We start from the raw sequence: 57,671 nt of genomic DNA on the forward strand, positions 1-57,671 counted from the left end.
AGACCGTCATTGGCCAGTTGGTAGATCGCTTTAATATCCAAAAAGTAAGAGCAAAAGATTTATGGCATTTATCACATCGCTTTATCAGAAAGATTCTGTCACACACCGTCTGCGTTGTTTTGAATAAAAAGCTTGGCCATTCGCCAATTCAACTCGAAAAACTCATTTTAAGTTGAGATTGGCATATAATTTATATAAACTAATACTTAAAAAATATTAATAAAATTTTATTGAAACTTAAGTTCATATTTTTACTGTGATTATAAATTTCAAGCCCTGCAGCATATATTAGCAGGACTACACAGTCATCCAGAAAGCTTTGCAATTCGACTGAGAATAGATTATTTTTCACTCAATTTATAGCACTTTGCTATTGGCTGTACTCCCAAATTTTCTCCTAAGTTGAAGGTATTTTCATGTTAAAGATGACTGATGTTCTTGAACAGAATCTTGTTCAAAACTTCGCCAATGCTTTAGTTCATTCAGCTGATCAAATCTCTGAACAGCTTAATCAAGCTATTTTAAGTGCCTCTGACTCAGCGCTTAAAGATGTTGTGGTTCAGTTCTTTAACCGTGTTGATGCAACTGAAACTGCCGCAGCCTTAGAAATTCCGGCAGATCGCATTGTCGCCCTGCAACAAGGTATTGCGCTCAAAGATGAACAATACTTGGCAGATACCGTGAAAGTTGTAGCGCTTTGTCTGGCAATGGAAACCGGTGGCTTAGATCAAGTCGAAGTCTATGACTGCCTTCAAGACTATCCGGTCTAAATTGAACCAACCCCAAAAAAGCGATGCAGATGTATCGCTTTTTTTATACTTATTCATTTATCTTACGCGAATTTCAACTTTCTAGACTATTGAAATAAAAAGGACATAACACAATTTAGATTTCGACCAAGAAAACTACCTCGTGTTATGTCCATTTACGAATTTATCATTTCTGTGTATTTATTCATAGATTCTTGCTATTCACTTATCGTCACAAAGCCATTAAGAACGAGAGGATTTCCTCCAGCTTTAACCGATATTGAAATAATGACTATACAAATTGTAGGTAAATTTTTAGGATTGGATTCTGATAAAAATATCTGGAAATATTTTAAACACAATTACTTAGACTGGTTTCCAAAATTAGGTTCTTATCCTAATTTCTGTAAACACTATGCAAATTTATGGCAAGTCAATCAGCAAATTATGACCAAGATTAGAAAAACCTTTATGCACGATAATATTCATTTTATTGATGGTTTTCCTATTCCTGTTTGTCGCTATGCTCGAGCAAAAAAACATAGAAATTTTAAAACCGATGCTGGCTTCAGTTATTGTGCAGCTAAACAAGAAAAATATTATGGTTTTAAAGGACATATTGTGATTAATTTCCCAGGAATGATTACAGATTATACTTTTGCTCCAGCAAACTGCGATGAACGAGATGTTGCACCTGAAATTACACAGAATATTCATGGTTTGCTTGGCGCTGATAAAGGGTATTTAAGACCTGAACTAAAAAAATATTATGATTTACAGTCTGTTGACTTACAAACACCATTTAGAAAAAATATGGTTGATCATCGACCGAAAGAAGCTATGAGAATACTAATGAATGCCCGAAGGAAAATTGAAACAGTTATAGGACAACTAACAGCGCAGTTTAATATACAAAAAGTCAGGGCTAGAGATCTATGGCATTTATCTCATCGTATCACTCGAAAAATTCTTTCACATACAATTTCAGTCGTTTTAAATTCTCAATTAGGTAGTCCTCCTTTACAGTTGGAAAACTTAATTAAAAGTTGAGAGTGGCGTTTATCTTGATGCAATTTATTTTCTATATTTATTGCCTTGTTTTACATAAAATTCAGCTTATTCGGTTTGATGCTAGATTTTAAAGAATTTCATATAAGTTTTCCTTAGTTAGTAACCCTACTAATTTTTTTATAATTTCAAACACTTAAATAAGATTTTTTAAATATTTTATTTTTTGATTTTCTTATCTGTTTTTCTCTTTTGCATCTTCACTCAACACCCGCTATTTATGTCGAAAAATTCATTATGATGACTTTGAGATAAGCATGAAAAAAATATTGATCTCCACAAGATTGGTGGTACTGACAGTTTCTTCTTCCCTGATCAGTGGTATAACGTTCGCAGCCATTCCGGCAGAGCTAAAACTGGATTATGCTTATTATGCTCCGACCAGTCTGGTGCTAAAAGAGCAAAAACTTTTAGAAAAAGCACTTCCGAAAACACAAATCAAATGGGTATTTAGCCAAGGCAGTAATCGTTCTCTAGAGTATTTAAACAGTGGCAGTGTCGATTTTGCTTCGACTGCAGGTTTGGCTGCCGTCCTCAGTCGTGCCAATGGCAGCCCGATTAAAACTGTATATGTACAAAGCCAACCAGAGTGGACTGCACTGGTCGTTGCAAAAGACTCGCCGATAAAATCCCTGAAAGACCTAAAAGGTAAAAAAATTGCAGCAACCAAAGGTACCGATCCATTCCTGTTCACTTTGCAAGCTCTGGATACTGTCGGCCTCAGTAAAGGTGATGTTCAACTGGTACATTTACAGCATCCGGATGGTAAAACCGCACTAGAACGTAAACAGATCGATGCCTGGGCTGGCTTAGATCCACTAATGGCCTCTGCACAAGTACAGTCAGGTGCCAAACTGCTATATCGCAATGTGGGCTTTAATTCTTATAGCGTTTTAAGTGTAAAGGAAAACTTTGCCAAACAAAGCCCGGAAGCAATTGAAGCCGTGCTTAAAGCCTATGAACAGGCACGCCAATGGGCCAAAGCCAATCCGGACAAACTGGCTGAACTTTTGGCACGTGAAACAAAACTGCCATTAAACGTTGTCAAACTGCAGCTCAGCCGCACCAATCTTGATCAAAATATCCCTAATACCAAACATATTAAGGCCTTACAAAAAGCTGGCACGATTCTGACCGAAGAAAATCTGGTGCGTAAAGGCACCAATGTCAATCAAGTGGTGTCCAAGCTGCTTGAGGCAAAATATGCACAAAAGGTTGTGAGCAAATAATGGCTTTACCTAAAAGCATCTCGGAACAACTCGTGCAGCATCAAGCCCACAAGTCGATTTTTCTGTCGCGCAGTTTTTCGATCCTGAAAGGTCTGGCACTCCCTGTCATTTTAATCGTTCTATGTGAATTACTGGTTCGCAGCGGTGTTATTGAACCTTATCTGTTGCCTGCACCGAGTAGTCTGCTTCAGTCTTTGGCTGAACTGGTAGAAGGCGATTTATGGCAACATATCGGAGTCAGTACCTGGCGGGTAATTTGGGGCTTTGCGATCGGGAGTGGTCTAGGATTAATCTTTGCCATTTTCGTGGGTCTGAATAAACAGGCAGAAGAGTTTCTGGAACCCTCCTTCTCTGCAATTAAATCGATTCCAAGTTTGGCCTGGATTCCCCTGCTACTGCTTTGGTTGGGGATTGATGAAGCCTCAAAAATTACCTTAATTGCGATTGGTGCTTTCTTTCCCACCTATACCAATACTGTGGCGGCCATTCAGGGCGTCGATCGTAAACTGATTGAAGTAGCACGAGTGTATCGTCTGAAATACTGGCAGCAGATTCAGCAAATTGTTTTGCCGGCTGCGTCCCCGGGCATACTGACAGGTTTAAGGAATAGCTTAAGTCTGTCCTGGATGTTTATGATTGCTGCAGAACTGATTGCAGCAACACAAGGTATCGGCTATTTACTCAGTGATGGCCGGGAAACATCCAGACCCGATATCGTGATTATTGCGATTATTTTATTGGCAATTTTAGGAAAAATTACAGATAAGCTAATGAAAATACTGGAAACTCGATTACTACGTTGGCGTGATGTGATTAAAAGCAAATAAAGTGAAAGGCAACTAAAAAAGCGACCAAATCGGTCGCTCTTTTCATAAAGAAGGATTAAAAATTAATGCGGCCACTGACCCAAAGTCACCCGATCATTACCGCCATAATCTTTTACGGTACGGACCTTTTTATAACCGGCCTGCTTAAATAGATGCTGCACGGCATCAGCCTGATCATAACCATGCTCAAGCACCACCCAGCCATTGACGGTTAAATGCTTTTTGGCCTGAATAATAATGTCTTCCAAATCAGCCAAGCCCTTTTTATCCGCAACCAGTGCACGTTGCGGCTCGGTCGCCAGATGCTGCATATGTGCATCATCCGGATCGATATACGGCGGATTTGAAGCAATCACATCAAAGAACTGACGGCCAAATGGTTTCAACCACGAACCCAGAACGAATTCTACATTCTCAATATCATGTTGTTCTGCATTATATTTGGCTACTTCAAGCGTAGGCGCATAAATATCTGATGCAACAATCACCCATTCAGGACGCTCCGATGCAAGCGATAAGGCAATTGCACCTGTGCCTGTACCCAAATCCACCACACGGGCATCTTCAGGCAAATCTAACTTTAACACGGTTTCAACCAGCACTTCAGTATCAGGACGCGGCACCAACGTATCTTTGCTGACTTTCAGATCCAAAGTCCAGAATGGTTGTGAACCGGTGACATAAGCCAAAGGTTCACCGGCAGCAATTCGTGCCAGACCATCCTTATAAGCTTGTTCCTGCTCAGGCGTCAATTCCTGATCTTTTTTCATCAACAGATCAAATGAATCAATCTTGGTGATGTGTTCCAGCAACCAGGCATTTTCCTGACGTTCGTAACTCTCGGCTTCGCCGCGTAAAGCCAGCGCTTGTAAAATATTCATTATCCACCATTCTGCTGTGCAAGCATGGCCAACTGATCGGCCTGATATTCGCGATGCAGGCTGTCCAGCAATTCGGTCAAATCACCTTCCATGACCGCATCCAGCTTGTATAAAGTCAGGTTAATGCGGTGGTCGGTCATACGACCTTGAGGGTAATTATAGGTACGAATACGTTCTGAACGATCCCCTGAACCAACCAGATCACGACGCATTTCAGAGGTTGCAGCATCGGCAGCAGCCCGTTTGGCATTTTCTAAACGAGACACCAAAAGTGCCATCGCTTTGGCTTTGTTTTTGTGTTGCGAACGTTCATCCTGACACTCCACTACCGTGCCTGTCGGTAAATGGGTAATACGTACCGCAGAATCAGTTTTGTTAATATGCTGACCACCAGCACCTGAGGCACGGTAAGTATCAATCCGCAAATCCGAGGAATTGATTTCTACCGAAGTATCGACATCGACTTCCGGTAAGATCGCAACGGTACAAGCAGACGTATGTACACGACCTTGCGATTCGGTTGCTGGCACACGTTGTACACGATGCGCACCACTCTCAAACTTCAAGCGACCATATACACCGTCACCATTGATCAGGCAAATCACTTCTTTATAACCGCCGTGTTCACCTTCATTTTCTGACAGGATTTCAATACGCCAGCCTTGATTTTCTGCATATTTACTATACATGCGATACAGATCACCCGAGAAAATCGCTGCTTCATCGCCGCCGGTTCCGGCACGAATTTCCAGATAAGCAGAGTTGGCATCATTTGGATCTTTTGGAATCATCAGAATATTCAGGTCTGATTCAAGCGCTTCAATCAAAGCTTTATTTTCTTTGATTTCCTCTTGTGCCATTTCCTTAAAGTCCGGGTCCGACAACATGGCCTGAGCTGTTTCAATATCTTCTTCAGCCTGTCTGTACTTGCTCCAAACGCTGGTGATTTCTGTCAGGTCATTATGCTCACGCGACAGCTGACGAAAACGTTTATTGTCTGAAATTACTTCTATATCAGCCAATAATGCTGTCAGCTCTTCGTGGCGGTCAGAGAGTTGGTCTAATCGTAAACGTAACGATTCTTTCATTTTTTAAAAAATCTCAAAACATAGGCTGCAACTAAAAACCGATTTAGCACAGCGAAATCAAAAAATTGCGCCTAGTTTAACGATTCTGGCTTCTAATGAACATCATTATTGAGTAAGTCCACGCCGCTATCATTCTCTCTCGGCAGCATTTGTTAACAAATAAGATTAAAAATAGTGGAATTGCCTTTTTTATAATCGATCTTATGCTTATTTCTTGCAGATTTTACAATTCATCAAATAAAGCAGTAAATTATGGAGAAACATCTTCATATTATTCTGGGCATGATTTGTTACATTTTCCACATCGAAATAAATACAGTCCTGTTAATGGACACGGAGTGATGACATGAAACTCAACGCACTTTTAATGAGTACAGTTTTAGCTGCTGGTTCAATGATGGCGGTAAATGCACATGCAGACAGTACAGCACGTGTTGCAGCAGCAAGTGCCTTAGGTAGTGTTGCAGGTACAGCCCTAGGTAAAAACATGGGCGGCAATACTGGTGCTACACTTGGCGCAGCCTTAGGTGGTGCAGGCGGCGCAGCAGTGGCAAGTAGCAAAAAGAACCGTACTGAATCTGCAATCGGTGGTGCTTTGGGTGGCGGTGCAGGTTATACCGTAGGTAAAAACATGGGCGGCAGCAATGGCGGTTATATCGGTTCAGCCTTGGGTGCTGCCGGTGGTGCTGCATTAGGTAACAAGATTTCCAAAGACAAAACTGCAGAAAAAGCCAAATCACGCCACTACAAGAAAAAACGTCATTACCGTTATAACTGATCAATGCGTTAGACCTCAGACATTTGTCATTAAGAGCACCTTCGGGTGCTTTTTTTATGCTTTTCAAACACAGTCAAATTCATGTAATACATAAAATTATTCACTCAAAATCATGAATAAATTAAGGAGATAAAAATCACAATTCGTCAACACGGCCTTCATGCTGTTTGACGCTTGCTAGATTAAATTGATCTTATCAACAAATACAGCTAGATATACGAAAAGGTGTACTCATGAACTATAAATCTCTAATGATCGCTGTTGTAGCAACCTCAGCCATGGGTATGACAGCAGCCAATGCCGGTAATACCACCAATACAGCTTTAGCTTCAGCACTTGGTGGTGTGGTTGGTGCAGCCGTGGGTAATAAAATGGGTGGTACAACCGGTGCAACCATCGGTTCTGCGATTGGTGGTGGTGCTGGTGCAGCTGTTGCGGCAAACAAACGTGACCGTAATGGTGCGATTATCGGTGGTGCCCTCGGTGGTGGTGCGGGTTATGCAGTCGGCCGAAACATGGCGGGTACCAATGGCGGTTATATCGGTGCAGCACTAGGTTCTGCGGGTGGTTCAGCACTGGGTAAAAAAGTCAGTGAGGATCGCCGTTATGATGACCGCTATGACCGTCGCTACAGTTCAAAAAACTACCGCACGAATGACTATCGTTACAACAACCGTCGTCGTTAAGGCTGCACTCTCTAAGCTTCCCTCCTTAAATAAGCATCTTCGGATGCTTATTTTTTTGCCTGTTATTTTCGTTTACACTTATATCGATTTTTTTCGATATACAAATACAATGCAAAGTCGTATGCTTTTAGTCATGTCTATTTAAGAGTAATACGATGCGTACACTTAACGATACCCGGTTCTCTATCCTCGAACTGGTTCCTGTTCGTGACGATAAGACTATTCAATTCGCGCTGAACCACGCGCTGGAGCTTGCCCAGGCAGCAGAACAACTGGGTTATAGCCGAATGTGGCTGGCAGAACATCACAATATGGATGGCATTGCCAGTTCAGCCACAGCCGTTCTTTTAGGCTATTTACTGGCGAACACCAAAAGCTTAACTTTAGGCTCAGGCGGGATTATGCTCCCGAATCATGCGCCGCTGGTGGTGGCTGAGCAATTCGGAACTTTAGCGACCTTATATCCAGATCGTGTTGAACTCGGTCTGGGCCGTGCTCCTGGAACTGACCAGATGACCATGCGTGCCCTGCGCCGTGGCCGTCAGGAAACTGAAGATCAGTTCCCGCAAGATATTCTGGAAATTTTGCAATATTTTAAAGATCCAGAGCCGAATCAGCGTATTGTTGCGACTCCCGGTCAAAGCACGCATGTTCCGGTCTGGCTACTCGGATCGAGTCTGTTCAGTGCACAACTTGCAGCAAAACTTGGCCTGCCTTATTCTTTTGCTTCACATTTTGCCCCGCGTATGCTCGGTCAGGCGATTCAGCTGTATCGTGAAAACTTCGAGCCTTCCGAATACTTGGATCGACCTTATGTTTCAATGGGTGTACCGACCTGTGTGGCAGATAGCGATGAAGAAGCAGAATATCTGGCGACCAGTGCCTATCAGCGGGTTTTGTCATTGATTCGTGGTCAGACCTTAAAACTGAAAGCGCCGATAGATTCAATGGACGGTCTATGGTCACCTGCGGAAAAAATGTCAGTCGATAATTTCTTTGCCATGGCACAGGTCGGCTCCAAAGCAACTGTGAAAGCTGGGCTGGAATCACTTTTAGCCAGATATGATGTTGATGAGTTTATCTTCACTTGTGACATCTATGACACTGACAAGCGTCTGCATAACTTTGAGCTGTTGATGCAGCTTAAAAACGGGCAATAAATGAAAGCGACATCTACCTATTCTCAGCAATGGGTAGATGTTGTATAACTTTCAAATAAAATAGCAACAACCTGTTTAACGCCTTCATCCAAACTTTTCCCACTTAATTTCTTCTCTTTTACTTAACACCACCGCTTTTTAATCATATTTATCTCCCCTGACTTAGAAAAAATAAGCCGCTGTATTTCTGTCAAATAGATGACTGTCTAAGTCAAATTTTCTCCTTTACCCTGCTTCTGGTTTTTGTTTATATCTAGGACAAAGAAAATCAATTATTAAATAAATTCAAGGAAGTCTAATGGCCACCAAGCAAGATCTACACGTTGGCATTTTTGAAAATTATCCCGAACATTTCCAGCTGTTTACCGGAATAAAAATCGCTTCTTCCGAGCTTATGAAACTGGATTATTCAAACAAAGATATTGCAATTATTGGCACAGACCAGTTTACCGTTACCCAGCTGGATAAAATTAGCCAGCATGCCGGTTCGGTGAAAGTTTTTCAGATTAATCCTGCTTTTGTGCTACCAGGTTCAGACCGCATTCTGCAACGCATTATTAATCATCCTTTAATTGGTAAAAATCGCCGTCTATTTAACAACCGGATTAAGAGTCTGCTTTCCCTCAGATTTCTGGAAAATCAGGTACAAAACCTGTGGTTAAGACGCCAGTTAATGCCAAATCTTGCATCTTCTCCTAACACCTATCTCAAGTCAGATCATTATTATGCCGCGCTACAGCGGGAAAATTGCCAGCTGATTACCTGGCCAATCCTAAAAATTACTGAAAACAGTATTTGCTGTATCAATGGAGATCAGCATCAGGTCGATATTATTATTCATACTTATTTAGCAGAAGAATAAGCTACGTTGGCAACTCAACATGAAAAATTGATGAAATCTAGAACTCTAAACCCAGGATCAATAGTGTACTTATTCAACAAATTGATTAAATAACGCTCTTTTGTATTTTTAATTATGATACTTGATATTTTTTAAATTTATAAAAACCATACATTATTTCTATAAATAAGCACTTATTGGTATTTTTTAGCTATAAAACAGAGCCAAATCAAAGTTTGGCTCTGTTTGGCTTTTTAGCCAATTCGACGTTTTAAACCCGTCATTTGCAAGACACGTGTCGAGATTTCTTCAATCGACATTTCAGAGACATTCAGGTACTTGATTCCTTCCGAAATGTAGATTCCTTCAATGGCACGCAGCTCCATCTGGCACTGGCTAAAGCTGGCATAACGACTATTGGCCTTACGTTCAGTGCGAATCGCGACGAGACGGTCTGCATCAATCATCAGGCCAAACAGCTTGTTTTTATGCGGGCGCAGTACCGCTGGCAAGCGATTATCATCCAGATCTTCTTCTGTTAGTGGATAGTTGGCCACCCGAATACCAAATTGCAAAGACAAATAAATGGAGGTGGGTGTTTTACCCGAACGCGACACCCCAATCAGAATCAGATCGGCTTTATCATAATGACGCGTACGCGCGCCATCATCATTGTCCAAGGCAAAGTGTACCGCATCGATACGGGCTTTATAGGAGGCAGTATCAGTCACCGCATGGGTTTGACCGACTAAAGTTGTAGGCAACACCTGCAACTCATCCGACAACTTGCTAATAAGCCCTTCAAATACATCAAGATTTACGGCATTTGCGGTATTAATAATCTCCCGCACATAAGGGTCGACTAAAGTATCAAAAACCAGTGGTTTTTCACCGTCTTGCAGAGCACGCGCATTGATCTCTGCAACCACACTGGTTGCGGCTTCTTCAGAGCTAATATAAGGGATAATATGAATGTCAAACTTTACATTTGGAAACTGCGCTAATAGTGAGTGTCCAAGCGTTTCAGCGGTAATTGCCGTGCCATCCGAGATAAAGAAAACACTACGCTGAATTTGTTTACCTTCTGACATTAAAATTCTCCTCCACCATTTGTCTTAGTGCTATATAATCTTTATAGTAAACCGATCTTACATGACTGTCGCTTAGTAAAATCAAAAACCTAGATGATTTGCTATACTCTCATGCCAAGATAGTGATTAATACTGCAAAAGTGGAGTAACAACTTTGGAAGCGCGCGTAATTGGTCTGGAAAAATTAGGGAAGCACGACGTTGAACTCGTGGGTGGGAAAAACTCATCCTTGGGCGAAATGATCAGCCACTTATCCAATGCTGGTGTATCGGTGCCAGGTGGCTTTGCAACTACAGCTGAAGCATATCGTGAATTTCTCGAGCAAAGTGGCCTAAACGCTAAAATTAATGCAGAGCTTGCAGCACTGAATGTGGATGATGTGAATGCTCTTGCTGAAACCGGTGCAAAAATCCGCCAATGGATTGTGGATACTCCACTTACCTCTGAATTAGAACAAGAAGTTCGTACAGCATTTGCAGAACTTTCTAACGGCAACCCTGATATCGCGGTTGCCGTTCGTTCATCAGCGACAGCAGAAGATTTACCAGATGCTTCTTTTGCTGGACAGCAAGAAACTTTCTTGAATATTCGCGGTATTGATAACGTGCTTATCGCGATCAAAGAAGTTTTTGCATCTTTATATAATGACCGCGCAATTTCTTATCGTGTCCATCAAAACTTCGCGCATGACGTGGTTGCCCTTTCAGCAGGGATCCAACGTATGGTTCGCTCTGAAACGGGTGCTGCAGGTGTAATGTTTACCCTGGACACTGAATCAGGCTTCCGTGATGCAGTGTTTATTACCGCGTCTTATGGTTTGGGTGAAATGGTCGTTCAAGGTGCAGTCAACCCTGACGAATTCTATATTTCTAAGCCGCTGTTAAATGCAGGCCGACACGCGATTTTACGCCGCAACTTGGGTTCTAAACACCAGAAGATGATTTATGGTGAAGAAGCTTCTGCAGGTAAATCAGTGGTTGTCGTAGATGTAGAAAAAGCTGAGCGTCAACAGTTCGCTCTAAACGACCAAGAACTCCAAGAACTTGCCAAACAAGCGCTGATCATTGAAAACCACTACGGTTCTCCAATGGACATCGAGTGGGCAAAAGATGGCGATGATGGAAAAATCTACATCGTTCAGGCACGCCCTGAAACAGTAAAAAGCCGTGAAAATGTCGGCACCATGGAGCGCTATCTCCTCAAACAACGTGGTACTGTGATCTGTGAAGGTCGCTCAATCGGTCAACGTATCGGTTCTGGTAAAGTCCGTATCGTGACTTCAATCAAAGAAATGGACAAAGTACAAGACGGTGACGTGCTGGTATCTGACATGACTGACCCGGATTGGGAACCAGTGATGAAACGTGCTGCTGCGATTATTACCAACCGTGGTGGTCGTACCTGTCATGCTGCAATCATTGCACGTGAACTTGGTGTTCCTGCGATTGTAGGCTGTGGTAATGCCACTGAAGTACTGGTTGACGGTCAGGAAGTGACTGTGTCTTGCGCTGAAGGTGATACGGGCTTCATCTATGAAGGTGCGCTGGATTTCGAAATCCAAACCAACTCGATCGAATCAATGCCTGCTCTTCCGTTCAAAGTCATGATGAACGTCGGTAACCCGGATCGTGCATTCGACTTCGCGCAAATTCCAAACGAAGGGATTGGTCTTGCACGTTTAGAATTCATCATCAACCGTATGATCGGTGTGCATCCTAAAGCATTGTTGAATATTGACAGCTTGCCACGTGAAACACGTGCTGCTGTGATGGCGCGTACTGCTGGTTATGCTTCTCCAATCGAGTTCTATGTAGAAAAACTGGTTGAAGGTATCTCTACTCTTGCTGCTGCATTTGCAGATAAACCAGTGATCGTGCGTATGTCTGACTTTAAGTCAAATGAATACGCAAACTTGATCGGCGGTAAGTTGTACGAGCCAGAAGAAGAGAACCCGATGCTGGGCTTCCGTGGTGCAAGCCGCTACGTGTCTGACAACTTCCGTGACTGCTTCGAGCTTGAATGCCGTGCATTGAAAAAAGTTCGTGATGAAATGGGCTTAACCAACGTACAGATCATGATTCCATTTGTGCGTACTGTGGCTGAAGCAAAACGTGTGATCGAGTTATTGGAATTGAACGGTCTTAAACGTGGTGAAAATGGTCTTAAAGTGATCATGATGTGTGAATTACCAACCAACGCATTGTTGGCCGATCAATTCCTTGAACACTTCGATGGTTTCTCTATCGGTTCAAACGACCTGACCCAGCTAACGCTTGGTCTAGACCGTGACTCTGGTATCGTATCGCACTTGTTCGACGAACGTGACCCTGCTGTAAAAGCGCTTCTTGCTCTTGCAATCCAGGCATGTCACCGTGCAGGCAAATACGTGGGTATTTGTGGTCAAGGTCCTTCAGACCATCCTGATCTTGCGAAATGGCTCATGGAACAAGGCATTGAGTCTGTATCTTTAAACCCGGATTCAGTCCTGGATACCTGGTTCTTCCTGGCTAAAGAAAAAGTGGCAACTGCATAATAGATTTTAAATAAAAAAAGACCCTTTCGCAGGGTCTTTTTTTTATGGGATGAATATTCTTTTATATTTCAAAACGCTCTTCTGAAAGTTTTAAAAATATAAGTTTTTGTATTTTGTTTCTCCACATTCAAATTGTAATGACAAACAAATGCCAACAGTAAAATCATTTTTAAAGGGCAATAATTAAAGCGAATCGGATATGTTGAATGATGCACTCAAACCACCCGATCCTTGTTACACTGTTTTTGATTTGAAGCATTTTCTTCATAAATAGGATTGAAAATACTCAATTTATCTATAATCTTAACGATAAGATGGTGTTTGTTTTCAAAATAGAATTCAATACAATCTTAATTCAACCTATTATCAGTTCAAATTTATATATTGAGATTCAGTCTATATGCAGATTTACTTGGCACGAAACAATCAACAAGCTGGTCCATATACGCTCGAGCAATTAAATCAAATGCTTGCCAATCAGCAAGTCATGCTAACTGATTTGGCATGGCATCAAGGCATGGCAGAGTGGAAAGCTTTAGGTGAGCTTACCCAGGGAAAATCGGTATATCAACCTGAGGGTTATGTCGCACCAACCGCAACACCTGACACGCCTTTCCAGAACAACCCGCCTATAACAGTGTCTGGTACGCAACCACGCACCCAAGCAACTACGCAAAAAAATACACTTGCCAGTATTCCCAGCCGTATTCTGGCCAAAATTGTAGACGTGTTACTCTGGTTACCAGCGACTTTTATTCTGACTGGATTCTTCACCCCTGAACAGGAAGTCCGCTTTGCAGAATTGAACCAAGAGTTCATGAATGTGATACTCAACAGTGATGCTGATCCTACCATGGCGCAGCAACTGCAAACCCAGATGTTTGAGATGTTTTCTCAACAAGCCTGGATTGCAACTGCGGTCTATTTACTGATCATGCTGGTGATTCAAGCCTACCTTATTGCCAAATCTGGGCAAAGTATTGGCAAAAAAATGACGAAAATCAAAATTGTAGATGCTGAATCTGGTGAGAAAGTTAGCTTATTACGTGCCTTCACCATTCGTAGCGTATTCTTTATATTTCTGAATATCATCTTCATGCCCTTGAGTTTAATGATTGACTGGGCCTTCGGATTGGGTAAAAAACGTCAGACCCTGCACGATAAACTGGCAAAAACTCAAGTGGTAAAACAATAATTTTGAATCACTTAAAATGGGATGATATTCATCCCATTCTTTCTTACATAACTTTGAAATTGAAATAAAATTCCTATAAATATTCCTAAATCCCGAGCAACAAAATCGGTTTTTATTACAGGCATTTAAAGCGGCTTTAGATATAGCTTAGTTCGTCAATCTCAGGCATAATGCCCTACAACGTAGCGGTGTATTATGATTAATAGGATGTTTTGTAAAAATCAGCCTTTTTCGTCATGTGCACTTTAATCGCTATCCCATATTAAATTAGGGAATGGGACTCTTCACCGAGGTTGTAAAATGAGACAAACGATTTTAGCTGTATTGTCTTTATCTGCGATGACTGCACTCTTGACCGGGTGTGGTGGTGATATGGTACTTCTGAACTCTAAAGGTCCAGTTGCAGCAGGTCAAAGTAACCTGATGATGACTGCGATTTACTTAATGCTGTTGGTGGTTATTCCATCAATCATCATGGCATTATGGTTCGGTTGGAAATATCGTGCATCGAATAAAGACGCAGACTATAAACCTACATGGACACACTCTACTGCGATTGAAATTGTGGTATGGGGTATTCCTGTCATTATTATTGGTATTTTAGCTTGGTTAACTTGGTGGGGTTCCCACAAGTATGACCCATACCGTCCAATTGAAGCAGATAAAGCACCATTAACTGTTCAAGTTATTGCTGAACAATTTAAATGGATCTTCATCTATCCTGAGCAAAACATTGCAACAATTAACGAATTGCGTTTCCCAGAGAAAACTCCGGTAAGCCTTCGTATCACGTCTAACTTCACGATGAACTCTTTCTTCATCCCGGCGTTAAGTGGTCAGATTTATGCAATGGCAGGCATGCAAACTCACCTTAACTTCTTAGCTGATGAAACGAGTCCAGCTGAAGGTTATCGTGGTTTCTCTTCAAACTATTCAGGCTATGGCTTCTCACAAATGCGCTTCCGTGCACATTCTGTGACTGATGCTCAATTCGCTGAATGGGTTGCTGCAGTTCAATCAGGTAATGGTACTTCAGTAAATCCTGTTGCAGTTCAAAAAACTGTTTTAGACCAAGCTGAATTTGCGACCTTACGTGACGGCAACCGTTCACAAAAACAAATTGATGCAATGGTTCGTAATGCAAGAACAGATTTAGAGAAACGACTTGCTGAAACTGCACAAGCAGAAGGCCCATATAAGACTCAGCCACATCCTGTGACTTATTATTCTTCTGTCGAGTCTGGTTTGTTTGAATCTGTGATTCACAACTATATGAGTAACTACCACGGTGCTGATCATACAGCTCCTGTAGAAGCTGCAGCGACTGATGCTGTTGCTCAGGAAGCATCTGCTTCTGAAGCTCATGTAGCAGGTGAACATGCGACTGCTTCTCAAGGAGAATAAGACATGAGCTTCTTAGGTAAGTTAGGTCCAGATGCAATTCCTTACGATCCAATCGTATTGGCAACTGTTGCAATGATGATCTTGGGTGCTATCGCAGTTGTTGCTGGTATTACCTACTTCAAAAAATGGGGCTACTTGTGGAACGAATGGTTCACATCTGTAGACCATAAAAAAATTGGTATCATGTATATCTTCGTATCTGTGATCATGCTGGTGCGTGGTTTCGCCGATGCGATCATGATGCGTCTTCAGCAGTTCCTTGCAAAAGGTGGCGGCGAAGGTTATTTACACCCTGAGCATTACGACCAGATCTTTACCGCGCATGGCGTGATCATGATCTTCTTCGTGGCAATGGGTCTTGTAGTTGGTTTAATGAACATCTCTGTGCCGCTTCAAATCGGTGCACGTGACGTTGCATTCCCATTATTGAACTCACTCAGCTTCTGGTTATTTGCCGGCGCTGCGGGTCTGATGATGGTTTCACTTGCGTTAGGTGAATTCGCTGCAACAGGCTGGATGGCATACCCTCCACTGTCAGGTATCGAATATTCTCCAGGCGTAGGTATGGACTACTACATCTGGGCACTGCAAATTTCAGGTCTAGGTACGCTATTAACGGGTGTTAACTTCTTTGTTACCATCATCAAAATGCGTGCGCCTGGCATGAAACTCATGGAAATGCCAATCTTTACCTGGACATCTTTATGTACAGCGGTATTGATTATTGCTGCTTTCCCGGTGTTGACTGCAACAATTGCAATGCTAACGCTTGACCGTTACTTCGATTTCCACTTCTTTACAAATGACCTGGGTGGTAGCCCAATGTTGTATGTAAACCTGATTTGGACTTGGGGTCACCCAGAAGTGTATATCTTGGTATTACCAGCATTTGGTATTTACTCAGAAGTTGTTGCGACTTACTCGCGCAAAGCATTGTTCGGTTACAAATCCATGGTGTATGCAACAGTAGCAATCACAGTATTGTCATTCGTTGTATGGGTTCACCACTTCTTTACTATGGGTGCAGGTGCCAACGTTAACGCGTTCTTCGGTATCATGACCATGATTATTGCGATTCCTACAGGTGTGAAGATCTTCTCTTGGTTGTTCACCATGTACAAGGGTCGTATTGTTTACACTACCCCAATGCTATGGACACTTGGTTTCCTTGTGACTTTCGGTATCGGTGGTTTAACAGGTGTATTGATGGCAGTTCCACCAGCGGACTTCCTGGTACACAACTCTTTATTCCTGATTGCTCACTTCCATAACGTAATTATTGGTGGTGTAGTATTCGCGATGTTCGCAGGTATCATCTTCTACTGGCCGAAAATGTTCGGTTGGAGACTGAATGAAACTTGGGGTAAAGCAGCGTTCTGGTTCTGGTTCTTCGGTTTCTACTTTGCATTCATGCCACTTTATATCCTTGGTTTCATGGGTATGACTCGTCGTTTGAATACATTTGACAACCCAGACTGGGATCCGTATGTAAATATTGCAATGTTTGGTGCAGTTCTGATTGCACTTGGTATTGTATGTTTCGTGATGCAAATTGTGGTTGGTTTCCTACAACGTGACCAACGTCTAGATTTGACTGGCGATCCATGGGATGGTCGTACGCTTGAATGGTCGACATCTTCTCCTGCTCCGTTCTATAACTTTGCTCATCTTCCAAAGATCAATGGTATTGATACTTTCTGGGTTGAGAAAGAAAATGGTGTTGCGTATGCAAAACCAACGAAGTATGAAGATATCCATATGCCAACGAATCGTGCTGCTGGTTTCGTTATCGCGATGTTCATCACTGTAATGGGCTTCGGTTTAATCTGGCACATCTGGTGGTTAGTAGTTGTTACGTTCATTGCTTCTATCATTAGCTTCATCGTGTCTTCTTTCACCAAGAAAGTGGATTACTATGTTCCTGCTGCTGAAGTTGAGCGTATTGAAAACGAACGCTATGCGATTCTTGAAAAACACTTGAAGAAGGACTAAGACAATGGCTGAAGTACTTCATCACGATAACCACGGACACGATGAGCATCATCACGATGATACTGACATCACCGTCTTTGGTTTCTGGACTTACTTGATGAGTGACCTTGTCCTGTTCGGTACACTCTTCATTGCGTTCGCTGTTTTAAGTAGCCACATTCCTGTGGGTACTCCAAGTGCGAGAGACCTGTTTGGCGACTCTTTAGGTTTCGTTCTGACTGAAACCTTCGCTCTCTTGATCTCTTCTGTAACCTTTGGTTTTGCAGTTCTTGCTGCATACAAAAAAGACGTTGCAAAAGTACTGACTTGGTTAGCGATTACTTGGGTATTCGGTGCTATCTTCATCGGCATGGAACTATATGAGTTCAATCACTTAGTTCATGCGGGTCACGGTCCAAGCACAAGTGCGTTCTTATCTGCGTTCTTTACCTTGGTAGGTACGCACGGTATTCACGTAACTTCTGGTCTAGTCTGGATGATCGTGTTAATGGTTCAAATCAAGAAATATGGTTTGACTCTTGCAAACACGCGTCGTCTAGCTTGCCTAAGCTTGTTCTGGCACTTCCTTGACATCGTTTGGATCTGTGTATTCAGCGTAGTTTACTTGATGGGAGTTCTGTAATGAGTCACGATCACAACTCAGCTGGTGCATCACACGGTAACGTTAAGCAATATACAATTGGCTTCGTACTTTCTGTCATCCTTACCGTAATTCCATTCGGTATGGTGATGGCAGGCGGTTTTGAACGCGGTATCTTGATTGCAGTAATTGCGATTACTGCGGTTGCTCAGATTCTTGTGCAGTTAATTTACTTCCTGCATATGAACTCTTCTTCAGAGCAACGCTGGAACGTGATTGCGTTCGTGTATACCATCTTAACCATCGCTATTCTTTTAGTAGGTTCTGTATGGATCATGAATTACCTACACTACAACATGATGATCTAAACTGGTCGTCATGTTGAAAAAGTATTTATTCCTGACTAAGCCAGGAATTCTCTTCGGTAACTTTGTTACCACTTTGGGTGGCTACTTCGTAGCCACTCAAGGTTCTGTAGATTTCCTTCTCCTGCTTATTACCCTTCTCGGTACTACGCTTGTCGTAGCATCAGGATGTGTGGTCAACAACGTGATTGACCAGGACATCGACCAAAAAATGCAGCGCACACAAAATCGTGCTCTGGTCATCAAAACCATCTCTGAACCTGTTGCCCTGGCTTTTGCTCTGGTCTTAGGCCTCATTGGTTTTAGCATTTTATGGTTCTGGGTAAATGCGTACGCTTTTCTTTTCGCGGTGATTGGTTTTGTTGTATATGTTGGTTTCTACAGCCTATGGACAAAACGAACCACAATTCATCAAACTGTAGTCGGCAGTATTTCTGGTGCAGCTCCGCCTGTCATTGGCTATACCGCTGTGGCCAATCAATTTGACCTGGGTGCATTACTGATCTTTTTAGGTTATGCGTTGTGGCAAATGCCTCACTCATGGGCAATTGCGGTTTACCGCTTTGATGATTACAAAAATGCAGGCATTCCCATTTTGCCTGTGGCGCGCTCGATTCATCGTACCAAGATCGAATCACTTTTGTATGTGGTGTTATTCACCCTGACCATGAATGCATTATTTGTATATGGCTATGCCAATTGGTTGTATGCAGTCATTTTAAATCTATTGTGCATTTACTGGTTGTATATCGGTGTCATTGGATTTAAAGCTGAAAATGATCAGCTTTGGGCAAAGAAATATTTTCTGTTCTCTGTCATCCTGATTACCGTGATCAGTATTGTATTTAGCTTTACTTCAACTGCGCCATCTACACAGATAGTATTTTTTTAAAAAGATAGAGAGTTCGTCTCTATCTTTTTTTATTTCAGAATCAACGTCTCATATGTTCATGCATCGGTTGCATCGCATGGCAGTCATAACACAAAGCACTCAAATTGATTAAACGGTTATCGGCTTTATTACCATTAATATGATGCGTATGTAAATTTGCATGATCGTGAGTACAATCTTTTGTACATGCTTCACAGCGCCATTGTTTCGATTTTCTGTATTTATAGGAAATATACTTCCAGTCCATTTGATATTGATTAACTACAATATCATTTTGGTCTGTATATAACACTTGAATCATCGCCTGATAAAATTGTGGCTCAAACTTGAGATAAAAATCACTTAAGTCTAATTTTTTGGATATCTGGTTTTTTTCCATCGGTGTCATCGAAGTTTTATAGCCGTTTAACTTTAATTGACTTAGACAGTATTTACAGACATCCAAATCATACTCACCACTTTTAATTTGGTTTGTATAATTTGAAATAAAGCGAATTTTACGAATTTTATCTGTGCGTGCTGAACACACATAACGCTGTATACGCCCAGCAGCCTTCATTTCTTTGAGCTTATGACAATGACAAATGTGTAATTTAGGCAGACTCTCTTCTTGCTTATTTCCCTGAAAAGCATCCTGAATATTCAGAGAAACCATCACGCCTTTATAATAAAGCAAACCCGAAGGAGAGCTTGTAATATCACCAATATCAACCTCGACACCTTCATGCAAATCATATAAATCTGCGTAGGTAATACCATTGCGAAAGGGTAAATCAGTAATATCTAAAAGCTTTGCTTTCATTTGACTTCTTAATTCATTTAAGAAGTCACTAGTTAAAAAATCAACGAGCTGCATTTGAATCACCATAGGCAACAGCACGAATTCTATCTTCAGCGGTTGTCACCACTCTAAATTCTACACGTTGTGATGCACCGTAATGCTCTCTATTAGAGCCACTCGCAGGTTGCCCATTTTTACCTAAAGGTGCAGCCGAAGAAAATCCAATTGCTCTGAATTTACGTTTTAACCACGCTTTTTCTACCGTTGTTAATAATGAACTTTGTAGTAAATAAATTAAGGTATTTTGTGCACGTGTTTGAGAAAGCTGCATGTTACGAATATAAGCCTCTTCCTCACCAACACCTTTTGCCCAGAAACTTGACGTATGCCCTTCAATACGAATTTCTTTAATATTATCAACAAAACGATCTTGCATCACCGAACGAATATAAATAGGGAAATATTCATTCAGTGCCTGCTTAAATTCAGCACTTAAATCTGCTGAACCTGCCTTAAAAAGAATTTCCTCATTATTAAAGCGCACTGTTAAGTCAGGACTTAGAGTTGCACCCCACTTGGTCAATTTACTTTGTAGCTTTTGCTCTAATTGCGAATGTAATTGTTGTTCATCCGCCTTAAAAATTCGTGGGATATCGACTGATTCTTTAACACGTATCATGTAAATGACACTAATAAGCAAAAACACCATCATCAGTGCAGTCATAATATCGCTTAAACTAATCCATTGATCAGAATTCGTTGCACGCTGACGCATAAAGGGCAACATTAAGATCTCACTCCCTGATCAATCGAGTCGATAATATTTTTTAAATTTTCTGTAATTGGCTCATAATCTTGTGCAAACTTGGTTGAAAGTGCACCTAATTGCTGAGCGAGTGTGATCAATGACTGATTCAATGTCTGCTGCAATTGAGTTTCAATCGTGCTTAAACCATCGCTTAATTGCTGCTGCGTCTGTTCAAATGATTGCTTCATTTGCTTTTGCATTTGTTCAGCTTGCTGTGCAGACGTTGTTTGTATCTGTAGCGCACGCGCATGACTAGACTCCAAATAGTCATGAATTTCAGTAAAGATCGTTTCGGTCAGTTGATTGATTTTATCCATTTGCGATTCAGTCTTGTTAAAACTCTCTGCAAACAATTGACGCGTTTGATCAACCTCTACAAGTTTTGCATCCAAAGCGCCATAGAAATGCTCAATACGGTTGTTAAACTCATAGTTGGTATGATCAATGGATTGAATGGCTTGCTCTACTTGTAAAATAATTTGCTTAAAACCATCCACATTATGCAACACAGTTGAAAAATCATTTTTCACCTGTTCAATCTGAGACAACATTCCCTCATAATTTGTGGTCTGTTGTTCTACGTGAGATGCGTATTGCTCCTGCCAATCTACTAAACGGTTTACAGATTGATTAAGTTGCTTAAAGTTTTCACCCAAACTATCTGTTAAATTTTCATTGAAACGTTGAATTGCTTGTTCCAGGGCCTTAATGAAAATATCAGTGGTCTGTTCTGCTTGCTTTTGTGCAAACGAAACAAATTCGTTTCTTAATTCTGCGATTTCACCTGCAATATAACCTTGTGTACTGCGTTGAATTTGCTCAATACCACCTAAACTACTACTGATCGATTGAAGCATTTCTTGCATATTATTTTTATTATTTTTATCTAAATTTAGGCCAAAATTTTCAATGGCTTTTACTAAATTCTGATGATGATTTTGATTATCAGTATAAATTTTTTCTAAAAATTGGCTCTGCTTTGCTAAAATTTGATGCTCTTCATAAAACTGCTGCACCTGCTTATCTGCCTGTAAATCAGTATCATTTTCTTTAAACTTAATAAGTGCATGAAATTTAATTAAAATTGAAGCAAGAATACCTGCAAATGACCCCCAAAATGCAGTTTTAATACCATTTACTAGAGTCGATAGACTTCCCGTTGGATCCTCTGTGTCAAAGCCCGCAAGCCCCAAAGCAACACCAAAGAAGGTAAAGCCAATCCCTATTGTAATCAGTAAACTTGGGTAAGCAGGATTAGCTTTTTCATGCAAGCGATCTAAACGAATAAAATAAATAAAGAAAACAACAATAACTACAATTGCAAGGAAATGAAAAATTTTGGAAAAAACATCAAGAAAATCTAACATGACAGAGGGAAAGGAAATAAAATTATGTGAATAGTATCACTATAAATAATTGTTCCCACAAAAAAACTTCAATAAACACAAAAGAATAAATATAACTTAATATTTGAATTTAGCTATTTCAAAGCTATGACTTGTATTTTAAACCTAAACCCTCTAAAATTCTTGGCTCGCAAACACTGCGACACAACCTTGGTTGTGACTCCTTGCTTCAATTTACTTAAATTGGGGCTGTCCAAACCGTAAGGAGCTGACAATGCGTCATTACGAAATCGTACTTTTAGTACACCCTGATCAAAGCGATCAAGTCGTTGGTATGGTAGAACGCTACCTAACTCACATCAAAGAAGCTGAAGGTCAAATCCACCGTCTTGAAGACTGGGGCCGTCGTCAATTGGCTTACCCAATCAACAAGATCCACAAAGCTCACTACATTCTTATGAATGTTGAGTGTGGTCAGACTACTCTTGATGAGCTTGAAGAATTGTTCCGTTATAACGATGCAATCATTCGTAGCCTTATCATCCGTCGTGAAAACGCAATCACTGAAGAGTCACTATTGGCGAAAAGTGCTGAAGAAAAACGTGCGCGTAAAGCTCAACGTGAAGAAGCACAACACGCTCAAGACTCTGCTGAAGCTTAAGGAGAACATAACATGGCACGTTTTTACCGTCGTCGCAAGTTCTGCCGCTTTACAGCTGAGAACGTTACGTACATCGACTACAAAGATATCGACACTTTAAAACAGTACATCACTGAAAACGGCAAGATTGTTCCTAGCCGTATTACAGGTACTAAAGCTCGTTACCAACGTCAATTGGCGCTAGCTATTAAACAAGCTCGCTTCTTGTCTTTGATCCCTTACACTGACAATCATAAGTGAGGTTGAGCTGTGGATATTATCTTATTACAACGCATTAAAAACCTAGGTAAACTAGGCGATAAAGTATCAGTTAAAGCTGGTTATGGCCGTAACTTCCTTATCCCACAAGGTATGGCAGTTGCTGCAACAGAATCAAACACTGCTGCTTTTGAAGCTCGTCGTGCTGAACTTGAGAAAGCTGAAGCTGATGTTTTAGCTGCTGCTCAAGCACGTGCTGACCAATTGAACGAAGTAAATATCGTAATCACTGCGAAAGCTGGTGACGAAGGTAAACTATTCGGTTCTATCGGTACTCGTGACATCGCTGACGCGTTGACAAATGCTGGTCTAGAAGTAGACCGTGCAGAAGTACGTCTTCCAAATGGCGCACTTCGTCACACTGGCGAATTTAACATCGCAATCCAATTGCACCATGATGTTACTGCAGAAGTTCTGGTTACTATCGTAGCTGAGTAATTTCTCGCCTCAAAAAGAGCATGCGAAAGCATGCTCTTTTTTTATCTATAAAAAAATGACAGGTATCTCCTGCTTAAAAATTATTTTATTACCCATACAAATGAAAATTTACCCTTCGCATTTGATTTCAGAACGCGTATGATTTCATGTCGTAGTGAATAAAAGCTATTCATCTCCGATAATGTTTAACCATTGTATTTAAAATCAGGGATTTATATGTCACAGGCGAATGCCAGCAAAAAGCCGACCAGCGCTAATATCGAAATCAGTACTGAGAACAGCAATCTCAAGGAATTTCGTACTCCACCGCACAATTTAGCGATTGAACAAGCCGTACTTGCTGCATTAATGACCGTTGCCGAATCTTTTGAACAGGTCGGTGATGTGCTGACTGAAAATGATTTTTATGCGACCCGACATAAATATATTTTCCGCGCCATTGATCAGCTCTCTAAAGAAAACTCACCTTATGATGCGGTACTGGTGCATGACTGGCTGATCAAGCAGAATTTACTGGATGCGATTGGCGGTGAAGAATATCTGATGCAGCTCATGGCAGACTCGCCATCGAGTTTCTACAACCTGGAAACCTATGCAGGCAAAATTAAAGAATTCTCGACCCTGCGCAACATGATTAAAGTCAGCTCTGAAATTTTACAAAATGCCTATGACACCAAAGGCCGTACCGTCAGTGAAATTTTGGACTTGGCTGAAACCAATATTTTCTCGATTGCAGAACAACATAATAACAATGCCAAGGCGCAAGGGCCTAAACCGATTAACTCTGTCGTTGCCGATGTTTTTGATAAATTGAATGAATTATCACAAATGGAAGGTAGCATTACCGGTTTAACCACAGGTTTTGTGGAACTGGATAATAAAACCTCAGGCATGCAATCCGGCGACCTGATTATTGTCGCAGCGCGTCCGTCCATGGGTAAAACCACTTTTGCCATGAATCTGGTCGAAAGCGTTTTATTTAATAACAACCTGCCGGCGCTGGTCTATTCTATGGAGATGCCAGCGGATTCGATTGCCATGCGTTTGATTTCGTCATTTGGCCGTGTGCATCAGGGGCATTTGCGTTCAGGCAAAATGGACAGCGATGAGTGGTCAAAAGTGACCAGTACCATTGTGCATTTACAGGAAAAAAACCTGTATATCGATGATTCCTCTGCCCTGCCACCAACTGAATTACGTTCCCGTGCCCGTCGTATTGCCAAAATGCATGGTGGCAAACTCGGCTGTATCATGGTCGATTATCTTCAGTTGATGAAAGTACCCGGTATGGGCGACAACCGTGTCGGCGAGATCTCGGAAATTTCACGAAGTTTAAAAGCCTTAGCCAAAGAAATGCAGTGCCCTGTGATTGCACTTTCCCAGTTAAACCGCGCCCTAGAAAACCGCCCCAATAAACGCCCGGTGATGTCCGATTTACGTGAATCCGGTGCAATCGAGCAGGATGCCGATTTGATCATGTTCATTTACCGCGACGAGGTTTATAACAAGGAATCAAAGGAAGCCGGCACTGCTGAAATTATTATTGGTAAGCAGCGTAACGGCCCGATTGGTACGGTACGTCTGGCTTTCGAAGGTCAATATACCCGTTTTAGTAATCTCTCACCTGAGTTTTATGCTCAGTATGATGATGAAGAGTAAACAAGCTCAATCATCAGATTTCCATCGTCCCTCCAGGAGTAATTTAGGGTGCGCCAAGCTACAGTTTATATTGACAGTGCAGCACTGCAATATAATTTAAACCGTGTCAAACAACTTGCCCCAACCGCTAAAATCGTCAGTATGGTCAAAGCCAATGCTTACGGACATGGAGTTAAAGACTGCCTGGCAGCCTTAAGTGCAAGCGATGCTTTTGGTGTCGCATGCTTACAAGAAGCCCTGGAAATTCGTGAACTGGGTTATCAACAGCCGATCACGCTCATCGAAGGTGTTTTTGTTGCAGACGAAATGCCAATCGTGATTGATCAGAATATTGAAGTGATTGTGCATCAGCAGGCACAGGTCGATTGGCTCTTGGCACATAAAGATGCTTATATCGCCAAAGACCTGAAAGTCTGGGTCAAGCTGAATAGCGGGATGAACCGTCTTGGCTTTAAAATTGATGTAATTAAAGACGTGATCAATCAACTCAAAGCTGAAGGTTTTACTTGTGTTTTGGCGATGCATTTTGCCAATGCCGATGCTGATCACCCGCTGAATGATGAACAAATCCGTCAATTCTTAGAAATTAAAAATGACTGCGCACCATTGATGGGTTCATGCTGTAATTCAGCAGCCATTTATAAATATCCAGAATTGCATTTTGATTTTGTCCGTCCCGGGATCATGCTTTATGGCGCGACTCCATTTGCAGATCGTGATGTGCATGATCTGGATTTAAAACCAGTCATGACCTTTACTGCCGAAGTGATTGCACTTAACCATATCAAGGCAGGTGAGCATGTCGGTTATGGTTCAACATTTACAGCTGAGCAAGACATGACACTTGCGATTGTTTCAATTGGCTATGGTGATGGCTACCCTCGTGCTTTCCCGAAACAGAACTATGTGGCGATTAATGGCCAGCAAACGCGTGTCATTGGTCGTGTAGCAATGGACATGATCGCGATTGATGTAACTGCGATGCAGGTAAAACCTGGCACTCAAGTCGAACTTTGGGGGAATACCCGTTTGGTCGATGAGGTTGCTGAAGCCAATGGCACCATTGGTTATGAACTGTTATGCAGACTCAGTCATCGTCCGCTACGTAAAGTTATTTGAGTTGATCCTCAGAGCCAAAAAAGTCCAACAGAAGTTGGGCTTTTTATTTAAGCTGATTTTTGTTCTTCAGCCTGCTCTAAACTCAATTTCTCTAATAAAGCATCGACATGATGTTGCTGAAAGGCAAAAGGATTAAAGTCATTAAATCCCATGTCCTGACAGAATTGCTGGATTTGACTGCGTTTAGAAATATACTTCATCGACCAGTCGGGGAAACTCGGATATTCGATTTCCTTGGTCTCAAACAATTTAATATCATGATGGCGAGGATCTTTATTGAGTCTCTCGAGCAGCAGACTTTTTAAGGTTAAACACTCACCTTCCAGACATTGAAAAAAATAACCATCGGCAAAATACAGCACTCCTGTGACTTGATAGCGATGATTAAAATCACGTGCTTCTTTCAGGATATTGGTCAGATCTTCAAGCAAATCAACTTTAGAAGACGTACTTTTACTGGCGTAACAAAATTGGTACATGCGCTAACTTATCTATTTTTATTATGCTGGTGCACAGAAGTTCATACTGTACGCGAAAAAACTGAACCAGAATACCTTTTACAGAAAATATTCATTCGATGGAACAGGTAGCGCTGCCAGTCCTTTTTTCAAGGTGTCTGACCATTGCCGGCTGATTGCCGTGAAATATTCGTCATCTTCAGCAATACGCTTACCTCTCGGCATCATCAGACTGTCCTTCTTATAGACCAGTACATCGAGCGGCATACCAACTGAAACATTAGAGCGCAAGGTAGATGCAAATGAAATCAGGGAACAGCGCAAGGCTTCATCCAGCGGCATATCATAAGTCAGCGCGCGATCCAGGATTGGCTTGCCATATTTGCTTTCGCCAATCTGGAAATATGGTGTATCTCGTGTCGCACAGATAAAATTTCCCTGCGGATAAACATGATAAAGCTGCATATCCTGGTCTTTGAGTTGTCCACCCACCAGCAGATTACAATAATAATTGCTCTGTTCCAAAATGTCGCTGGTGACATTGGCGATGACTCTCTTAAGCGTGCTCCCGATCAGTTCAGCCACATCAAACATGGTATGCAGACTGAGTATATTGGGTTCCTGCTTCAATTCTAGCTGATTTTTGATACGCCCAATTACGGCTTGTGTTGTGGCCAGATTTCCGGAGGCCTGTATGACGATCATACGCTCCCCAGGAATACCAAAGGTATACAGTTTGCGAAAGACAGAAATATGATCTACTCCGGCATTGGTCCGTGTATCACTAATAAAAAGCATACCTTGCTCTAAACGTAGCGCACAACAATACGTCATTCTTTTGTCCTTATTAACATCCTAGTACCTGAACAATGGAATGCATGGATTCCACACCGCCCTTCTCCCTCACACCACGTACCGGTGCTACATCCCAATAATCCCGCCCAATGGCCACATAAATATGCGAGCTTGGACTAAACAGCAGATTACTCACATCAAAACAATACCATGTCTGCTCTACAAACACCTCTGCCCAGGCATGACTGGCCAGATGTGAAGCATTTTGTGCATATAAATAGCCAGAAACATAACGGGCAGCTAAGCCCAGATATTTACACATGGCAATGAAAATATGACTATGATCCTGACAGACCCCCTGACGTGCTTCAAAGGCATCTATGGCAGAGCCTTGCACTGAGGTGCTATTGGAAATATAAGGGACATGTTCCAGCAAGGCCTGTGCCAGTTCAATCAGACGTTGACGGCTTAATGCAGGGACATGAGCTTGTGCAAAATCTTTCATTGCTGCATTACATTGCGTTGATTCGGTTGGCTGTAAAAAAATATTGGGATTGATTGAATCATTCAGTCCAGTCTGATGCGCGGGATTCAGCTCGACAATCCCTTGCGCCATGATCGTTAAGGAATAATAAGGTTCGCGCTGGTTACAGGTCATCCACAGATTATGAAAGGCATCTTTTCGGATTTCTTTATTCCCCGGTACACTAATATCCCAGGAATGCACCCGTTGATGCGCATTGCTCGATGGCATCATTTTGATGTACTGAATACTGTTCCTCACCTCAGCTGTATACATATAATGCGTTTGGTGATTCACCATCAATTTCATACATCTGCCTCAAACAGTTGATGAATATGGTCGCTAAACTGGTAGAACTGAATCCGGTTCGGTTCTGTACGCAACTGCTCCCAGTACTGTTCCAGATCATCCCAGCCCATTTCCACCAAAATTCTGACCACATAATCAATCTTGCACAGCGTAGTACTGGTTTCTTCACCCAGGCGTAACTGGTGATCGAGCTGTTCTACACATTGCCCTAAACTGAAAAACAGAAAGATATCGGAAGATTCGGCTTCCAGAATATCTTCACATTCCGTTACCACTTCACAGATATAACCGGCATTTTTGTCTGCGGTTTTGATCAGTTTCATCAGTTCTGCATAGCCTGATGCAGACAGTACCCCGCGTAATTCCTGAATATTGTCTTTGGCTACTTTAAACTGCTGGCTAAAAGATGCTGCTTGTGTAGGATCCAGTACCAGCTCATTTAAGGAACTGGCATCAAAGGCAGGTAAACAAAAAGCATGGGCATACGCCACTGCCGCTTCGTCTTCTAAAAATGGAAAGCGCGCACATAAAAAATGAGTGCGAGATAAATAACGCCCTAACCAAAAAATATGTTGCGCATTGCTATTCAGCAAAACCATGACATTTTCCTTCTTTGGAATCTTATGAATGTAAATTGTCGACTACCCAGGTATCTTTGATACCGCCACCCTGTGATGAATTCACCACCAGTGAACCGGGCTGCATCGCCACGCGTGTCAAGCCACCCTGTACGATTTCAGTACGATAAGGCGAACTTAATACAAATGGACGTAAGTCGATATGACGTTCAGCAATACCAAAATTGGTCAAAGTCGGACTAACCGATAAGTCCAAAGTTGGCTGCGCAATATATAAATGCGGCGCAGCTAAAATTTTCTCCCTGAAAGTTTCAATTTGCTGTTTAGACGCTTGTGGTCCAATGAGCATGCCATAACCGCCCGAACCCTGCGCTTCTTTCACCACCAACTGATCCAGATGAGCCACGACATAGTCTAATTCTTCCGAATTACGACATTGATAAGTTGGAACATTTTTTAGAATTGGCTGCTCGCCCAAATAAAAACGAATCATTTTGTCGACATAGGGATAAACCGATTTGTCATCTGCCACACCGGTTCCCGGCGCATTGGCAATCACGACATTATTTTGTAAATAAGCCGACATTAAGCCAGCCACACCCAAAGTGCTATCCGGTTTAAAGCATAAGGGATCAAGAAACGCATCATCGACCCGTCTATAAATAACATCGACTCGTTGGCGACCACGTATGGTTTTTACATAAACCTTCGAGTCATCAACAAAAAGGTCACGTGATGTTACCAATGGCACATCCATCTCTCTTGCAAGGAAGGCATGTTCATAGTAAGCGCTATTAAAACGCCCTGGGGTCAGCACCACGACAAATGGCTTATCGACGTAGGCATTTTCGATCAGGATTTCTTTCAATAATTGTGGATATTGCTCGATTCCGGCAATCTTGGACTGCTCGAATACTTTCGGCATCAGTTTTTCACTGATCTTGCGGCATTCCAGCATATAAGAAACGCCAGATGGCGTTCTGAGATTATCTTCTAAGACATAAAACTCGCCCTTGGAATCACGGATCACATCGATCCCACTAATCTGGCTATAAATCCCGCCTTTCAGGCTATGTTGATACATATGCGGCTGATAAGCCTCATGCGTCAAAATCTGGAGTTCAGGAATGATATTGGCTTTTAAAATATCCTGTTGATGATAAATGTCATGTAAAAACAGATTCAGTGCGCGCACGCGTTGTGCCGACCCCAGAGCCACCATATTCCACTGTTTGCGGCCAATCACTCGTGGAATGATATCGAAAGGAATGCTTCGCTCTACCCCCTCTTTATCTTCGTAAACCGTAAAGCTAATGCCATGATGTAAAAAATGTTCTTTTGCCACCTGATTCAGAGCATTCAATTCATCCAGCGTGTGTTGGGATAACCATTCTTCCAGTCTTTGACTTGCCTGACTGGACATGACTTGCTCATCCTGCATTTCATTAAAGAATTTTGAAGACAACTGTTGAAATAAAAGTTGTGGATTTGCTGTAGTCGATACCGTTGCTGTTTTAGCCTCTATAAAATTTTTCCCAAGATTTGGGGAACTAAAATTATCAATTTTTTCAATTACATTTGTATCCCGATTTCCTTTAAGCATACAAACCTCGTCTTATCATCTATTATAATTAAATCAAAGCAATATCCATGCCATTGAACCTATATTGCAACTACCATTAATCTAATAAATGCGCCCTGAACTCAATGCCATTTCTTACCAAGTTGTTTTTAGTTTGTAGGACAATTGTTGCGCAGAAAGACTTGCGAAAAAATGAGAGTTTTTTTATTGTGTTAGTCTAAGCCTAAATCCCATCCTCTTTATCGCCAGCAAAATAAATTATGTCAGCACAAGAAAAAGAAACCTCGAATAGCCTGTATCGCCAATGGCAAATCTTGTCGCGTCTTTCTACCGGCAAATGGATGGGAACACGTGAATTACAGGAAATCTTGAATCGCGAAGGAATTGATATCAGCCTGCGTACCATTCAGCGTGACCTGAACCAGATTGCGCAGCGCTTTCCAATCGAAAGCAGCAAGACCACACCACAAGGCTGGCGTTGGCGCTCAGATGCACCGCTGCAAAGCTTGCCGCATATGACCAGTTCACAGGCGGTCACCTTTATGATGGTCGAAGAACATTTAAAACATTTGTTGCCACCGAGCCTGATTGAAGAAATGAATCCCTGGTTTGATCTGGCACGCCGCAGTCTGTCCTCGCAAAACAATGTCCGCCAATGGATCAATCGGGTACGGATTGTGCCAGCCACCCAACCGCTCATTCCACCTTTCGTGGATAAGACTGCACAGCAGGCGGTATATGAAGGCTTATTGCAGGACAAACAGCTGGAATGTGTCTATCAGGGCCGCGGTCACAACAGCGAAGAAAAGACTTATATCCTCAATCCACTGGCTTTGGTGCAAAAAGGCTCCATCATTTATCTGGTCTGTACCCGTCATGACAAATCTGATATTCAGACCTTTGCCCTGCACCGTTTTAAATCGGCAGTGGTTCTCAATTCACGTGCCCTGCATCCGGTGAATTTTGATATTGATGACTATATCGATTCTGGTGCATTGGGCTTCCGGGTGGACTTCAATCACCCTACTGAAAATGTCATGCTAAAACTGAGCATGTCGGAATCGGATGCACATTATTTTGAGGAAAGTCAGCTCAGTAAAGATCAGAAGATTGAAAAACTGGACAATGGTATGTCGCTGATTAGTGCGACGGTTCCTTTTACTTCACAACTAGTGTGGTGGCTGCGCAGCTTTGGTAAAAAGATTAAACATATTGAACCCAGTATGGTGTCCAATGCAGTTAGCCAGATGGATGAGGAAAACCCTTAACCAAATGGATTTCATTCAGCTTTAATAATTCCAGAATAAAAAAATCCCCAGATTGGGGATTGGAGAATTATGCTTGTATTTTTATGATTGTTCTGGTGGTCTACCGCTGTACCAACCTGCTTTTCTCTAATACCCCGAAATGCAGATTGGATGAAACCTCAATATTTAAACAGAACTGAGACATGAGCAAGCCAGTTCGGCATTATTAAAGCGAATGGATTTTTTTGTCATGGTTTATAACTCCTGTATGGGTGATAAATCGACTATAAAAGCATTCACTCTGCCTGTGAAATAAATAGAATATATGTGCTTTGCATATTTTTTCTATAGGAATTTTTCCGCAAAATTTATCTGCAATTGCTACTGACTGATTGCCTGTCTGGGTATGATTTTTGGCAAGTTTATAAAATTGAATAACAATTCTATGCTTGCATAAGATACCTGGCTCTGCACATCATAAAGCCCTATAGAAGTAGAAATAGGGACTTAATTTTACAATGGCTAACCCTGCTCAATTAGTACGTCACAAGCTGCTCAATACTTTCTTTTCCCGCCATTCAGTCTGGTTTGCCTGCATTCTGATTGCAGTGATTTTTACCACATTCCATATCGGTTATTCGCCGCGTTATATCTATTATTTTATGCCGCAAACTTTGGTGAATACCCTGTGGATTCTGAGTATTCTCCTGAGCCTGTTGGGTTTGTATGATGTACTGCAAAACAAGCATTCTATTCTGAAAAACTACCCCATCATGGGACATTTCCGCTTTATCTTCGAAGAATTTCGTCCGGAGATTCGTCAATATTTTATTGAAGCCGACCGCGATGCACTGCCCTTTTCCCGTATGCAACGTAGTCTGGTGTACCAGCGGGCGAAAAATGAAAATTCAGATAAACCTTTCGGTTCAATTCTCAATGTCTATGAAGACAATTATAGATTTGTCAGTCACTCTTTGACGCCATGTAAGGTGGCCGATCCACAAACTTTCCGTATCCTGATCGGCAATGAGCAATGTACACAGCCCTTCTCTGCTTCCATTTTAAATATTTCAGCCATGAGCTTTGGCAGTATGAGTGCCAATGCAATCCGTGCGCTGAATCTCGGCGCTCAAAAAGGTGATTTTTTCCATGATACCGGTGAAGGCAGTATCAGCCCCTATCATCTTGAATATGGGGGCGATCTGGTCTGGGAAATTGGCAGTGGTTATTTTGGCTGCCGTACCTTAGATGGACAGTTTGATCCGGAACGCTTTGCGGCACAAGCCAAATTACCGCAAGTAAAAATGATTGAAATCAAGTTATCACAAGGGGCTAAACCCGGACATGGCGGTATTTTACCTAAAAGCAAGATCTCGGAAGAAATTGCCCAAATCCGGGGCATCAGCCGTGAACATGATTGCGTATCACCCTCTAGTCATCCCGCCTTTAGCACCCCGATTGAAATGATGAATTTCATCCAACGATTACGTGAACTTTCCAACGGAAAACCGGTCGGATTCAAGCTATGTCTGGGGCAGCCCTGGCAGTTTATGAGTATGGTCAAAGCCATGCTGCACACCCAGATTTATCCCGATTTCATCGTCGTCGATGGCTCTGAAGGTGGAACGGGCGCTGCACCCATTGAGTTAATCGACTTTGTCGGTGCACCCCTAAGAGAAGGTTTACTATTTGTGCATAATACCCTTGTTGGTGCAGGTTTAAGAGATAAAATCAAAATTGGTGCAAGTGGTAAAATTATTAGTGCATTTGATATTGCCAGCACGCTCGCGATTGGGGCAGATTGGGTGAATTCGGCACGTGGTTTTATGTTTGCCGTCGGCTGTATTCAGGCTCAAAGCTGTCATACCAACCAGTGTCCTGTCGGTGTCACCACACAGGATAAAGATCGTCAAAAGGCCTTACATGTGCCCACCAAAGCAGAGCGCGTATTTCATTATCATAAAAACACCTTACACGCCTTGTCTGAACTGATTGCTTCTGCAGGCCTGAAACACCCTTCGGCGATTAAGGCACATCACTTGGCACAACGTGTGAATAATCACGAAATAAAGAACTTTGCGCAGATTCATTTTTGGTTGAAAGAGGGAGAATTATTATCCTGTGAAAATAAGGATGAGGAGAACTTCTACTTCCGGATGTGGAACCTGGCTAAACTGGATAAATTTTAACTCAATACAGTTAAATTAGAAAAGGCGTTTAATCAAACGCCTTTTTTCACATTGAATTGTAGATCAATAATAGGTTTTACTGCCCTGTGCATGTAGAAAGGCAGGAATCAAGCCGGTCAATGCAGCACGAATATCCGCGCGTTCATTGATCAGTTGATGCGAACCTTCTTCCAGCATCAGTAAGGTCTGGAGACGGAATTTACGTCGGATAAATTCGATATTATAGCGCCAGTCTACGGTCTGATCCTGTGCACCCTGTGCCAGCCAGACCGGAATACGACAGGCCGGACGCGCTTCCATTTCCAGCATCCAGCGCGACATCGCCAGAATCCAGTCCATACCCATCATCCGCGGCTGTAACGGATCTTTAAGCCGGATAAAACGCAGAAACTCCGGATTATGGTTATTGCGTCTGAAATGCCGGGGAACTTCACGCTTGATCCGGCTAATAATGCCCAGCCCGACCGAGTTATGCCACCAGGCTGTTTTCGCAGGACGAATCAGCGGCGATAACAGCAAAACCCGTTCTACAAAAGGATTTTCGCGGCGCTGTGCAAATTCGAGTAAGTGATGCATCCAGATTGCACCACCGGTACTCTGTCCAATTCCCACCCAAGGTTTGGGCAATTGCGAGGCAAGTTGTACATAGCGATGTACGGCATGCAAAACCTGCTGATAATGATCAAAATTCTGAATGCTGGCAGGTGAACCATCACTCAGACCATGTCCGGGCAGGTCATAGGTCAATACACTAAAACCTTGCTCCAGCAGCTCTTTGACAATCGGCTGATAAATCCCGCTATGTTCCAGATAACCATGCAGCAAGAAAGCAGTGCCCTGAATCTTGTCAAAGCGGGTATTTTCCAGGTTTGGTTCAAATACCTGTACATGTAATTTAAACAATGGCATCTGTACGTAGCCTTGCCAGTGTTTGCAGTCCAATAAATCAAAGCCATACAGCTTGCGATAGGATTGCAGATCAATTGGCGGCTCATCACTACGATTCAGGTTTAACGGCGGCAAGAGTTGTGGCGTTATATCCCGGCTTGGGATGGGTAAATCAAGTTGCTTCAGGATCGTGGGATTTAAAAATGGGATATCAGACATTATGGCACCTCCCGACAGTCACTAGATCCAAACCACATATCGCGCATGGTCGCCAACATTTCATAATTGGCACGACGACTATGATCATAATTTTGCGCACTTGGACGCCATCGTGTCAAAGGCTTCGGCATCGGTGCCTCTACCGGAATGGTTTGTATGCCATTTAAAGCAAATAAACGGCGGGTCCGTGGCATATGATAACGATCCGTAATCAGAATCACAGTCGGTGCTCCACCTTTCTTTTGTAATAATAATGAACTGAAACGGGTATTTTCACAGGTATTCATGCTGCGATCTTCCAGCAATTTGGCATCAACATCGTGGTTTTTCAACCAGCGCTGCATATACGGCGCTTCTACACCACTCAGCACAATCGGTAACTGATAATATTTTTCTACCGCCAGCGTGGTTTCCAGACGTAAACGCGTATAGTGATTGACCACAATCTCTTCACCCTTTTCATCTAGCGTTAAACCGCCACCCAACACCACAATGGCATAAGGCTGGGAGCTATTCGCCGGTTTCACTTGTTGCTGATCTTGTAGTAAAGCCAGGTCCTGCTGAATTTCCTCTTCAGCGGTTTCTTGTACCGAGCTGGCCTCTTCTTGTTCTATAGGATGCGTACTCAGGAACTCAATATATTGTTCAATACGTTCTTTGTTTTCATTGCTGTCCCAGTCCAGCAACTTCCGAACATTTGCAGTCGGATCAACCGGCTCTGTCGGTACTTGTGAATATAATAATGGAACTTGAGCAGGCGGACTTTGCTCTGCCTTTTGACTTTGCTGCTCACGCTGATGTTCTTCAATGACCTGTTGCAGCGCTTTATAACGTGCCTGAATCAGAATCAGGTTGGCAGAATTGTTTTGTTGGATATCCTTTTCCATGACCTTTAAATATGCCTGACGGGCAATCCATAAATCGGAGCCAGGTTCCAGATTTTCATGCTCGCTCAATGCTGCCATTTTCTGGCTTTGCGCTGCTACTTCATTAAGTTCTAAAGATACAAACTGGTTTAAGCCCTTGACGATCATTTGCGAGTAAAAAGGGGTATAAACCAACACCAGTAGACAGCCGAATAGTACAAACAGTCCAGTGACCACTTGTAGCAAACGTACCATCCAATGGGTTTTATTCATATCATTTTTCATCCTGATGAGAACGGATCAATCCATTTTGGTCAAACAATACAGGTTCTGGTTCCAGCAGCAGCTTGAATTTTTCCCAGACCGACTGCTGTACTGCACGATAAGTTTTACGCACATCGGTAAGAGAGGCCTGACCATAATTCACCAAGACCAGCGCCTGTTTATGAAACATGCCGACAGACCCCAACTGTTTGCCCTTCCAGCCAGCCTGATCAATCAGCCAGCCTGCCGCCAGTTTAACTTGAGTATTGGCTTGCTGGTAATGGGGTAAATTCGGGAAAGATGCCGCAATCTGGTCAAAGACCGGCTGATCTACCAGCGGATTTTTAAAAAAACTCCCCACATTGGGAAATTCTTGCGGATCAGGTAATTTGCTTTGACGGATCTGAATCACTTGCTGTTGCAGGTTTTCTGCTGTAAGCGTATCACCGACGGCTGTCTTTAAGTCACCGTAATTCAGTTTCAAATCTGGCTGTTTCAGTAATTTAAAAGTCACATGGGTAATCACATAACGGTTTGGCTCATCTTTAAAAATACTATGTCGATAGGCAAACTGGCAATCTGCTGCGCTAATCGAGCCAAACTGTTTGAGCTGACGATCATAGACTGCAACCGAATCGATAAACTCGCCAACTTCGACGCCATAGGCGCCAATATTCTGTACCGGCGATGCACCAACACGCCCAGGAATCAGGGCCAGATTTTGTAAACCATACAGACCTTGTGCTGTAGTCCAGAGCACGAAGTCATGCCAGCCCTGCCCGCCGCCCACGCGTAAACGTTGCGATTGATCATCAGCATCCAGCATCTCAATGCCCTGAATATCGATATGCAAAACCAGTGCGTGAATCTGTTCAGGCAACAACATATTGCTGCCACCTGACAGAATCAGCACATTTAACTGTTGCTGTTCAGCAAAATCCAGAGCCGCCAGCAGATCATCGGTCGATTGAATATGGGCATAGTGTGAAGCAATGGCTTCTAAATTTAGGGTATTAAAGGGTTTAAGTTGAACCTGAGTTTGAATCTGCATTGCTTAAACCTTGTGTACATTCTGTTTGAAAATTTCAACCCATGCCTGACTGCTGGACTCACACTGATCGAGCACCCGTTCAAAACCATCCGCTTCGCCATAATAAGGATCGGGCAAGGCCTGTTGTGGATAATCCTGATCATGCTCACTCATCAATGCAACGCGTGCACGTAAATGACCGAACTCAGTTTCGGCCAGACGCTGTATATTCTGGATATTAGATAGGTTTTCCAGATCCATTGCCAGAATCAGATCATAATCAATAAAATCATGCGTGGTCAGCTGACGTGCGCGAAGCGTTGACAGATCATAGCCACGTTTCAGTGCATGCTGCTGGCTACGCAGGTCTGGGGCCTTGCCCGGATGATAATTACTGGTTCCAGCAGAATCGACCACAATATTCAGTTGCTGTTCATCACAATAATGTCTGAGTACCACCTCTGCCGTGGGAGAGCGGCAAATATTTCCCAAACAAACACATAACACCTTGTATGGCGTTCTGGATGACATAAACAACCTCAGAGCTACTTTATTTTAAGGATTCTTATGTTAAGTTATTTATATACTGATTCCTATCTCACAACCATAGAATAATCTCGTATTTGCAATAAAAAAATCAAGGATATCGCCATGAATCGTTTTCAGTTTCAAACCGTCCCCAATATCATTGCCGGACTAGGCACGATTCAGGAATTATTTAAAATTCTAAAAAATGGCCGTTATCAACGTCTTCTACTGGTGACTGACCCGGGTATGCTGAAGCAGCAATTACATCTGCCGATTCTGGATATTATTGAATCTGCCGGTCTGGATTATGTGATTTACTCAGATGTTCAGGCTGACCCGCCCGATAACGTAGTGCTTGAAGCAGCAGCTTTTGCAAAGCAGGAAAAGATTGATGTGGTGCTAGGCTTTGGTGGTGGCAGCTCGATGGATGTGGCCAAGCTGATTGCGATTTTGGCGCATCCTGAGCAGCATCAGACGCTTTCCGATCTGTATGGCGTCGATAATGCCACCGGGCCACGTTTAGCTCTAATTCTGGTTCCCACCACAGCCGGAACGGGCTCCGAAGTCACACCAATTTCGATTGTTACTACAGGTGAAACCACCAAAAGCGGCATTGTCGCGCCTATTCTCTATGCCGATATTGCTATTCTGGATGCGACTTTCACTCGGAATTTGCCGGCACAGATTACCGCTGCCACCGGAATCGATGCCATGGTACATGCCATTGAAGCCTATACCTCAAAACACAAGAAAAATCCTTATTCGGATATGCTGGCCAAACAGGCTTTAAGATTATTGAATGCCAATTTGCAACGTGTTCTGCAAGATGGTCATGATCTAGATGCCCGTCAAAATATGCTGGTCGGTTCCATGCTGGCCGGACAAGCCTTTGCCAACGCACCGGTTGCCGCCGTGCATGCGCTGGCTTATCCACTCGGTGGGCATTTTCATCTGTCGCATGGACATAGCAATGCTTTGGTGCTGACCGAAGTCTTAAAATTTAATGCACCTGTAGCCAAACAGCTCTATGCCGAATTGATGACCTGGTTAGAACCCCACAGTAAAGGTTGTCATGATGGACTGACCGATCTGTTTATTGATCATTTTAATAATCATCTGATACAGAGCGGCTTAACCTTAAAATTAAAGCAGTTAAATGTACCAGAACAGATGTTGATGGTTATGGCAGAAGATGCCATGCAACAAAGCCGGCTGTTGCAGAACAATCCACGCGAACTCAAGTTGGATGACGCTTACCAGATTTACCAGGCGATTTATGCCTAAATCTATTTCCACACTAAGCCTTGTCTAGCTGAGAGCGAATCCTGATGAAAGCCACGATCAAACAACGCGAACACTATGCCTTTTTCTTGCCCATTCAGACCCGCTGGGCAGACAATGACCTGTATGGCCACGTCAACAATGTGACTTATTACAGTTATTTTGACACCGCAGCCAATGCCCTGCTGATTCAGGAAGCGGCCTTTGATCCGAAATACTCTCCGATGATTGGGCTGGTGGTCAGCTCCAACTGCCAGTTTAATCAGGAACTGTCTTATCCGGAAATTATTGAAGTGGGCGTGGCCATTGAAAGCATGGGAAATTCATCACTGAGCTACGATCTGGCCATTTTTAAACGCAATTCGGATACAGCTGCAGCTCAGGGTAATTTTGTTCATGTATTTGTCGATCGTGAGACACGAAAAAGCACCCCGATTTCAGCCGAAATGCGGGATGCCTTATCTCGATTTGTTGTGCCTTAAAATCCAGTCTATTTCAGCTGAATATTTTGCAATTCACCATCGAACTGCTGCAACAGGTCACGTACCGCAGGTTCAGCCTGTAACAGCTCTTCAGCGCGTTTAAAGGCACGAGCCTTCCGCTGATGCTGCATGGTATAGGGTGTTAGCTGGTCCACACTTTCAAATTTCACCTGGAAATGAGTTTGCGGCCACTGCTGTTGTAAAGCAGCTTCCAGAGTATGTTGCAGTTGTGTCAAAAGTTGCTGGTATTGCTCAGGGATATGAAAAACGGATTGGCCATTAATCTGTCCGCTCATGACACCATACTGTGCCAGTTCCTGCACTGCTGGAGAAAGCTGGCTGTTACGGAACCAGTATTCCCATTTTTCGACGCTCCACTCACCCTCTAACATTTGCTTAGGGATTTTTAAAATATCCTGTGGCATCAGATTCTGCGTATTTAAATCTTGGGAAATGTCATCCGGTAGCGCAGTCTGAATCGGAGCGACTTCTTCAATCACAGGCTGAGCAATCGTTTCCTGTGAAAGTTCCAATTCCGGTGAGGCAAGACTAAATTCCTCATCAGCAGATATTTCTTGTGCTGCTTCGACATGAGTAACAGCATCTACAGGAATAAACTCTTCAAGCAGGAAATCATCCGAGCTGCTGCTTGTCGCCGGTGCTTCTACGCTACTCTCGATTTCATCAAAACCAAACAGGCCTTTGTCGTCATTTGGATCAAAAACGATCTGATCACTAGACTGTACTTCCTCAATCGCTGTCTGAATTACTCCCTGTTGAACAGGCTCAAGTGCATGATCATTAGTGGACTTTTCTTCATGGAGAAAATCATCTGAAGATGGTTCAGGCATTGATGGCGTATAAGCTTCCTCATCCGTCTCATCGTCCAGAGAGAAATCATCGGAGGTCGGTTCCGCTTCAAATTTTTTTGCTGTGACTGTTTCAGACTGCAATTGTGTCTGAATGGGCTGTTGTAGACGTGTAGGAGAAGCTGCTATTGGTTGAGTTGCGGCTTCATGAACGACTGGAACCTCGCTTGGCTGTAAGGGACGGAATGCCAATAAGCGTAGCACCGTCATCTCAAAACCTTGTTCCTGAGTCACCGCCAACTGTAAATCAGCGCGTCCTTTACATGCGACTTGATAATACAGTTGCAAATCCTGCGCCGAAATCAAACCGGATAATTGCATAATCTTTTGATTGATTTCAGCACTATATTTCAGACTTAAATCTGGCAGATATTGTAATAAAGCCAGTTCATGCAAAGTCGAAATTAACTGATCTAAAACCAGTGACACATCCAAAGCCTGCTGACGGAATTGCAGCAACAACTGACTGACCTGTGCTTTCTGGTTCTGGTGAATCGCCAGAATCAGATCATAAATAATGGTCCGGTCAATCAAGCCCAGCATGTCTTTGACATCCTGATGCTGAATCGCACCCTGACCATAGGCAATCGCCTGATCGGTCAGAGACAAGGCATCACGCAAAGAACCTTGAGCAGATTCGGCAATTTGCCAGATGGCATCCTGATCCGACTGAATACTTTCTTGGCCTAAAATCTGGGCCAGATGCTCGGTAATTTCATCAACAGCCAATGGGCGCAAAGTAAACTGCAAACAGCGTGAAATTACTGTAATTGGCAGCTTTTGTGGGTCGGTCGTAGCAAACAGGAACTTGACGTGCGCAGGTGGCTCTTCCAGAGTCTTTAATAAAGCATTGAAAGAATGCGTGGACAACATGTGCACTTCATCAATCAGGTAAACTTTAAAACGACCTTGGGTCGGTGCATAAGGCACATTGTCGAGCAGCTCGCGAGTATCTTCAACCTTGGTGCGTGAGGCTGCATCGATTTCGATCAAATCGATAAAGCGTCCTTCGTTGACGGCGCTACAAGTCGCACAGACTTCACACGGTGTCGAGGTGATACCGGTCTCACAGTTCAAGCACTTCGCCAAAATACGTGCAATCGTGGTTTTTCCGACACCACGCGTTCCTGTAAACAAATAGGCATGGTGCAAACGGCCACGTTCGAGCGCGCTGGTTAAAGCACGTGAAACATGGTTTTGCCCCACCAATTCATTAAAATTACGAGGACGGTATTTTCGCGCAAGTACTTGATACATGTATGCTCCTTTTTACAGGTCTAAGCATACTGTTTTTTTAGTAAATAGTGAAATGAATGCCGGTTTATAAACAATAAAAACCTCTTGATCAAAATCATTGAAAAAGGGATATAAAACATATATTTTCTTAAAATCAGACCGATTCAAACAGGATAAAGTCACTTTGCATCTGGTAGCGTTTGCCTGTTTGATCTTCACGAATTTCCAGAACCTGCTTTTTCAGATCCACATAAACCAGATTGCGGGTATCGACATTCAGCAGTTCAATCTTTTGTTGCGTATCATCCTGAAAACGAATCGGCCCAGTAATGGTTTCAATCGGGTTATGCCCACTCAAGCTTTCACGTGATAACGTAAAAGTCCGATCATCATGCAAGCTCAAAGCAACAGCCATACCCGGACAATCGTCACAACTTGAAAAACATCCCATACAGGGTGTGGTGCCCTGATAATTCCCGACCCAGGCAGGAATCTGAGCTTTAGCCTCAATAGCAGTATTTGCCGTCGATTGGTTTTGATCCTGGCAGCCAAACAAGGCACTGCTTGCGACCAGAGGAATCATCAGCACTTTTTTCATCACTTCATACCACAGACTGGGAGTCACGCCAAAATAACATATTTTAAGGACTTTACTAAACTCCCCAATCAGGGATATTTAGCGCCAACCTTTACGTCCAGTCAGGACGGCATCAGCACAGCGTAAGGTTTCCTGTGTCAAACCCCACAGACGATAATCTCCGGTCAATGAACCTGTCGGGAAATTATGGTTATAGGCAAAACTTAAATTGCGCTCAGGGTCACACCAGGCTCCCGAACCATTAAAGCCCATATGACCAAAACCTTGCGAAGCTTTACCTAAAGTAAGCACCCGATGATAACCCAATCGCCAGTGCATCGGCAAAGGCATGACTCGATCGCGTTTTTTGCATTGAATCTGACTGAGACGCTGAAAAACTTCAGGCGAGATCAATTGCTGTCCTTGCCATTCGCCGCGGTTGGCCAGCATGGCATAAATTTTTGCCAGACTCTCTGCGGTAAATACTCCATTGGCGGATGGAATGATTGCTTGCAGGCCTTGCTCACTAAAGAAACTGAAATTCCTCATTCCTTTGGGAATCATCGCATCCTGAAAATCCTGCGGATCTTGTCCACTCCAAATCAAAGCCCGCTCCATCAGATTCGGTTTTCTTGATCCTGTTTTTTTCGCAGGCTGCGATTGAGACTTGGCTGCTTTAGCTTTAAAAATCGGCAGTGCTACCCGAGCTAATTCATTGGTCGGCACACTGAAATAAGCACCATTCAACATCAAAGGCTGAACCAGATATGCCTGCATCAGTTCAGTTAAAGTTTTAGCTGTCGCTTTTTCTAATGCACCACCGACCTGCCAGCCAAAGGTCAGCGGTTGATAGGCCGCATCTGTTGCAACTTGAAAACGTGGTTCAGCCGCGGCAATTCGGTCTAGCATCTGCGGCCAGTCGGCCATTTCAGTGGCGTCGGCAATGATATTACGGATATCAAACAATCCGCTTTGATGACTCAGCATATGCGCCAGAGTAATATTTTCTTTACCGTTTTGCGCAAATTCAGGCCAATATTCTGCAACAGGCTGGTCATAATCAACCAGGCCCTGACTGGCCAGAATATGTACCAGTGTCGCCAGCACACCTTTGCCCGTCGAATAACACAGCGACATGGTATCGGTTTGCCAAGCCTCAGATTCCGATTTTTTCCCGGTATAAATATCGACGACTTTTTGTCCCTGAAAATAGACAACAAGTGCCGCACCACCCTGCTCTGTGCGAGCATGCTGTAGGCGACTAAACTGACGGGCAAGGTCACGGAAATTTTCATTTACCGTTCCTTGGTAATGGGCTGTATCCGCAAATAAATAATCTTTGAGTGGCTGCATCATTCTATCCATAGAATATTGATTTCTTAAAAACAAAAAAGCCTAAATCAGGTTCAGGCTTTTATCGTACTTTAAATTGCGGTCACAGTTCCTGTGACATGCGGCTTCTGATTTTTGCTATTACGAATCAGGATTTCCGTATCATTAGCTGCTTTCGCGGTTAAGAACTGCACTTTGGAAGGCAGATATAAGGGCAGTTTAAACCAGACATCTGCTTCATAGGCATCGGGCAATGCCAGGCTGGACAAAGCTTTAGCCTTGGTCCACATACCATGCGCAATCGCCTGTTTAAATCCGAATGCCTTAGCCATTAGGGCATGAATATGAATCAGGTTAAAGTCGCCGGATGTCATGGCATAACGGCGACCCGTATTTTCTAGAATTTCCCATTCAGCATTCAGCTCATAATCGGGTGTCTTGTTTTCGACGATTTTGGCTGCAGCTTTGCCTTTACTCTTTTGACGGGACAGATAAGTGGTCAAGGCTTCCACCACCACTTCATCACCGACTTTTACTGTGGTGATGAAATCAAACTGTACACCTTTATCATGCGGCTGCAATTCACCAAACTTGCAAGACAATGTGAGAGATTCATTGACTCCGATTTTACGATACTGTTTGACCTGATTGCGGATATGCACCAGACCGAGAACCGGAAAAGGAAAAGCTTCAGCCGTCATCATATGCATTTGCAGGCTTTGTGAAAGAACTGTTAGATAAATGGCTGGAATATAGCCATTATTTTTAAAACCACAAACTTCATTATAGGCTTTCAGATGCTTTTGATCGACCTTGAATGAATCCACCACATATTCAACTTGCGGTAGAACTTTTTCAGCTTTTGGCTTTTTTAAAATCAAGCCCTGAATCACTTTTGGATAGGCTAAATAAGGTTTTGGAAGTTGACTAAAATGGCGAGTATTCATACTGAACCTTTGGAATATTTATCTTTATGACGTCCTTCTTTTTAAAAGAAGGAAGAATATCTTTTTAAATAAATCCCTCCCAACCTCCCTTTAACAAAGGGAGGAGTAGTCCCCTCTTTTGCAAAGAGGGATTTAGGGGGATTCTAAATTAAGCCCCTAACAGGCTCTGACCACACACACGCACCACATTGCCATTCAAACCTGAAGAGGCAGTCGAGGCAAACATCGCAATCGCTTCTGCCACATCAACAGGATGACCACCCTGACTCATGGAATTCATACGGCGTCCAGCTTCACGGATGGCAAATGGAATTGCTGCTGTCATTTGCGTTTCAATAAAACCCGGTGCCACAGCATTAATGGTTATACCATTTTTTAATGTCGGTGCTGTGAATTTCACCACACCAATCACACCTGCTTTAGAGGCTGCATAGTTGGTTTGACCCAGATTACCTGCAATACCTGAAATAGAAGATACACAGATAATACGGCCATTTGCATTTAGACCATCGTTGCAGAGCAAGTAATCATTGACGCGTTCAATTGCTGACAGGTTGATGTTAATGACCAGATCCCAAAGCTCAGGCTTCATATTGGCCAAAGTCTTGTCGCGGGTAATCCCGGCATTATGCACGATAATATCCAGACCACCCTGCGCCGCTGCCGCCTGTTTGATTTTCTCACCCGCATCGGCTGCAGTAATGTCAATCGCTAGTGTAGAGCCGCCAATTTCACCAGCGACACGATCCAGATCCGCCTGCTGTTGTGGGACATCCAGACAAATCACATGTGCGCCATCACGTGCCAGCACATGAGCAATCGCCTCACCAATACCACGGCTTGCTCCAGTTACTACTGCCGTTTTTCCTGCCAGTGGCTTACTCCAGTCCAAGTCTACTTGTGCTGCTGCCGATACACGAATAACCTGACCAGACACATAGGCAGAGCGTGGAGAAATTGCAAAACGTAGCACAGACTCAAGATTGGCTTCGGCACCTGCATCGACATAAATCAGGTTGGCTGCAATACCCTTTTTAAATTCTTTGCCCACAGATTTGACAAAACCTTCGAGCGCACGTTGTGCAATGGCCTGACTCACAGATTTTGCAGATTCAGGTGTTGTGCCGATCACGACCACACGACCAGAACTTTGAATCTGACGCGCAATCGGATTAAAGAATTCATAAAGTGATTTCAACTGCTCTGAATTTTCAATACCAGAAGCATCAAAAATAACCACTTTAAACTTGGATTCTTTATCGCCAGTATTAAATGCATTCAGGTTCAGACCCGATTTCGCCGCTGCCTGTTGCAGTTCCGCATTATTGCCTGCATAGCTATTGGCATGAATATTTGCCAGCACCTGAGCAATAGAACCGGTCAATACACTCGCAGGTGCAGCACCGAATAACACAGCGCCTTTTACCACTGGCGTTGCAGACTCGAAACGGTCTAGGGAAATTGGGGATGGCAGGCCCAGATTTTTAATGACAAATTTACCAATAGGAGATTTTGCGAAATTTTGGTACTGATCAGTCATGTTTATTATCTCTCATACAAATTAATTTTTGATCGATCTAAAGTTATCCTTTAACTTCAATATAATGCCAGATACTTATATTGCAATAGATCTACCAGATTCTACCCAATCATACTTGAGATATCTGGCAGATGACTTGACCTGAGCGCAGTCTGCAATGTCATTGTAGTCAATACAGCATATACTCATCTATGCTAATGTAAGCCACAAGAAGACGATCAATTTGCTTGGAAAAGCCTTATGAGCAAAACAACTCAAGAAAATCCAGCAGTCGAGAATTCCGCATCTCCAGCTGTGTCAAAATCATCAACGCGTGCTAAGCGTAGCACTAAAAACACGGATACAGCCGCTGCTGCAGCTAAAAGTCCGGCTAAAACTCCGCGTACCCGTCGTACAGCGAGCAGTAGCAGTCAGACGACATCAACTCAAACAGATTCAGTTTCAAAAACACAGCCTTCTGTTCAACAGGATAATAATATGAGCCAAAACACAGTTCGCCGCGTTGCTATTCTTGGTGGCAACCGTATTCCATTTGCACGTTCGAATGGTGCCTATTTTACTGCCTCTAACTCGGACATGCTGACCGCAGCATTAAATGGTCTGGTAGAGCGCTTTAATCTGCAAGGTCAACGTGTCGGTGAAGTGGTTGCAGGTGCTGTCCTGAAGCATAGCCGTGACTTTAACCTGACTCGTGAATGTGTTCTGGATACGGCACTGGCACCAGAAACCCCAGCTTATGATATCCAGCAGGCGTGTGGTACGGGTTTACAAGCTGCATTTTTAGTGGCAAACAAGATTGCACTGGGCCAAATTGAAGTAGGAATCGCCGGTGGTGTAGATACCACCTCTGATGCGCCCATTGCATTGGGTGACGGCTTGCGTAAAGCGCTGCTTGAATTGAACATTGCCAAAACTGCCAAAGACCGTTTAAAAGCCTTGACCAAAATTAATGTCAAAGAATTGATGGACGCACCTAAAAATGGTGAGCCACGTACTGGCTTGTCTATGGGTGATCATCAGGCGATTACCACACTGGAATGGGGTATTTCCCGTGAAGCGCAAGATGAACTTGCTGCATCTTCACACCAGAAAATGGCAGCAGCTTATGAAGAAGGTTTCTTTGATGATCTGATCACGCCATTCCTGGGTTTAGAGCGTGACAATAACCTGCGTGCTGATTCTTCAGTCGAGAAACTGGCGAAGCTTAAACCTGCGTTTGGTAAGGGCGATGCGCGTACCATGACTGCGGGTAACTCTACCCCACTGACAGATGGTGCTTCTTGCGTTCTGCTAGCGTCTGAAGAATGGGCAAAAGCCAATGGTCATGAAGTTTTGGCTTATCTGACTTTTCAGGAAACTGCAGCAGTTGATTTCGTCGAGAAGAAAGAAGGTTTATTGATGGCACCTGCTTATGCTGTTCCTCGCATGCTGGAACGTGCCGGCCTAAAACTTCAGGACTTCGACTATTATGAAATTCATGAAGCATTTGCTTCTCAAGTGCTGTCTACTTTAAAGGCATGGGAAGATCCAGCATTCTGTAAAGAGCGTTTAGGTCTGGATGCGCCACTCGGTTCAATTGACCGTGCAAAACTGAACGTGAAAGGCTCATCACTTGCAGCCGGTCATCCCTTTGCAGCAACTGGTGGTCGTATTATTGCGACGGCAGCCAAACTGATTGCTCAAAAAGGTTCAGGTCGTGTACTGGTATCGATCTGTGCTGCCGGTGGTCAGGGTGTTACAGCGATTATTGAAAAATAAGCTGCTACCTTGATTCAAAAAAGCTCCTCGATTGAGGAGCTTTTTTATACCTTTTACCTACTGTATTGGCATTGGATTATTTTTAAAGTATTCGTCAACTTTATTCCAAGGTGCTGTTGATGCTACACCCCTCACAATGTTTTGATTAACCCCCTGGCACAGCGCTGCATCGGGAGTGAGGTGGAATGCGTTAACATTTGGATCCATATAAGGCAGTGAACCAGGACGGCGCTGGAAGTAGAAGTTCAACCAATCCACCATCGGCTCGAAGCCATGTGATGACATCGCCCATGCGCTATTATGTCCCCCCCAATGATGTCCGAATTCATGCGCAATAATACGAAAACCTGATAAACGATAGTGACCATAGAATAGCCAAGTATCGACACCCAGCACGGTACCGCCACCAAGACCACCACCCATATTGGTAATACCAAGATTAATCTCGTTACGATTTAAAATCTCTTTGTAGATACGAACATAGTCTTCAGGCATATAAATACCGTTTGGCCCATCGACTTGACCTGCATTACCAAAGAAATCATGGCCCATCACTGCTTTATGATTAAACCAGAGGTTTTCAAATTCAGGGGTACTGAGCATGTATGCTAAGTTCGTCATCATGATGACCCATTCACGCGCATAGACAGGCGTTACTCGACACCATTTGCCTGGTTCGTCATATTTACCAAAATAGATTTTCCATTTTGCCTGAATTTTATTGAGCTTTTTCACATGCTCGTCTGTTTCAGAAGTCACATGTAAATCGCAAATATCACTTGGTATCAGCGTGGTCTGACTTAAACCTGCCAACTGAATTGAACCACTGCCATCTGCAAGCGGGAAGCGGGATTGATCATTCAATTTAATATTAAATTTTGCAGTGGAAAATGGCGTAAGCTCATCTAAATCTGCAAGTATAACCCAATCATCTGAATGACGGATTTTGGCGCGAATTTGTAAATTTCGAACAGGAACAGCGCTATAACTTTTAAGCGTTAAAGCGTTGCTACTCAGCTCTGCCGATAAAATCCGATTCATATACACATGACGTTCAGCACTATTGGTCAGCGCCTCCCAAGATTCACCATCTTGCAATACAAGTGTTTGATTTTGTGCTTTAGATTCAGTCAACAATAATGCAGAACTCAGCTGTTTGGTCTTATTTTGCTGTAATGTGACCATTGGCAAGAGCTTAACCCTTTGATTAGACAAATGAATCAACTGTTGGCCATACACCGCAACATCACCTGCTCTTTCGATATGACTGCTTTCAGCTTGCCCTTTCAGGATATATTTTTTGAATTGGTCGATATTGTGCTTTGGCAGAATTGATTTTAAGCCAAATTCCTGAGTAGGATATGTTTCTATCGAACCATCATTCCTTGCGGTATACACAGTACCATCATCATGACGGTGTAAAAGGGTCGCAAGATTTGACTCTGTCAAAATAGGTGCAATGTGAGTGTCATTTTCACGAATTTGGTTAATGTCATGCACATAAGTTTTACCGTTTGGAAGGCTGGTATACAGATGATCTCCCATGACTTCCATACGTGCATTACAGTTACGACCACAATCTGGAAGACTAAGCCGAGCAAACTTTTTCGCTTTTAAATGGTTTTGTGCAATAGCATCGCTTTGACGCCAGACATTAATACGACCTTCGATATCGGGGACATAGATATAGCGGTCATCTGCGGTAACAGCATTACTGTGAACTAAAGCATGGTTCACTGTATCGCCCCACCAAACGCCAGTTCCTAGCGCCATCACAAAGCTCGGTTGAGGCTGTGAAATATCTAGAATATCGACACGGTTAGAACCATAACTGGCCACATATAAGCGTTCTGCATGGATTTCGATATCTGCAAGACTGTCCCATTTTTTTGCTAAGCCTTCAATTTTTAATGGATCAATTGCACTCAGCGCACGTTTTTGTTTTAAATCATAACGTAAAATTTTTGATTCTGATTGGCTATTGGCGATATACAATACATCACCAGTTCGTACCAGGGCTGTAGGATTCCATGTACTTAAACCGAAATCTTGAGCAGTAAGTTCCGAACCCACATCCAAGACTTTAAATTCTGAAATTTTGGTAAATTGAGCATTATTTCCTGTTGATGGATTAGAGCCAACCGTACCTGACCCAGGCTTAGATGCATGGCTGTCATTCTCACCACCACCGCCGCCACAAGCAGTCATGAGTAAGGCAATGCTTAAACTCAACAAGCTATATTTTAACTTCATAATTCCCCTTAGATGCAAATGCATAAAAACTTCTGCTCTTATAAAGGGGTTTAAGATGAATACAAAGTCGAATAAGTGTGCTATGTGTCAAAGAAATACTGCTGTTTACTAGATTCCCCACATAAAGCACAAGTAACATTAGCTGTGCTTTATTTTTTTCTATGCTTTTCTTATTATATTTTTCGATGCTCAGGCTGATATCCAAGCATTTCTTCTATCGAATCATAACACCACTGAAAAATGAAGGTATATACCAGAATACACAAGGTCAGGCTAAAATCGAGCACAATCGCCTGCCATAGTCCCATGTTCATCGCATAGGCCACCATTGGAATGGTGGCGAGCATTAAACCACCTTCAAAGCCAATCGCATGTAAAATACGCACTCGAATCGTTCGTTTCAGTTGACGTTTCGCTTCAAATTTTTCGAAATAATGATTAAACAGCATATTCCAGATGACAGAGGTCACGGCCATCACAATTCCCAGTGCACCTGTGACTTCTAGCGGCATATTAAAAATAAGACTCAAAGCTATCGCAATGATCACCAACAGGATGACTTCATAGCTAAGCGCATGCACAAGTCGTCTTTTGGAAATCAACATTTTCATTACTCGGTTTTTTATCAATAATCGCGCATATTATGTTCTTTAAACTGATTAATCGAGTTAGAATATTTCAATAAAATTGATAGATAAGATTACATGAATATTAATCAGGAACAACTCACTGTATTTAAAACTGTGATGGAAACCGGTTCATTCTCTGCAGCTGCACGAAAATTGGGAAAAGTTCCCTCTGCCATTAGCATGTCAATTGCGAATTTAGAAATTGATCTGAATCTGCAACTGTTCCAGCGTATTGGGCGTGAACCTGTGCCAACGGAGCAGGCACAGACACTGTATGAAAGAACAGAACAGCTGTTAATCGAAATGAATCAGTGGAAACAGCATGCGCTTGCCCTAAGTTCAGGCCTGGAGTCTGAACTGAATATCGTCATCGTTTCTGAATTACTGCATACGCGCTGGACTGATTATGTCGTTCTGGTGGAACAGCAATTTCCCGAGCTTCAGATTAATGTCTTTGGTGCACCTCAGGAAGATGCGCAACAGATGCTCTTGGATGGTAGCGCACAACTGGCATTAATGTTTGAGCGGGAACAACTCGATGCACGTGAACAGTTTGTGGAATTAAAGCGTGAAGTCTTGATTCCTGTCGCAGCCAAGCAGCATGTACTGAGTCAATACGATCAGGTCAGCTTTGAACAAATTCTAAATAGCCGTCAAATTGTGGTGGCGAGCCGTGACCGTAATATTAAACCTGAATTATTATATTCCCGTCATTACTGGCGCACTGACAATCATCATTCTGCCTGTAGCATGATTCAACAGGGTTTGGGTTGGGGTGTTCTCCCGCAGGAAATGCTAAAAAAACAGCCGAATTTACAGCAAAATCTGCAAGTGCTGAATCTGCTCGATTTCACCCCAAAGTTTGAATATTTTATCGATCTGGTCTGGAGTCGGGAAAGCAACTTGGGCACAGCTGCTCATTTTTTGATTAATCATCTGCGAAATCAGCGTAAAAGTAGCAAATAATCACAGAAACACCACTTCAGTCTACTTGGTAAATACAGGGTTTATGATATAAAAGTATGCATAAGCAATAACCATAGAACTAGATCGTAATGACATTAACCGCATTAGACCAATTAAAAAACTTGACCACAATTGTGGCGGATAGCAGTGACTTGAGCGCAATTGAAAAATTTCGTCCTCTGGATGCAACCACCAATCCATCACTGATTACAGCAGCGGCCAGTCAAGTTGAGAACAAGGCCCTGATTGAAGCGGCCTATCAGCAGGCGCAGCAGGAAGACTATGCGGATGATGCCCTAATTGAACGTACCATTGATATTTTGACCGTCAAATTCGGCGTTGAAATCTTGAAATTAATTGAAGGGCGTGTTTCGACTGAAGTCGATGCGTCCCTGTCTTTTGATACTGCTGCCACCATCGCAAAAGCCAAAGAGTTACTGGCACTATATGCGCAGTATGGGATTGACTCCGATCGCATCCTGATCAAGATTGCATCAACCTGGGAAGGCATTCAGGCCGCAAGAACCTTAGAAGAAGAAGGCATTCATACCAACCTGACCCTGTTATTTGGCCAGCATCAGGCCCATGCCTGCGCTGATGCCAAAGTTACTTTAATTTCACCTTTTGTTGGCCGGATTCTGGACTGGTACAAGAAGGCTGAAGGTGTGGATGCTTATCCAATCGAAAAAGATCCTGGCGTGTTATCGGTTAAAAGTATTTATGAGTTTTATAAAGCCCATGGCATTCAAACCGAAATTATGGGCGCCAGCTTCCGCAGTATCGATCAGGTCTTGGGCTTGAGCGGTTGTGACCTTCTTACCGTTGCACCAAATCTACTGGCAGAACTGAACCATGATCAACGTAAAGTTCAGCCGCAACTTTCAGCGACAGCTATTACTGTGCAGGGTGAACTGAGTCCGATCAGTCAGGCAGCATTTCTGGAACAGCTGAAGCAGGATCAAATGGCCAGTGAACTGTTACAAGGCGGTATTCAGGGTTTCATCAAAGCGCGTGAGCAACTGGCTGCGCTATTAGGTCAAACCTTTCTCAATCCCGTTGAAAGCTAAGCTAAAATCTTAGAAATTTTACCAGCCGATGTTGCTATAATGCCGCATCGGCTTTTTCTTGTGCGAATTCTTCGTGTTTGGTATTACAGATCTCAGTACCTTTATCATTGGCACCACCTTAATTGTGCTCTTGCCTGGCCCCAATTCCCTTTATGTCATGTCCATTGCCTCACGTTTTGGTATCAAGACAGGTTATTTAGGTGCTCTGGGAGTGTATACCGGTGACATGATTCTGATTGTATGTACTGCTTTGGGGGCTGCATCTTTATTGCATGCTTTTCCAATCCTGTTTATTACTTTGAAGATTATCGGCGCCATCTACCTGAGTTATCTGGGGATGAAGCTATTAAGTGCCGCCTATAAAACCATTCGTCCAACAGAAAAAGTGACCATTCCGCAGATGAATGCGGCTGATGCTAAAGCTTCGTCTATTCAGCCATTTCGTACTGCATTGACCATCAGTATTTTAAATCCAAAAGCGATTCTGTTTTACCTGTCATTTTTTGTGCAATTTGTCGATCCTCGCTATCCTTATCCGGCATTGACTTTCATTCTGTTGGCTTTGATCTTGCAATTGATTAGCATGACCTATCTGTCCATTCTGATTTTCTCAGGGGTAAAACTGGCCTCCTATTTCAACCAGCATTACAAACTGACAGCCAGTTGTGTGGCCATAGTCGGCATTTTATTCTGTGGTTTTGGGATGAAGCTAGCCAGCTCTACCTTATAAAAGCTTGAAACAGATATTGTCTAAATACGTGAAAAGCGTATGATTTAAACGCTTTTTAAAATTGTGTCATGGACGATGCCAAAACTATTACAAGATCTGTCTCTTACTGCGGTCATTGCCGGCCTGATTACCTGCCTGATTGGCATTAGTGTTTCTGCTGTACTGGTGATTGAAGCTGCACAAAGCTTAGGCGCCAATGCGGCACAAATCAGTTCCTGGTTATGGGCACTGGGAATCGGCATAGGTATCTCTGGTGTGTGGCTGTCCTGGAAATATCAGTATCCTGTTTCTACTGCCTGGTCAACGGCGGGACTAGCTTTGATCATTGCGTCTGCGGGTCATTACAGCCTCGGTGAAGCGATTGGTGCGTTTCTGATTTGTGGACTGTTGACTGCTGCGCTGGGATTCTTAGGAATTTTTGAGCGTATTTTTCATTTTATTCCACAAAGTTTAACCAGTGCCATGCTGGCTGGAGTATTGCTAAAATTTGGTATTTCAGTATTTGGTAGCCTGCAACAGTCCTGGAAATTTGTACTCAGTGTCCTGGCCATTTATCTGATCTCAAAAAAAATCAGCACACGCTATAGCATCGTGATTACCGTATTTACCGCAATTGCGCTCTGCCCTTTCTTTATCGATTTTACAATCCCGAGTTTAAACTGGAGTATGGCCCAGCCGGTCTGGATCCAACCTGAATTTAGTCTACAAGCTGTTCTAGGGCTGGCTTTACCACTGTTGGTGATCAATCTGGCTTCGCAATATCTACCCGGACTGGCAGTAATTAAAAGCTATGGCTATCCACCCAAGGTAAACGGTATTTTAGGCTGGACCGGTATAAGTCAGGCGATACTGGCACCTTTTGGCTGCTTTAGTGTCAATCTTGCTGCGATCAGTGCGGCAGTGAGTCTGGATACTCAAGCTCATCCCGACCCACAGAAACGCTATATTGCAGGCATGAGTTGTGGGCTGTTTTATATTTTGATGGGACTATTTGCAGCGACCTTGACCAGTGTCCTGATGGCATTTCCAGCAATCCTGATTACTATTCTGGCCGGAATTGCCTTATTCGGCACCATTGGGCATAACATCGCGCTGGCTTTTCAGCAAAGCCATGAACGTGAAGCGGCACTGATGACCTTTTTATTCAGCGCATCCAATATTCAGTTTTTCGGGATTGGTTCAGCCTTTTGGGGCCTATTACTGGGATTAATGGTTCATTTTCTATTTAAGCTCAAGCCTCAAGTCACTTAAAATTGATGACTGATCATTAGAATAAAATGACAAATAAGGGCAGCGATCATGTCTGCCTTTTATGAATGTCCTGCGGTCTGGGAAAAAAGGTTGATGACGAGTACACCGGAAATAATCAGTACAATGCCAATAAGTGCAGGCACATCGAGCGTCTGCTTGAAAAGTACATAACCCACAATTGCAGTCAGAACAATTCCCACACCGGCCCAGATGGCATAAGCGATTCCCAATGGAATGACTTTAATCACTTGCGACAATAAATAAAATGCAATACAGAATAAAACCACGACTGCCAAAGACGGCCATAATTTGCTAAAGCCTTCAGATTTTACTAAAAATGTAGAGCCTGTGACTTCGGCGACAATCGCCAGTGCCAGTAACAGGTAGGCCCACGATACAGGATTCATTTTTCCATCTCCAAAATTTCAGTGTTCATGCTTTGAATAACAAGCCAATTAAAATAGAAAATTAAACTTTAAATAATGCTTATTTTACAATGAATGCTGGTGCAGAAAATCAAGGGTGCGAATAAAGGTTTGCTGACTCTCTTTTTTGCCCATAAAAAACTGGTATTCATGAATCAGCCAGGCCTTAGATTCCGGATAAAATACCTCGGTCACTGCAATATTCCGGGCCTTGAGTGTCTCTACAAAAGGTAAGGACTGAGTATCGGTCAGAAAGTCTTTATTACCGCCACTGATGAACACCGGCGGATAAGCATTTGAAATATGCTGGATCGGGGAAATCTGCTTTAAAAATTCGACATCATCTTTCTGGTCGCCCGTATAAGCCTGTACCAGATTATAAACGCCCCATTCGACCATTTTGATTTCATCCGGTGCTTTTTGCACAAAGGCCTGTAGATCGTAAATACCACAATGCAAAATCAAGCCTTTGAGCTGCATTGGCTGAATATTTGGACTGAAATTGGATTGTTGTGAAAACTCTGGATTGGTCAACAATGCGGCATAATGACTGGCCAGATTGGCACCGGCAGAATCTCCGGCTAAATACAGTTGTGCTGCATCAATGTAGTAGTTCTCGGCATGCGTGTTGATAAATGCCAACGCCTGATTAATTTGCTGAAGTTGACTCGGATAAGTCACCTGCGGCGCAAACTGATATTGTACAGAAATCACGTTATAGCCTTGCGCCGCCAATAGCTTAAAATAGCCGCGGGCATGTGCCTTGGAACCTGAAATCCAGCCACCGCCATGAATCCAGACAATGGTCGGTCTCGGGCCTAGATTCTGAATATTCTGCGGTTGATATAGATCGAAGCTTAAATCCTGTAGCGGCTGGTACACGATATTGTTCTGTACCCGAACAGTTTCAGGAGCATAACGATCCATCACTTTTTGTTGTAGGCCCGTGGTCATATTGAAGGCACTGGCAATTAGCCTGCTATTTTGTACGGTATTCTGACAGCCCGCTAACATCATCGAGCTGACCAGCACAAGATTTACCGCGATATATCTCACAATTTCAATTTCCCTATATTGATAAAAATCAAGCGCAGGCAGTTTAACTGAAATGCTCAAAAACCAAAAACTTAATCCAGTTCGTTCTGGCAGCAGAGGTGAAAATCCCCAGTTTTTTGCTCGGATTTATTTGCCCATTTTTTTACAGTTTTATGTGAATAATAGTTGTAATTTAATGAGTTTTTTCATTTTTTTAGGTTTTGCAATTGCACCTGTAGAGTCACTGTGCTATCAATGAATCAGAAGCGAACAATAAACATTTGGAGTAAAAAAATCATGGCCTATCAGCATATTTTAGTTCCGGTAGACGGCTCAGAAATTTCTTTTTCCGCAGTACGACATGCTGCAAAAATTGCCAAAGCATTTGGTGGCCAGCTTTCCCTGATCAGCCTGATTGCAGAAGATCCTTTTACTGAAGCTGATTTCTATTACAGCTCATCTATCATGAAGGAATATTTTGTACAGGCGCATGCCAATGCCAAAAATGCCCTGAAAGAAGCCACTGCGATTGCAGCGACTGAAGGTATTGAAGCTCAGTCACGGATCGTCACGGGTCTGGTCAATGCCGAGCACATTGCCAAAACTGCTGATGAAGTAAAAGCAGACCTGATTGTTATGGGTTCTCATGGCCGTAAAGGCTTCCAGAAAATGATTCTGGGCAGCTTTGCACAGGATGTTTTAGGTGCCAGTGAAATTCCGGTTCTGATCGTGAAAAAATAATCAAAGCTTTGCGCATCTTCAAGGTGCGCATTACCCGGTTTTCTATATTTGATTTCAAACCAAACCGTACGTTATGGAGATTCACCCACCCAAATCCTATTTTCCTTACTGCAATAATAAATATCAGGAAGCACCATGAATAATTATGATCATCTTCTCGTAGCACTCGATGAGTCCTCGATTTCCTATGCTGCCGCAGAACATGCCCTCGAACTGGCCAAAGTATTTCATAGCCATGTCACCTTACTCAGTGTCATTGCGGTTGACCCTTTTAAGGGCGTAGATTTTTATAAAGTTGCTCCAGCAGTCACAGATTACTTTATGCATGCAGAACAAAATGCGCTTGATCGCTTAAATGACCTGAAACAGAGCTTTGTTCGTGAAGGCATACAGGTCACGACAAAAATCCTGCATGGTATGGCACCTTCAGAAGGAATCTTACAGGCTGCAAATGAATCACCGACTGATGTCATTATTATGGGTTCACATGGCCGTAAAGGTTTGCAAAAACTCATGCTGGGTAGTGTGGCGCAAAATGTGCTGGCACTTTCTGATATTCCAGTACTGGTGGTCAGACAATAACAGGTATTGATGAAAGCCTGAGCTGAGCAGGCTTTTAGCGAAGCTTTTGATTCAGCTCACTCAAG

General features: G+C 42.9%; 56 protein-coding genes and 1 pseudogene (1 of these 57 running past the window's edge). 32 read left to right on the plus strand and 25 right to left on the minus strand.

Annotation, left to right across the window (positions count from 1 at the left end; translation table 11 throughout):
- The 5 genes and pseudogenes from FTU95_RS09215 to FTU95_RS09235 all read left to right on the plus strand — a co-directional run.
- Positions 1-176 (plus strand): annotated as a pseudogene (locus FTU95_RS09215) (IS982 family transposase); the annotation flags it as partial.
- A 240-nt stretch (positions 177-416) separates the two neighbouring features.
- Positions 417-770, plus strand: a complete 354-nt coding sequence (locus FTU95_RS09220; protein ID WP_100355344.1) for a hypothetical protein — start codon at positions 417-419, stop codon at positions 768-770.
- A 147-nt stretch (positions 771-917) separates the two neighbouring features.
- Entirely contained in the window at positions 918-1,799 is an 882-nt protein-coding gene (locus FTU95_RS09225; RefSeq protein ID WP_180078256.1) for an IS982 family transposase, read from the plus strand.
- Positions 1,800-2,074: 275 nt separating this feature from the next.
- A complete protein-coding gene (locus FTU95_RS09230; protein ID WP_100357926.1) occupies positions 2,075-3,046 on the plus strand; it encodes an aliphatic sulfonate ABC transporter substrate-binding protein in 972 nt (323 codons plus the stop codon).
- Entirely contained in the window at positions 3,046-3,873 is an 828-nt protein-coding gene (locus FTU95_RS09235) for an ABC transporter permease (RefSeq protein WP_100357927.1), read from the plus strand. Before FTU95_RS09230 ends, FTU95_RS09235 begins: the two co-directional genes overlap by 1 nt.
- A gap of 62 nt (positions 3,874-3,935) precedes the next feature.
- On the opposite strand, the gene prmC is transcribed toward FTU95_RS09235, so the two are convergent.
- Together prmC and prfA are read right to left on the minus strand one after the other, a co-directional pair.
- On the minus strand, positions 3,936-4,754 hold the full coding sequence (gene prmC, locus FTU95_RS09240) for a peptide chain release factor N(5)-glutamine methyltransferase (protein ID WP_005097223.1): 819 nt from the start codon (positions 4,752-4,754) through the stop codon (positions 3,936-3,938).
- On the minus strand, positions 4,754-5,842 hold the full coding sequence (prfA, locus tag FTU95_RS09245; protein ID WP_005097224.1) for a peptide chain release factor 1: 1,089 nt from the start codon (positions 5,840-5,842) through the stop codon (positions 4,754-4,756). The genes prmC and prfA overlap by 1 nt, the downstream gene beginning before the upstream one ends.
- 346 nt (positions 5,843-6,188) lie before the next feature.
- Here prfA and FTU95_RS09250 point away from each other — a divergent pair, with 346 nt between their 5' ends.
- The 4 genes from FTU95_RS09250 to FTU95_RS09265 all read left to right on the plus strand — a co-directional run bounded on the left by FTU95_RS09250 (position 6,189) and on the right by FTU95_RS09265 (position 9,328).
- Positions 6,189-6,620 (plus strand): glycine zipper 2TM domain-containing protein, encoded by a 432-nt coding sequence (locus FTU95_RS09250; RefSeq protein ID WP_005097225.1) that lies wholly within the window; start codon positions 6,189-6,191, stop codon positions 6,618-6,620.
- Between the two features lie 233 nt (positions 6,621-6,853).
- Positions 6,854-7,306: a hypothetical protein gene (locus FTU95_RS09255; RefSeq protein ID WP_005097226.1), complete on the plus strand. Its 453-nt coding sequence runs from the start codon at positions 6,854-6,856 to the stop codon at positions 7,304-7,306.
- Positions 7,307-7,461: 155 nt separating this feature from the next.
- Complete coding sequence (locus FTU95_RS09260; protein ID WP_005097228.1) at positions 7,462-8,466, plus strand: LLM class flavin-dependent oxidoreductase; 1,005 nt, start codon at positions 7,462-7,464, stop codon at positions 8,464-8,466.
- 298 nt (positions 8,467-8,764) lie between these two features.
- Positions 8,765-9,328 carry a flavoprotein gene (locus FTU95_RS09265; RefSeq protein ID WP_180078258.1) on the plus strand — a complete coding sequence of 188 codons (564 nt, stop codon included), beginning with the start codon at positions 8,765-8,767 and terminating at the stop codon, positions 9,326-9,328.
- 233 nt (positions 9,329-9,561) lie between these two features.
- Here FTU95_RS09265 and FTU95_RS09270 read toward each other — a convergent pair whose 3' ends face one another.
- Positions 9,562-10,398 carry a pyruvate, water dikinase regulatory protein gene (locus FTU95_RS09270; protein ID WP_005097231.1) on the minus strand — a complete coding sequence of 279 codons (837 nt, stop codon included), beginning with the start codon at positions 10,396-10,398 and terminating at the stop codon, positions 9,562-9,564.
- 154 nt (positions 10,399-10,552) lie between these two features.
- Between FTU95_RS09270 and ppsA the strand changes: the two genes are divergently transcribed.
- The 7 genes from ppsA (at position 10,553) to cyoE (ending at position 19,359) form a co-directional block, all read left to right on the plus strand.
- On the plus strand, positions 10,553-12,931 hold the full coding sequence (gene ppsA, locus FTU95_RS09275; protein ID WP_005097232.1) for a phosphoenolpyruvate synthase: 2,379 nt from the start codon (positions 10,553-10,555) through the stop codon (positions 12,929-12,931).
- 400 nt (positions 12,932-13,331) lie between these two features.
- Positions 13,332-14,126: an RDD family protein gene (locus FTU95_RS09280; RefSeq protein ID WP_005170506.1), complete on the plus strand. Its 795-nt coding sequence runs from the start codon at positions 13,332-13,334 to the stop codon at positions 14,124-14,126.
- 300 nt (positions 14,127-14,426) lie between these two features.
- Complete coding sequence (cyoA, locus tag FTU95_RS09285; RefSeq protein ID WP_005097235.1) at positions 14,427-15,530, plus strand: ubiquinol oxidase subunit II; 1,104 nt, start codon at positions 14,427-14,429, stop codon at positions 15,528-15,530.
- Positions 15,531-15,533: 3 nt separating this feature from the next.
- Complete coding sequence (gene cyoB / locus FTU95_RS09290; RefSeq protein WP_005097237.1) at positions 15,534-17,522, plus strand: cytochrome o ubiquinol oxidase subunit I; 1,989 nt, start codon at positions 15,534-15,536, stop codon at positions 17,520-17,522.
- 4 nt (positions 17,523-17,526) lie between these two features.
- The gene (cyoC, locus tag FTU95_RS09295; RefSeq protein ID WP_005097238.1) at positions 17,527-18,144 is read left to right on the plus strand and encodes a cytochrome o ubiquinol oxidase subunit III; all 618 of its coding nucleotides are present in this window, start codon (positions 17,527-17,529) and stop codon (positions 18,142-18,144) included.
- Positions 18,144-18,470: a cytochrome o ubiquinol oxidase subunit IV gene (locus FTU95_RS09300; RefSeq protein ID WP_005097239.1), complete on the plus strand. Its 327-nt coding sequence runs from the start codon at positions 18,144-18,146 to the stop codon at positions 18,468-18,470. The genes cyoC and FTU95_RS09300 overlap by 1 nt, the downstream gene beginning before the upstream one ends.
- A gap of 10 nt (positions 18,471-18,480) precedes the next feature.
- Positions 18,481-19,359: a heme o synthase gene (gene cyoE, locus FTU95_RS09305; protein WP_005097240.1), complete on the plus strand. Its 879-nt coding sequence runs from the start codon at positions 18,481-18,483 to the stop codon at positions 19,357-19,359.
- Positions 19,360-19,399: 40 nt separating this feature from the next.
- Here cyoE and FTU95_RS09310 read toward each other — a convergent pair whose 3' ends face one another.
- The 3 genes from FTU95_RS09310 to FTU95_RS09320 are packed head-to-tail and all read right to left on the minus strand — an operon-like array spanning position 19,400 to position 22,315.
- A complete protein-coding gene (locus tag FTU95_RS09310; protein ID WP_179999410.1) occupies positions 19,400-20,215 on the minus strand; it encodes a hypothetical protein in 816 nt (271 codons plus the stop codon).
- Entirely contained in the window at positions 20,202-20,915 is a 714-nt protein-coding gene (locus FTU95_RS09315; RefSeq protein WP_218944650.1) for an OmpA family protein, read from the minus strand. Before FTU95_RS09315 ends, FTU95_RS09310 begins: the two co-directional genes overlap by 14 nt.
- 11 nt (positions 20,916-20,926) lie before the next feature.
- Positions 20,927-22,315, minus strand: a complete 1,389-nt coding sequence (locus tag FTU95_RS09320; RefSeq protein WP_180040161.1) for a hypothetical protein — start codon at positions 22,313-22,315, stop codon at positions 20,927-20,929.
- A 253-nt stretch (positions 22,316-22,568) separates the two neighbouring features.
- Between FTU95_RS09320 and rpsF the strand changes: the two genes are divergently transcribed.
- The 5 genes from rpsF to alr all read left to right on the plus strand — a co-directional run bounded on the left by rpsF (position 22,569) and on the right by alr (position 26,429).
- Positions 22,569-22,955, plus strand: coding sequence for a 30S ribosomal protein S6 (rpsF, locus tag FTU95_RS09325; protein ID WP_004278789.1), 387 nt, complete (start codon positions 22,569-22,571; stop codon positions 22,953-22,955).
- A gap of 12 nt (positions 22,956-22,967) precedes the next feature.
- The gene (rpsR, locus tag FTU95_RS09330) at positions 22,968-23,195 is read left to right on the plus strand and encodes a 30S ribosomal protein S18 (RefSeq protein ID WP_005097242.1); all 228 of its coding nucleotides are present in this window, start codon (positions 22,968-22,970) and stop codon (positions 23,193-23,195) included.
- A 9-nt stretch (positions 23,196-23,204) separates the two neighbouring features.
- The gene (gene rplI / locus FTU95_RS09335; RefSeq protein WP_004645413.1) at positions 23,205-23,651 is read left to right on the plus strand and encodes a 50S ribosomal protein L9; all 447 of its coding nucleotides are present in this window, start codon (positions 23,205-23,207) and stop codon (positions 23,649-23,651) included.
- A gap of 216 nt (positions 23,652-23,867) precedes the next feature.
- Positions 23,868-25,310 carry a replicative DNA helicase gene (gene dnaB / locus FTU95_RS09340; protein WP_180078260.1) on the plus strand — a complete coding sequence of 481 codons (1,443 nt, stop codon included), beginning with the start codon at positions 23,868-23,870 and terminating at the stop codon, positions 25,308-25,310.
- 48 nt (positions 25,311-25,358) lie between these two features.
- A complete protein-coding gene (gene alr / locus FTU95_RS09345) occupies positions 25,359-26,429 on the plus strand; it encodes an alanine racemase (RefSeq protein WP_100535297.1) in 1,071 nt (356 codons plus the stop codon).
- Between the two features lie 47 nt (positions 26,430-26,476).
- On the opposite strand, the gene FTU95_RS09350 is transcribed toward alr, so the two are convergent.
- From FTU95_RS09350 to FTU95_RS09370, 5 genes are all read right to left on the minus strand, one after another.
- Positions 26,477-26,908, minus strand: coding sequence for a BLUF domain-containing protein (locus tag FTU95_RS09350; protein WP_005097246.1), 432 nt, complete (start codon positions 26,906-26,908; stop codon positions 26,477-26,479).
- 78 nt (positions 26,909-26,986) lie between these two features.
- On the minus strand, positions 26,987-27,721 hold the full coding sequence (locus FTU95_RS09355; RefSeq protein ID WP_180078262.1) for a proteasome-type protease: 735 nt from the start codon (positions 27,719-27,721) through the stop codon (positions 26,987-26,989).
- A gap of 13 nt (positions 27,722-27,734) precedes the next feature.
- Positions 27,735-28,514 (minus strand): transglutaminase family protein, encoded by a 780-nt coding sequence (locus FTU95_RS09360; RefSeq protein ID WP_074383227.1) that lies wholly within the window; start codon positions 28,512-28,514, stop codon positions 27,735-27,737.
- On the minus strand, positions 28,511-29,113 hold the full coding sequence (locus FTU95_RS09365; RefSeq protein ID WP_180078264.1) for an alpha-E domain-containing protein: 603 nt from the start codon (positions 29,111-29,113) through the stop codon (positions 28,511-28,513). The genes FTU95_RS09360 and FTU95_RS09365 overlap by 4 nt, the downstream gene beginning before the upstream one ends.
- A gap of 22 nt (positions 29,114-29,135) precedes the next feature.
- Positions 29,136-30,695 (minus strand): circularly permuted type 2 ATP-grasp protein, encoded by a 1,560-nt coding sequence (locus tag FTU95_RS09370; RefSeq protein WP_180078266.1) that lies wholly within the window; start codon positions 30,693-30,695, stop codon positions 29,136-29,138.
- A 239-nt stretch (positions 30,696-30,934) separates the two neighbouring features.
- On the opposite strand from FTU95_RS09370, the gene FTU95_RS09375 reads away from it, so the two are divergent.
- A complete protein-coding gene (locus tag FTU95_RS09375) occupies positions 30,935-31,942 on the plus strand; it encodes a YafY family protein (protein WP_005097252.1) in 1,008 nt (335 codons plus the stop codon).
- Between the two features lie 497 nt (positions 31,943-32,439).
- Positions 32,440-34,110 (plus strand): FMN-binding glutamate synthase family protein, encoded by a 1,671-nt coding sequence (locus FTU95_RS09380; RefSeq protein ID WP_005097253.1) that lies wholly within the window; start codon positions 32,440-32,442, stop codon positions 34,108-34,110.
- 63 nt (positions 34,111-34,173) lie between these two features.
- Here the strand turns inward: FTU95_RS09380 and FTU95_RS09385 are convergent, their stop codons facing one another.
- From FTU95_RS09385 to FTU95_RS09400, 4 genes are read right to left on the minus strand one after another with little or no spacing between them, the layout of a single operon-like run.
- Positions 34,174-35,217 carry an alpha/beta hydrolase gene (locus FTU95_RS09385; protein WP_005170484.1) on the minus strand — a complete coding sequence of 348 codons (1,044 nt, stop codon included), beginning with the start codon at positions 35,215-35,217 and terminating at the stop codon, positions 34,174-34,176.
- Positions 35,217-36,356, minus strand: a complete 1,140-nt coding sequence (locus FTU95_RS09390; RefSeq protein ID WP_005097256.1) for a YdcF family protein — start codon at positions 36,354-36,356, stop codon at positions 35,217-35,219. Before FTU95_RS09390 ends, FTU95_RS09385 begins: the two co-directional genes overlap by 1 nt.
- Before the next feature lies 1 nt (position 36,357).
- Positions 36,358-37,398 (minus strand): UDP-N-acetylmuramate dehydrogenase, encoded by a 1,041-nt coding sequence (gene murB, locus FTU95_RS09395; protein WP_180078269.1) that lies wholly within the window; start codon positions 37,396-37,398, stop codon positions 36,358-36,360.
- A gap of 3 nt (positions 37,399-37,401) precedes the next feature.
- Positions 37,402-37,908, minus strand: coding sequence for a low molecular weight protein-tyrosine-phosphatase (locus FTU95_RS09400; RefSeq protein WP_005170478.1), 507 nt, complete (start codon positions 37,906-37,908; stop codon positions 37,402-37,404).
- A 120-nt stretch (positions 37,909-38,028) separates the two neighbouring features.
- Here FTU95_RS09400 and FTU95_RS09405 point away from each other — a divergent pair, with 120 nt between their 5' ends.
- The gene (locus FTU95_RS09405) at positions 38,029-39,189 is read left to right on the plus strand and encodes an iron-containing alcohol dehydrogenase (RefSeq protein WP_005097261.1); all 1,161 of its coding nucleotides are present in this window, start codon (positions 38,029-38,031) and stop codon (positions 39,187-39,189) included.
- A 44-nt stretch (positions 39,190-39,233) separates the two neighbouring features.
- Positions 39,234-39,668 (plus strand): thioesterase family protein, encoded by a 435-nt coding sequence (locus tag FTU95_RS09410; RefSeq protein ID WP_005170474.1) that lies wholly within the window; start codon positions 39,234-39,236, stop codon positions 39,666-39,668.
- An 8-nt stretch (positions 39,669-39,676) separates the two neighbouring features.
- Here the strand turns inward: FTU95_RS09410 and dnaX are convergent, their stop codons facing one another.
- The 5 genes from dnaX to FTU95_RS09435 all read right to left on the minus strand — a co-directional run bounded on the left by dnaX (position 39,677) and on the right by FTU95_RS09435 (position 46,169).
- A complete protein-coding gene (gene dnaX, locus FTU95_RS09415) occupies positions 39,677-41,794 on the minus strand; it encodes a DNA polymerase III subunit gamma/tau (RefSeq protein WP_180078271.1) in 2,118 nt (705 codons plus the stop codon).
- 133 nt (positions 41,795-41,927) lie between these two features.
- Positions 41,928-42,371: a copper resistance protein NlpE N-terminal domain-containing protein gene (locus FTU95_RS09420; protein WP_034608473.1), complete on the minus strand. Its 444-nt coding sequence runs from the start codon at positions 42,369-42,371 to the stop codon at positions 41,928-41,930.
- 78 nt (positions 42,372-42,449) lie between these two features.
- Complete coding sequence (locus tag FTU95_RS09425) at positions 42,450-43,715, minus strand: serine hydrolase (protein WP_180078273.1); 1,266 nt, start codon at positions 43,713-43,715, stop codon at positions 42,450-42,452.
- A 59-nt stretch (positions 43,716-43,774) separates the two neighbouring features.
- Positions 43,775-44,629, minus strand: a complete 855-nt coding sequence (locus tag FTU95_RS09430) for a MaoC/PaaZ C-terminal domain-containing protein (protein ID WP_100535292.1) — start codon at positions 44,627-44,629, stop codon at positions 43,775-43,777.
- A 148-nt stretch (positions 44,630-44,777) separates the two neighbouring features.
- Positions 44,778-46,169 carry a 3-oxoacyl-ACP reductase gene (locus tag FTU95_RS09435; RefSeq protein ID WP_005097268.1) on the minus strand — a complete coding sequence of 464 codons (1,392 nt, stop codon included), beginning with the start codon at positions 46,167-46,169 and terminating at the stop codon, positions 44,778-44,780.
- Between the two features lie 240 nt (positions 46,170-46,409).
- Between FTU95_RS09435 and FTU95_RS09440 the strand changes: the two genes are divergently transcribed.
- Positions 46,410-47,927 carry an acetyl-CoA C-acetyltransferase gene (locus FTU95_RS09440; protein ID WP_005097269.1) on the plus strand — a complete coding sequence of 506 codons (1,518 nt, stop codon included), beginning with the start codon at positions 46,410-46,412 and terminating at the stop codon, positions 47,925-47,927.
- Between the two features lie 57 nt (positions 47,928-47,984).
- Here FTU95_RS09440 and FTU95_RS09445 read toward each other — a convergent pair whose 3' ends face one another.
- Both FTU95_RS09445 and aceI read right to left on the minus strand, forming a co-directional pair.
- Positions 47,985-50,180 carry a beta-propeller fold lactonase family protein gene (locus FTU95_RS09445; protein ID WP_180078275.1) on the minus strand — a complete coding sequence of 732 codons (2,196 nt, stop codon included), beginning with the start codon at positions 50,178-50,180 and terminating at the stop codon, positions 47,985-47,987.
- A 173-nt stretch (positions 50,181-50,353) separates the two neighbouring features.
- Positions 50,354-50,785 (minus strand): chlorhexidine efflux PACE transporter AceI, encoded by a 432-nt coding sequence (aceI, locus tag FTU95_RS09450; RefSeq protein ID WP_005170461.1) that lies wholly within the window; start codon positions 50,783-50,785, stop codon positions 50,354-50,356.
- Between the two features lie 99 nt (positions 50,786-50,884).
- Between aceI and FTU95_RS09455 the strand changes: the two genes are divergently transcribed.
- From FTU95_RS09455 to FTU95_RS09470, 4 genes are all read left to right on the plus strand, one after another.
- Positions 50,885-51,775, plus strand: coding sequence for a LysR family transcriptional regulator (locus FTU95_RS09455; RefSeq protein WP_005170459.1), 891 nt, complete (start codon positions 50,885-50,887; stop codon positions 51,773-51,775).
- A gap of 89 nt (positions 51,776-51,864) precedes the next feature.
- Positions 51,865-52,842: a transaldolase gene (tal, locus tag FTU95_RS09460; RefSeq protein WP_180078277.1), complete on the plus strand. Its 978-nt coding sequence runs from the start codon at positions 51,865-51,867 to the stop codon at positions 52,840-52,842.
- 73 nt (positions 52,843-52,915) lie between these two features.
- Positions 52,916-53,572 (plus strand): leucine efflux protein LeuE, encoded by a 657-nt coding sequence (leuE, locus tag FTU95_RS09465; protein WP_100535288.1) that lies wholly within the window; start codon positions 52,916-52,918, stop codon positions 53,570-53,572.
- A gap of 75 nt (positions 53,573-53,647) precedes the next feature.
- Positions 53,648-54,823, plus strand: coding sequence for a benzoate/H(+) symporter BenE family transporter (locus FTU95_RS09470; RefSeq protein ID WP_100355360.1), 1,176 nt, complete (start codon positions 53,648-53,650; stop codon positions 54,821-54,823).
- A 59-nt stretch (positions 54,824-54,882) separates the two neighbouring features.
- Here the strand turns inward: FTU95_RS09470 and FTU95_RS09475 are convergent, their stop codons facing one another.
- Both FTU95_RS09475 and FTU95_RS09480 read right to left on the minus strand, forming a co-directional pair.
- Positions 54,883-55,230, minus strand: coding sequence for an SMR family transporter (locus FTU95_RS09475; RefSeq protein ID WP_180078279.1), 348 nt, complete (start codon positions 55,228-55,230; stop codon positions 54,883-54,885).
- Positions 55,231-55,314: 84 nt separating this feature from the next.
- The gene (locus tag FTU95_RS09480) at positions 55,315-56,265 is read right to left on the minus strand and encodes an alpha/beta hydrolase (protein WP_218944654.1); all 951 of its coding nucleotides are present in this window, start codon (positions 56,263-56,265) and stop codon (positions 55,315-55,317) included.
- Positions 56,266-56,580: 315 nt separating this feature from the next.
- On the opposite strand from FTU95_RS09480, the gene FTU95_RS09485 reads away from it, so the two are divergent.
- Positions 56,581-57,024, plus strand: a complete 444-nt coding sequence (locus tag FTU95_RS09485; RefSeq protein ID WP_005170452.1) for a universal stress protein — start codon at positions 56,581-56,583, stop codon at positions 57,022-57,024.
- A gap of 135 nt (positions 57,025-57,159) precedes the next feature.
- Positions 57,160-57,606, plus strand: coding sequence for a universal stress protein (locus FTU95_RS09490; protein WP_005097283.1), 447 nt, complete (start codon positions 57,160-57,162; stop codon positions 57,604-57,606).
- A 34-nt stretch (positions 57,607-57,640) separates the two neighbouring features.
- Here FTU95_RS09490 and FTU95_RS09495 read toward each other — a convergent pair whose 3' ends face one another.
- Positions 57,641-57,671, minus strand: the final stretch of a protein-coding gene (locus FTU95_RS09495) for a hypothetical protein (protein ID WP_005097285.1). 179 nt of this gene lie beyond the right edge of the window; the window shows 31 of its 210 coding nt (coding positions 180-210); its start codon lies beyond the right edge, outside the window — the gene reads right to left on this strand; the stop codon is at positions 57,641-57,643.

The sequence above is a fragment of the Acinetobacter sp. YH12208 genome, from assembly GCF_013418055.1.
In the GTDB taxonomy this organism is placed as follows: Bacteria; Pseudomonadota; Gammaproteobacteria; order Pseudomonadales; family Moraxellaceae; genus Acinetobacter; species Acinetobacter pseudolwoffii.

What these genes read in the sequence shown, in the direction of transcription:
- FTU95_RS09220 (WP_100355344.1), top strand. Translation starts at nt 417, where the DNA reads ATGTTAAAGATGACTGATGTTCTTGAACAGAATCTTGTTCAAAACTTC.
- FTU95_RS09225 (WP_180078256.1), top strand. Translation starts at nt 918, where the DNA reads ATGTCCATTTACGAATTTATCATTTCTGTGTATTTATTCATAGATTCT.
- FTU95_RS09230 (WP_100357926.1), top strand. Translation starts at nt 2,075, where the DNA reads ATGAAAAAAATATTGATCTCCACAAGATTGGTGGTACTGACAGTTTCT.
- FTU95_RS09235 (WP_100357927.1), top strand. Translation starts at nt 3,046, where the DNA reads ATGGCTTTACCTAAAAGCATCTCGGAACAACTCGTGCAGCATCAAGCC.
- prmC (WP_005097223.1), bottom strand. Translation starts at nt 4,754, where the DNA reads ATGAATATTTTACAAGCGCTGGCTTTACGCGGCGAAGCCGAGAGTTAC.
- prfA (WP_005097224.1), bottom strand. Translation starts at nt 5,842, where the DNA reads ATGAAAGAATCGTTACGTTTACGATTAGACCAACTCTCTGACCGCCAC.
- FTU95_RS09250 (WP_005097225.1), top strand. Translation starts at nt 6,189, where the DNA reads ATGAAACTCAACGCACTTTTAATGAGTACAGTTTTAGCTGCTGGTTCA.
- FTU95_RS09255 (WP_005097226.1), top strand. Translation starts at nt 6,854, where the DNA reads ATGAACTATAAATCTCTAATGATCGCTGTTGTAGCAACCTCAGCCATG.
- FTU95_RS09260 (WP_005097228.1), top strand. Translation starts at nt 7,462, where the DNA reads ATGCGTACACTTAACGATACCCGGTTCTCTATCCTCGAACTGGTTCCT.
- FTU95_RS09265 (WP_180078258.1), top strand. Translation starts at nt 8,765, where the DNA reads ATGGCCACCAAGCAAGATCTACACGTTGGCATTTTTGAAAATTATCCC.
- FTU95_RS09270 (WP_005097231.1), bottom strand. Translation starts at nt 10,398, where the DNA reads ATGTCAGAAGGTAAACAAATTCAGCGTAGTGTTTTCTTTATCTCGGAT.
- FTU95_RS09280 (WP_005170506.1), top strand. Translation starts at nt 13,332, where the DNA reads ATGCAGATTTACTTGGCACGAAACAATCAACAAGCTGGTCCATATACG.
- cyoA (WP_005097235.1), top strand. Translation starts at nt 14,427, where the DNA reads ATGAGACAAACGATTTTAGCTGTATTGTCTTTATCTGCGATGACTGCA.
- cyoB (WP_005097237.1), top strand. Translation starts at nt 15,534, where the DNA reads ATGAGCTTCTTAGGTAAGTTAGGTCCAGATGCAATTCCTTACGATCCA.
- cyoC (WP_005097238.1), top strand. Translation starts at nt 17,527, where the DNA reads ATGGCTGAAGTACTTCATCACGATAACCACGGACACGATGAGCATCAT.
- FTU95_RS09300 (WP_005097239.1), top strand. Translation starts at nt 18,144, where the DNA reads ATGAGTCACGATCACAACTCAGCTGGTGCATCACACGGTAACGTTAAG.
- cyoE (WP_005097240.1), top strand. Translation starts at nt 18,481, where the DNA reads ATGTTGAAAAAGTATTTATTCCTGACTAAGCCAGGAATTCTCTTCGGT.
- FTU95_RS09310 (WP_179999410.1), bottom strand. Translation starts at nt 20,215, where the DNA reads ATGCAGCTCGTTGATTTTTTAACTAGTGACTTCTTAAATGAATTAAGA.
- FTU95_RS09315 (WP_218944650.1), bottom strand. Translation starts at nt 20,915, where the DNA reads ATGCGTCAGCGTGCAACGAATTCTGATCAATGGATTAGTTTAAGCGAT.
- FTU95_RS09320 (WP_180040161.1), bottom strand. Translation starts at nt 22,315, where the DNA reads ATGTTAGATTTTCTTGATGTTTTTTCCAAAATTTTTCATTTCCTTGCA.
- rpsF (WP_004278789.1), top strand. Translation starts at nt 22,569, where the DNA reads ATGCGTCATTACGAAATCGTACTTTTAGTACACCCTGATCAAAGCGAT.
- rpsR (WP_005097242.1), top strand. Translation starts at nt 22,968, where the DNA reads ATGGCACGTTTTTACCGTCGTCGCAAGTTCTGCCGCTTTACAGCTGAG.
- dnaB (WP_180078260.1), top strand. Translation starts at nt 23,868, where the DNA reads ATGTCACAGGCGAATGCCAGCAAAAAGCCGACCAGCGCTAATATCGAA.
- FTU95_RS09350 (WP_005097246.1), bottom strand. Translation starts at nt 26,908, where the DNA reads ATGTACCAATTTTGTTACGCCAGTAAAAGTACGTCTTCTAAAGTTGAT.
- FTU95_RS09355 (WP_180078262.1), bottom strand. Translation starts at nt 27,721, where the DNA reads ATGACGTATTGTTGTGCGCTACGTTTAGAGCAAGGTATGCTTTTTATT.
- FTU95_RS09360 (WP_074383227.1), bottom strand. Translation starts at nt 28,514, where the DNA reads ATGAAATTGATGGTGAATCACCAAACGCATTATATGTATACAGCTGAG.
- FTU95_RS09365 (WP_180078264.1), bottom strand. Translation starts at nt 29,113, where the DNA reads ATGGTTTTGCTGAATAGCAATGCGCAACATATTTTTTGGTTAGGGCGT.
- FTU95_RS09370 (WP_180078266.1), bottom strand. Translation starts at nt 30,695, where the DNA reads ATGCTTAAAGGAAATCGGGATACAAATGTAATTGAAAAAATTGATAAT.
- FTU95_RS09375 (WP_005097252.1), top strand. Translation starts at nt 30,935, where the DNA reads ATGTCAGCACAAGAAAAAGAAACCTCGAATAGCCTGTATCGCCAATGG.
- FTU95_RS09380 (WP_005097253.1), top strand. Translation starts at nt 32,440, where the DNA reads ATGGCTAACCCTGCTCAATTAGTACGTCACAAGCTGCTCAATACTTTC.
- FTU95_RS09385 (WP_005170484.1), bottom strand. Translation starts at nt 35,217, where the DNA reads ATGTCTGATATCCCATTTTTAAATCCCACGATCCTGAAGCAACTTGAT.
- FTU95_RS09390 (WP_005097256.1), bottom strand. Translation starts at nt 36,356, where the DNA reads ATGAATAAAACCCATTGGATGGTACGTTTGCTACAAGTGGTCACTGGA.
- murB (WP_180078269.1), bottom strand. Translation starts at nt 37,398, where the DNA reads ATGCAGATTCAAACTCAGGTTCAACTTAAACCCTTTAATACCCTAAAT.
- FTU95_RS09400 (WP_005170478.1), bottom strand. Translation starts at nt 37,908, where the DNA reads ATGTCATCCAGAACGCCATACAAGGTGTTATGTGTTTGTTTGGGAAAT.
- FTU95_RS09405 (WP_005097261.1), top strand. Translation starts at nt 38,029, where the DNA reads ATGAATCGTTTTCAGTTTCAAACCGTCCCCAATATCATTGCCGGACTA.
- FTU95_RS09410 (WP_005170474.1), top strand. Translation starts at nt 39,234, where the DNA reads ATGAAAGCCACGATCAAACAACGCGAACACTATGCCTTTTTCTTGCCC.
- dnaX (WP_180078271.1), bottom strand. Translation starts at nt 41,794, where the DNA reads ATGTATCAAGTACTTGCGCGAAAATACCGTCCTCGTAATTTTAATGAA.
- FTU95_RS09420 (WP_034608473.1), bottom strand. Translation starts at nt 42,371, where the DNA reads ATGAAAAAAGTGCTGATGATTCCTCTGGTCGCAAGCAGTGCCTTGTTT.
- FTU95_RS09425 (WP_180078273.1), bottom strand. Translation starts at nt 43,715, where the DNA reads ATGGATAGAATGATGCAGCCACTCAAAGATTATTTATTTGCGGATACA.
- FTU95_RS09430 (WP_100535292.1), bottom strand. Translation starts at nt 44,629, where the DNA reads ATGAATACTCGCCATTTTAGTCAACTTCCAAAACCTTATTTAGCCTAT.
- FTU95_RS09435 (WP_005097268.1), bottom strand. Translation starts at nt 46,169, where the DNA reads ATGACTGATCAGTACCAAAATTTCGCAAAATCTCCTATTGGTAAATTT.
- FTU95_RS09440 (WP_005097269.1), top strand. Translation starts at nt 46,410, where the DNA reads ATGAGCAAAACAACTCAAGAAAATCCAGCAGTCGAGAATTCCGCATCT.
- FTU95_RS09445 (WP_180078275.1), bottom strand. Translation starts at nt 50,180, where the DNA reads ATGAAGTTAAAATATAGCTTGTTGAGTTTAAGCATTGCCTTACTCATG.
- aceI (WP_005170461.1), bottom strand. Translation starts at nt 50,785, where the DNA reads ATGTTGATTTCCAAAAGACGACTTGTGCATGCGCTTAGCTATGAAGTC.
- FTU95_RS09455 (WP_005170459.1), top strand. Translation starts at nt 50,885, where the DNA reads ATGAATATTAATCAGGAACAACTCACTGTATTTAAAACTGTGATGGAA.
- tal (WP_180078277.1), top strand. Translation starts at nt 51,865, where the DNA reads ATGACATTAACCGCATTAGACCAATTAAAAAACTTGACCACAATTGTG.
- FTU95_RS09470 (WP_100355360.1), top strand. Translation starts at nt 53,648, where the DNA reads ATGCCAAAACTATTACAAGATCTGTCTCTTACTGCGGTCATTGCCGGC.
- FTU95_RS09475 (WP_180078279.1), bottom strand. Translation starts at nt 55,230, where the DNA reads ATGAATCCTGTATCGTGGGCCTACCTGTTACTGGCACTGGCGATTGTC.
- FTU95_RS09480 (WP_218944654.1), bottom strand. Translation starts at nt 56,265, where the DNA reads ATGATGTTAGCGGGCTGTCAGAATACCGTACAAAATAGCAGGCTAATT.
- FTU95_RS09485 (WP_005170452.1), top strand. Translation starts at nt 56,581, where the DNA reads ATGGCCTATCAGCATATTTTAGTTCCGGTAGACGGCTCAGAAATTTCT.
- FTU95_RS09490 (WP_005097283.1), top strand. Translation starts at nt 57,160, where the DNA reads ATGAATAATTATGATCATCTTCTCGTAGCACTCGATGAGTCCTCGATT.